Genomic DNA, 53583 nt, shown 5'->3' with positions numbered 1-53583 from the left:
GGGACCTGCAGCGAGAGCCCCCGCAGGGGTAGCGCACGCCAGCGCGGCGGCGAGAAGGCGAAAGCGATCCATATCTGAGTTCCCGGGTGGCCATCCCCCCGCACGGTGACGGGGGGAGGGACGATAGTCGATTACTGGGCGCTCTTGCCATGCGCCCGCAGCCAGGCGTTCAACTCGCCGATCTCGCGGGTCTGCTCTGCGATCGTCTTGGTGGCCATCTGGCGAACCTTGGGATCCTTGGTTTCGCGCAGCACGATACGCGACATGGCGATGCCGCCACGGTGGTGCTCGACCATCTTGCGGACCCACGTCTCGGTGGCATCCGCACCCATCGCCGACATCATCTTCTGATGCATGTCCATCTCGGCCTGCGGGTACGGGTTCGCCGGCGTCGGCCGCATCATCTGCCCATGGTTCATGCCGGAATGGTCCATGCCCTGCATCTGGGCGACCGCGGGGACCGCGCCGAGGGCGGCCGCGACGGCCAAAATCATCATCTTCTTCATCGTGTCGCTCCTGCGTCAAAGCCCCCGCTCAACAGGGATACGGGCTTCAAACGATTAGCCCTCAAGCGATGTTGCTCAGCGGATCGGCTGAAGCGTGTTGATGCCGACGCTCTCGTCGGTTTCGGGGGGCGGGGGAGGCACCTGCTTGTCGCGATAGGAGGGGAGGTCGGGCGCATTATCGGGCGTCGGGTGCGCCTCGAGCCGAGCGATGTAGCGCTTCATCTGCGCGATCTCGCGGACCTGGGCGTCGATGATCCCGTCTGCGAGCTTGCGCACCTCGGGGTCTTTGATGTGCGCTCGCTCGCTGGTCATGATCGCGATCGAGTGATGCGGGATCATGGCCTTCATATACGCGACGTCGCCGACCGTCTCCTGGCTGCGGACAAGCCACAAGGCGCCGGCGAACACCACGATCGAGGCCGCCACGATGCCGAGATTGGCCTTCCGGTTGGGGTACATGCTCCACATGAAGCCGATCATGATGAGCGCCATCACGGCGCCCATAACGATCGCCATCCATGTCCTGGTCTGGCTGTATTCGACGTGGCTCAGCGCGTAAGTGTTGAGATACATGAGGCCGAACATCACGACCGTCGACGTCACGATCATCGCGGCGAAGCGCCCGTAGCTCATCCCCATAGCGCCGCCCTGTTTGGAATTGGGGTCGTGGTCCATGTCGCGCTCTCCTGTTCGGCCCCACCCACTGAAGGATACGCGGCTCTCTAGCGGACCCCTTGAGCTTTTCTGCGGCGTCGACGGGGCCAGCGCATGAAGAGCAGGATTGCCCCGGCGACGGCGAACACGAGTCCCCCCGCTGCGAAGGCGTTGAGCCACGGCGTGTTGAACCGTTCGTGCTCGGTCCAATCCATGATGTGGAGTCCCCAGAAGAAGTCGTAGAGCCGCCACGTGCCGGTTCGCACCGATGTCAGCCGGCCAGTCTCCGCCGCGACGTAGATGCGGGTTCCGTCGGTGTCGGGGAAGGAAGCACGCCAGGCGGGGAGGGCACCGCGGTACTCGGTGCTGGGGCGCTCGATCCGCTCGACGACGGGCGCCGAACCAGTTTCGCCGCGATACGCCTGCCTTGCGATCAGCGCTGCGGCCGGGCCGTCGACCGGGGGCAGCGGCTTTGCGGTGCGGGCGTCCAGCAAACGCACCTTGCCGTCGCCGAGCTGGGCTTCGACGATCGGCCGCCCCAGCAGCATCCGGTGCTGGAGCTGACGCACCGGCGCTCCGGCCGATGCGAGAAGGGCAGGGACGGGCGCGAAATCCTGAGTGGCGATCAGGGCCGGTTCGACGTTCCGGTCGATCCGGTGATCGCCATGCACGGTGTCGATCGGCAGCAGGCTCATGACGAGCCCGCTGGTGAACCAGACGATCGCCTGCGCCCCGATCAGGAGCGCAAGCCAGCGGTGAACCTTGCTTGCCCCGACATGGAGGCGGAGCCGCGGGCTCAGAACCAGGTCCTCACGCCCGCGACGAAGCTGAAGCCGCCCGTATTGTCACCGCGTGCGCGGGTGAAGCGCGCGGTGTCGCCGAACTGCCGCTCCCACGACACGCCGATGTAGGGCGCGAACTCGCGCCGGCCCTCGTAGCGAAGCCGAAGCCCGGCCTCGAGGTCCGTGAGCCCGGAGCCGGTGCCGGTTTCGGGCACGTCCTGCGCGGAGAAATTGGCCTCCACCCTAGGCTGGAGCACGAACCAGTTGGTGATGCGCTGGTCGTAATAGCCCTCCGCACGGCCAAGCACGTCGCCCTTGTCGGAGAGGAACAATGCGCCCTCCACCTCGAACCAACCGGGGGCCAGCCCCTCGATCCCTACCGTCGCGTAGGTGCGCGAGGGGTTGGGCTTGAAGTCGTAGCGAACGCCCGCCTGAAGGTTCCAGTATGGATCGAGCGCGCGGCTGTAGAGCGCCTGCACCTCGGCCTGTTCGAGCGGCTTGCCGAACGTGCCTTCGCCCTCGCTCTTTAGCGTAAAGCGATTGATGTCGCCCCCGATCCAGGCCTCGCCATCCCAGCGATAGCCGTCGCCACCCTTGCGAGCCTGATATTCGGCGAGATTGAAGAGGATCTGATAGACGGTCATTCCGCCATGCTCGCGGCGTAGATCGTTCTCGCGCGAGCTGGCCATGGCGTCCGCGCCCCAGAAACGATCGGCGAGGTGGTCCCCGGCCGGAGCGGGAGCGGGCTTGTTGCCGGGGGGAAGGTCGGTTCCGACCTTGGCAGCGGGCTGATCGCCGGGCATCGCCATGCCCGGCATCGTGCTCATGTCGTGGCCGGCATGCGGGTCCTGCCCCGCACCTGTCGATGCTGCCATGCCCGGCATAGCAGACATATCGTGACCGGCGTGCGGGTTCTGGGTGGGCGCAGCCTGCTGCTGACCGCTCATATCCATTCCCTGCATCCCGCTCATGTCATGCCCGGCATGAGGGTCGGCAGCCTGCGTCTTCGCCGGTTGCGCGCGCCGCGGCGCGGTGCATCGGACGGGAGCCTTACGCTTAGTCGCGGACTTGGCCGCGGCTTTCGCCTTCGGCTTGGCGGCCGGCTTTGCCGGCATCGTCATGCCCGGCATGTTGTGCATGGAATGGTCCATGGTCTGCCCGAATGCGGGTGTCGCAAGGCCGAGCGGCGCCATACCGGCGAGGAGGAGCGACCGGATCACGCCGCGGCCTCCCCGGCCTTGCGGACCTGGACAACGCGCATCATGCCCGCGTGCATGTGGTAGAGCATGTGGCAGTGGAAGGCCCAGTCGCCTTCCTCGCCGGTCACGTCCCAGCTCACCGTGCCTCCCGGCTGCACCAGCACCGTATGCTTTCGGGGGGCGTAGGCGCCCTTGCCGGTCACCAGGTCGAAGAAGTGGCCGTGGATGTGGATCGGATGTCCCATCATCGTGTCGTTGATGAGCGTCACCCGTACCCGCTCGCCGTGAAGCAGCGTGATCGGGTCGGGGTTCTCCGACAGCTTCTCGCCGTCGAAGCCCCACATATAGCGCTCCATGTTGCCGGTGAGGTGGAGCTTGATCTCCCGCTCCGGTGCGCGTGTGTCCGGGTTGCGGTCGAGCGCCATCAGGTCGCGATAGGTGAGAACGCGATGCCCGACATTCTCCAGCCCCTGCCCGGGATCGCCGGTCCGATCGACCGGCATCGGCGAGATGGTCTGCACGCCCGGTCCCTTTTTAACCTCGGGGGCATTGCTGAAATCGCGCATGGAATGGCTCACGCCGCCCATGTCCATCCCGCCCATCTGATCGCCGTTCATCGCCGGCATCGTGCCGGAGCCATGGTCCATACCGGCCATGGCGCCGCCCTGAGCCTGGCCGTGGTCCATGCCTGCCATGCCGCCTGCCGCGGTGCCGGCCGCGCCGTGGTTCATTTGGGAATGATCCATACCCGGCATTGCGCCGGTGCCCGCGCCATGCCCCATCGCAGCATGGTCCATGCCGGACATCGAACCCGCAGCGCCGCCCATGGCGCCATGATTCATGCCGCCGTGGTCCATCGTGCCATGATCCATGCCGCCCATGCCCATGTCCTTCATGGTCGCGAGCGGGCGCTTGCGGAGCGGGGGCACCTCGGCCGCCATGCCCTCGCGCGGAGCGAGCGTCGCGCGGGCCATGCCGGAGCGATCGATGCTCTCACCGACCAGCGTATAGGCGCGCAGGTCGGGCGGGGTGACGATCGCGTCATAGGTCTCGGCCGGGCCGAACTGGAACTCGTCGATCTCGACCGGGCGCACGTTCAAGCCGTCGGCCGCGACGATCGTCATCGGCAGGCCCGGTATGCGGACGTTGAAGGTGGTCATCGACGAGGCGTTGATGAAGCGCAGCCGTACCCGCTCGCCGGGGCGGAATAGCGCGGTCCAATTGTCCTTGGGGCCGTAGCCGTTGACCAGGTAGGTGTAGACCGAGCCCGTGACGTCGGCGACGTCGGCGGGGTCCATCCGCATCTTGCCCCACTCCAACCGCTCTTTCAGCGACTGATCCTTGCCGGCGAGAAGCCCGGCCAGGGTCTGGCGCTGGCGGTTGAAGTAGCCCGACTCCTTCTTCAACCGATCGAAGAGGTAGTGCGGGTGGTGGAAGCTGTGGTCGGACAGCACGATCACGTGCTCCCGGTCGAACTTCACCGGATCGGGATTCTTCGGATCGATCAGGATCGGGCCGTAGTGTCCCTCCTGCTCCTGAAGCCCGGAATGGCTGTGATACCAGTAGGTCCCGCTCTGGATGATCGGGAACTCGTAGGTGAAGGTCGAGCGCGCCGGAATGCCGGGGAAGGCGATCCCCGGCACCCCGTCCATCTGAAAGGGCAGCAGCAGCCCATGCCAGTGGATCGAGGTTTCCTCGTCGAGCTCGTTGACGACGTGGAGGCGGACGTTCTGTCCCTCGCGCAAGCGGATGAGCGGCGCGGGCACGGTGCCGTTGATGCCGATGGCGTGGCTCTGCCGCCCGTCGATCATCATCATCTGATGCGCGACCTTGAGCGTGATGTCCTCGCCCGACACCGTGGGCAACGGCTTGGCGATGCCGGCGGAGACGGGCTGTGCCCATGCCGGCATATAGGCCGACAAGGCGAGGCCGCCTCCTGCCAGACTGGCACCGCGCAGCACCTGGCGGCGGTCGAGAACGCGCGACATGCAAGCTCCTAAGAATGGGGCCGTGAAAGGGCCGTCGCTTCTTCTACGCGGCCGATCCGTCCAGCCCTCAGCGGTTCCCGAGTTTTTCGAGCAGCCGCGCCCGCGCGCGATACAGGCGGGTTTCGACCGCCTTCTGGCTGATCCCCAGCACCTCGGCCGTCTCGGCCTGGCTCAGGCCTTCGATCGTCCGAAGTACCAAAGGCTCCTTCAGGTTCGCGGGCAAGGTCGAGATGGCGCGGGTCACACGATCGAGTTCCTGCCGATCGCCGGCTGCGTCGTCGATCGGCACCTGTTCGTCGACGATGCTCTGGACCTGTTCGTCGTTCGGCAGCGCGAACGACAGAAACCGGCGCACGGCACGCTTACGCGCCCAATCGCGGCATTTGTTGACGGCGATGGTCGTTAGCCACGCCTGCATCGATCGGTTGGGGTCGTAGCGCGACAAGGCCTGATGCGCGGCCACAAACGCTTCCTGCGTCACGTCCAGCGCTTCGTCGGCATCGCCGAGGAAGGCGCGCGAAAGCCGGAACATCGGCTGCCGATAGCGTCGCACGATCTCGGCGAAAGCGGCTTGTCGGCCGGCGATGCTGAGCGTCGCCAGTTCGCCATCCGACAGCGCGGTCCAATCGAGGCTCACCCCTGGCCGTCGGTGAGCGCCTTCACCACCGCGTCATCGAATTGAGAGGTCTGATCGGGCCGGAGAAGCTGACGCATGGCGAAGATGTGCGCCAGCGTCGCCTTCTGCAGCTCGCCCATCGCGGCATGGCTCTGGTCGACCGCAGCGGCCACCCGCGGACCATTGCCGTGCTCGGCCTCGATCGCCTCGGCAAGGCGGGCATTGGCGGCACGCATCTCCAGCTCGAGGGCGCGGCGTTGCACCGCGAACCGGTCTTCGAGCACCTTCAATCGGGCCTGCTGGTCGCCATCGAGCGCTAGCTTGTGGTGCAGCACCTCGTGGAGCGCCGCACCGGGTTGCTTGGGCTGCGGCAGCAGCGCGCGCCCGATAAAGACACCACCAATCGCTGCCAGGAAGGCGAGCAAGGCGCACAGGACAACCCGCTTGGTCGAGGTCATGGCTCGCCGATCAGCAACGCGGAAGGAGCGAGGGGGGAGGCTCCGCCGAGCGGCGCGAGCGAGACAGCAGGGCTTGCCGTCGCGGGCAGCTCGGCACCGACGATCCCGATACCGAGCGCCGCGGCGGTTATCACACCGATCCCGAGCCCGGCCCCGCGCACGGCGGGGCGGCTGCCGATCCGTGCGAGGATCTGGTCCTCGATACCCTCCAACGCGGCCGGGGCGGGTGCGCCCGCTAGTCGCGCCAATGCTCTGTCTAGATCGTCCATGCTTTCCACTCCGCCCCTCTATCACCGGATACGCATCGCTGCCCATCATCCCTCAACAGCTGGTGAGGGGTCGGGCAGCGCGCCGCGTAGAAGGGTGCACGAACCTCGTCGGAGTACCTCATGCGTAGTCTCGCCCTTCCTGCCGCCCTCGCTCTCCTGAGCCTCGCCAGTGCGGCGCAGGCTCACCCGAAGCTCGTTGTGGCCTCACCCGCGCCCAACGCGACCGTTGCCAAGCCCGCGCGTGTCGCTTTGCAGTTCAGCGAGAAGCTGATGCCGAAATTCTCTGGCGCGGACCTGATGATGACGGGCCATGGCGGCGCCACGCACCCGCCGATGAAGGTTGCAGCCACCACCCAGGTTGCACCCGACGGTCGAACGCTGGTCGTGGTGCCCAAGTCGCCGCTCGGTGCGGGCCGCTACAGCGTCGCATGGCACGTCGTCTCGGCCGACACGCATCGGGTGTCCGGCAACTTCGCCTTCGCGGTGAAGTGAGGTGGACGCCGACTGGCCGCTGATCGGGGTCCGCTTCGCGCTTTATGCGACGTTGAGCGGGCTGTTCGGCCTGTCGGCGTTCAGCCTCTACGGGCTCAAGGCCGGGGAGCGCGCAGACGCACTCGCCTTGCGCCCCTGGCTGGTGGGGACCGGGCTGCTCGGCCTTCTGTTTTCCGGCATCGCGCTCGTCCTCCTCGCAGCGGCGATGGCAGGTGCGCCGGCGTGGCCGATCGATTGGGAAGCGATCGGAATGCTGATCACCGGCTCCGCGACGGGCACGGCGTGGGAAGCGCGCATGGTCGCGCTGATTGTGGCCGTGATCGCCGCGCTGATCGCGGCAGGACGTACCGCGCCGCTCGGCATGGTGGCGCTCGCGGCGGGCATTGCGCTCGCGACGCTCGCCTGGACAGGCCATGGCGCGATGGATGAGGGCGCGACGGGCTGGGTCCATCTGCTGGCCGATATTCTGCATCTGTTGGCGGCCGGAGCCTGGGTCGGCGCACTGCTCGGGTTGACGCTGCTCGTGGTGCGACCGGCAGTTCGCGTCGACGTCGCGCATCTCAGACTGACCCACCGGGCGTTGCACGGCTTCGGTCTGGTCGGCACGCTCGTGGTCGGCACGATCGTTGTGACGGGCCTGGTCAATGGCTGGCTGCTGGTCGGTGCCGGCAATTTACCGAGACTTCTGACCACCCTTTACGGCCAGCTCCTCCTCGCCAAGCTGGTACTGTTCGGCGCGATGCTGGGGCTGGCCTCCCTCAATCGTTTCCGGCTGACGCCGGTTTTCGAGCGCTCGGTTGCCGCGGGCGATCATCGGGCCGCGCTTGGTGCTCTGTGGCGCAGCCTCGCGATCGAGACGAGCTGTGCGGTCACGATCCTCGCTCTGGTCGCCTGGCTGGGGATGCTCGAGCCCCCCGCAACGGCGATGTGAGGAGCGGGCGGCCGATCGCCACCCGCCCATCACCGATCAGGCGGCCATCTTCTCGCATGCATCAGCACAGCGCTCGCACGCGGCGACGCACTCTTCCATGCCGTCGAGCCCGCGGCAGGTCTCTGCGCAAGCTCGGCAGATCTGGGCGCAGATGCCGCATACGAGCTTATGCTGGTCGGACCCGCGCGCCATGAAATCGAGTGAGGTGGCGCAAATTTGCGCGCAATCGAGCATGATCTTGATGTGGTCGGGCGCGGCATGTGCGCCGCCCACCTGAAGGCAGTGCTGGGTGGTCATCGACAGGCAGGTGACGTGGCAGTGATGGCAGGCGTCCATGCAAGCCTGCATCTCGGCGCTCATATGATCGTGCATCGGTGATCTCCGCGTGAGCCCCCGCTCAAAGAGTAATACGCGGCTTGCTACTTGTACCCTCAAGCGTGCGAGAGGGCGTCTATGACGCGGCAATCAGCGATGATCGTGGCAGTGCAGGCGCCGCCCCACTGCGCGATCTCAGCACGGAGCGCAGCAAGGTCCGCTAGCTTGCGGTCAATCTCCTGAATGTGAACCGTAGCTATCGCGTCGGCCTCTGCGCAGGAACCGCGAGGATCGTCCGCCAAGCGAAGGAGGTCGCGCACCTGGTCGAGGGTGAAACCCAGATCACGCGAGCGTTTGATGAACGCGAGACGATCGAGATGCGATTGCCCGTAGAGCCGATAGTTTCCACCGCTGCGCTCCGGGGGCGCGATCAGACCCTCGGCCTCGTAGAATCGAACCGTCTCGACCTTCAGCCCGGTCCGCTGCGCGATCTCACCAATCTTCATCGCTTACCTCTTGACCCTCTAGTAGGATGAGGGTTCATATAGAGCGTCTGATCCACGAATCGAGCTTCGATAATGGCAGACGCTTGTTGCTCAGCGAAACGCGACACGATCGCGGAACTCGGTCGCAAGGCCGAGCAGCGCCGCGTGCTAATCATCGTGATGCTCATCAATCTCGCGATGTTCGTGGTCGAATTTGGCGGCGGCGTTGTCGCGCGTTCCTCCGCCTTGATGGCGGATTCGGTCGACATGTTCGGCGACGCGGTGGTCTATGCGCTCAGTCTCTATGCACTGCATCAGGGGGCGCGCTGGGGAGCGGGCGCGGCGCTGGCGAAGGGCGGCATCATCTTGGCTTTCGGCGTCGCGGTCATTTTCGAGATCGCGGACAAGATTGCGAACGGCGTTCCTCCGGCATCGGGCTTGATGCTCGGGGTTGGCAGCGCCGCGCTGGTTGCGAACCTCATCTGCCTGGCGCTGCTCTGGCGCTTCCGCCGCGAGAATGTGAATATGTCGAGCACGTTCGAGTGCTCGCGCAATGATGTCGCGTCGAACGTCGGGGTTCTCGCGGCTGCCGGATTGGTCGGCCTGACCGGCTCGGTTTGGCCGGACATCATTGTCGGCGGATTGATCGCCGCGATTTTCCTGCGCTCGGCATGGCGCGTGCTTCGCGAAGCCTGGCCGGCATGGCGTGCCGCGAAGGCACCGGCTCGCGAGTTATTGCAATGACATGGAAACCTCTCCGTGGTAAGGGCGGGTTCGTGCGAGCCTTTTTGCCTCTCCTGACATGCCTGATGCTGGTTCTCACCAGCTTCTCCGGCATGGCTCATGCCGCCGATTTGGCGGGGGGAAGCATCGCGGGCGTTGAGTTTACCGTTCATACCGCCGGTGACATCGACGAGGTTCCGTCGGATGCGGACAAGAACGTCCCGCACCATCACAATTACTGTCACGGGCATGATGTTGGTGCGCCTGCGCGCACGACGATCGAATATACCCACGTCCTCACGATGCCCAAGCCGACAATCTCCGCCTCTGCGTCGCTCGATGGCCGCACTGGCATGGTCCATTTGAGGCCTCCGCAAGCCTGACGTCCGATTTGGGCGCGCGTTGGGCGCGCCCCTGTCGATCATCGTCAGGAGTCCTATTTTCATGTATCGTATCCTCGCGGCCATGCTGGCCGCAGCGTCGTGCGTCACTATGGCGCAGGCGCAGGTCGGACCGTCCGCGGCTGTTACGCAGGACGTGCCGATCTACACTCTTGACCAAGCGGTCAGTGCAGCGGGTGGTTCGGCCCCTGCTGCCGAAGCGGCGACAGCCGCGATTGACGCGGCCCGTGCGGGCCGTACGGTCGCCGGATTGCGGCCCAACCCGGTTGTCCAGGGCCAGGTTGAGAACGTCATCGGCTCGGGGCCGTATCGGGGTGTCCGCAGCGCGGAATCTACGGTCGGCTTTGCGATCCCGATCGAGCTAGGCGGCAAGCGCGGCGCCCGCGTCGCGGTCGCCAATGCGCAATTGTCCCGGGCCGAGATCCAGGCCGCGATCATCGCAGCCGATGTCCGGCTTCAGGTGACGCAGCTCTATGTCGAAGCGGTCGCAGCCGACCGGCGGGTGGCGACGGCGCGGGATCAGGCCCGGATCGCCAGCGACGCGCTGCGCGCTGCGAGCGTCCGGGTGCAGGCGGGACGTGCGTCGCCGCTGGAGCAACAGCGCGCGGATGTCGCGCGCATCAATGCCGATGCCAATGTGGAGCGGCAGCTTCGCTTGGCAGAGGCCGCCCGCGCCAATCTGGCGCGTCGGATTGGCCGACCGATCGACGGCGCGCTCGATGACACGCTGCTCGATCGCCTGCCGGGGGCGAACGTCTATGGGCCGGTGGCACCGGTCAACACAACCGGCACGCTCGCGCTGGCGGCGGCGAACGCGGATTTCTCGATCGCGGAAGCCGGCGTGCGGCTCGCGCGCGCCAATCGCGTCCCTGACCTCAATGTCGGGCCTGCGATCCGCCGCCTGGAAGCGACCAACGATATGGCGGCGGTGTTCACCGTGTCGATCCCGATCCCGGTGTTCAACAATGGTCGCGCGGCGATCGCGCAGGCGACCGCGCAGCGGACACAGGCGGATGCACAGCGTCGCGTGACCGCGCTCGACATCGAACAGGCGATCACGGACGCGCAGGCGCAAGCGGCCAATGCCGCAACGACGGCTCGTGCGGCGTCTGGGCCGGCGCTGGCGGCTGCACAGGAGGCCGCCCGCATCGCGCGGATCGGTTATCGCGAGGGCAAGTTCGGCCAGCTCGAATTGCTCGATGCGGAACGCACTCTCGCTGAAACGCGGGTCGCCGCGATCGATGCGCTTGCCAACTACCAGAATGCCCGCGCGCAAGTGGAGCGACTGACCGCTCCTGCGCCCAATGGGGGAAATCAGTGATGAAGAGCTTCTATCTCGCGGGCGCGGCGTCACTCGCCCTGCTGTTGGCTGCCTGCGGTGGCAAAGACACCGGGAACGAGGCGGCCGCCAATGGAGCAGCCGGCAATGAAGCGGCTGCTGGTGCGGAAAAGGGCGGTGCTGAAGGCGGTCACGCTGATGAGGGCGTCGTCCTATTGGGTGCCGATCAGATCGCTGCGGCGGGCGTCCAGGTCGGACGGCCGATCATCGGCGGAGCCGGAACGATCGAGCTTCCCGCGATCATCGAGGGCGATCCCCAAGGCACGCAAGTCGTCTCGGCCGCGATCGCGGGACGGGTGGTCGCACTGACGCGCAACCTTGGTCAATCCGTGGGGCGCGGCCAGACTATTGCGGTAATCGAGAGCCGCGAGGCGGCGCAAATCAAGGGCGAGGTCGAAGCGGCACGGGCACGGCTTCAGCTCGCCAATTCGAACCTCGCACGCGAGCAACGGCTGTACGCGCAGAAGGTGTCTCCTGAGCAGGATCTGATTGCTGCCCGCACGGCGGCGACGGAAGCGCGGATCGCGCTGACGCAGGCGCGGAGCATGGTGTCGGCCGCCGGTGTCGGCGGCGGTGGTCTCAACCGGCTCGGCATCGCCGCGCCGATCTCGGGACAGATCATCGCGCGCCCCGTGACGCTGGGACAGACGGTTGCGGCGGACGCCGAACTCTATCGCATTGCCAACCTGAGCCAGGTGTCGATCGCGCTCAATCTGAAGGCTGAGGATGCGGGCCGGGTACGCCCCGGCAACACGGTACTGGTCAAGGCGGCGGGCCGTCAGGCGACCGCGCGCGTGACCTTCGTGTCGCCAGCACTCGATCCGCAGACGCGGCTCGTGCCCGCCCTTGCCACGCTCGACAATCGCGGTGGTGAATGGCGGGTCGGCGAGCCGGTGACGGCTGCCGTCCAGCTCACGGGCAGCGGCGGTAGCGGCGCAATCCGCGTGCCGACAACGGCGGTCCAGAGCTTCGAGGGCAAGTCGGTCGTGTTCGTTCGCACGCCTACGGGCTTCAAGGCGACTCCGGTCCAGCTCGGCGATGCATCGGGCGACACGGTGATCGTCCGCTCGGGCCTGACCGGCAACGAACAGATCGCCACCACCGGAAGCTTCACGCTCAAGGCCGAGATCGGCAAGGGCGAAGCGAGCCACGAGGATTAAGCCATGATCGCCCGCATCGTCACATGGGCGGTCGAGAAGCGCTGGCTTGTCCTGCTGCTCACCGTCATCGTCGCCGCCATCGGCGCGTTTTCCCTCTACCGGCTGCCGATCGACGCGGTGCCGGACATCACCAATAATCAGGTCCAGATTAACGTCCGCGCACCCGCGCTCTCGCCCGAGCTGGTCGAGAAGCAGGTGTCGTTCCCGATCGAAACCGCGCTCGCCGGCACTCCAGGCCTTGAATATACGCGCTCGCTGAGCCGCAACGGCTTCGCGCAGATCACCGCGGTCTTTTCGGACGCCACGGACATCTATTTCGCCCGTCAGCAGGTGGGTGAACGTCTGCAGGGCGTGCAGGAGAACCTGCCCGATGGCGTAAACCCCGAAATGGGTCCGATCGCGACCGGCTTGGGCGAGGTGTATATGTACACCGTTCGGCTCGAGCATCGCGCAGACGACAAGCACAAGCCCGGTGAACCGGGCCAACAGCCCGATGGCAGTTATATCACGCCAGAGGGCGAGCGACTGACGACCGAAGAGGACAAGGCGACCTACCTGCGCACTGCGCAGGACTGGATCGTCACGCCGCTTCTCAAGAACACTCCGGGCCTCGCCGGCGTCGACTCGATTGGCGGTTACGCCAAGCAGTTCCTCGTCGTGCCCGATGTGCAGAAGCTGGCCTCGCTCGGCATCACGCTGACCGACCTGGGCAATGCGCTGGAGCGCAACAACACCAGCGTCGGCGGCGGCTTCGTCAATCGCAATGGCGAAGGTCTGGCTGTCCGCTCGGATGCGCTGGTGCGCAATGCCGGCGAGTTGGCCAGGACCGTGATCGCGACACGTAACGGCGTGCCGATCACGGTCGAACAAGTCGCGACCGTGAAGACGGGTCAGGCGATCCGCATGGGTTCGGCCTCGGAGAATGGCACGGAAGTCGTCGTCGGCACCGCGATCATGCGGATCGGCGAGAACAGCCGCGTCGTGTCGACCGCGGTCGCGGAGAAGCTTAAGACGATCAACGCGTCGCTGCCCCCTGACGTCGTAATCCAGCCGGTGCTCAACCGCACCGAACTGGTCAACTCGACGATCAAAACGGTTGCCAAGAACCTGTCGGAAGGCGCGGTACTGGTCATCGTCGTGCTCTTCCTGCTGCTCGGAAACTTCCGTGCGGCGCTGATTGCGGCGCTGGTCATCCCGATTACCATGATGCTGACCGGCTTCGGGATGCTGCGTGCTGGCGTCTCGGCCAATCTGATGAGCCTCGGCGCCCTAGACTTCGGTCTGATCGTCGATGGCGCCGTCATCATCGTCGAAAACGCACTGCGCCGGCTTGCCGAGCAACAGCATCATGAAGGCCGATTGCTCAGCGTCAAGGAACGGCTCGCAACCGTGGCAGCCGCTGCGCGTGAGATGATCCGTCCCTCGGTGTACGGGCAGGCGATCATCATTCTTGTCTATGTGCCGCTGCTCACATTGACAGGCGTGGAGGGCAAGACGTTCGTGCCGATGGCGCTCACCGTCATCATCGCGCTCGCCTTCGCCTTCATCCTCTCTCTCACCTTCGTGCCGGCGATGATCGCGATCTGGCTATCGAAGAAGGTTGAGGAGAAGGACGGCCGCATCATCACGTGGCTGAAGAAGCGCTACGAACCTGGTCTTGATCGGGCCATGAAGCGTCCGACCGTGACGATCGGGGCGGGTGTCGCGAGCCTTGTGGTGGCGGCGCTGGCCTTCACCACGCTCGGCTCGGTGTTCCTGCCGCAGCTCGATGAAGGCGATTTGCTAATCCAGTCGCTCCGTATTCCGGCGACGTCGGTCCAGCAGAGCCAGGCGATGCAGGTGCCGATCGAGCGAATGATGTCGAAGCAGCCGGAGGTGCAGTTCGTCTATTCCAAGACGGGCACCGCCGAGCTGGCGGCCGACCCGATGCCGCCGAACGCAACCGACATGTTCGTTATCCTGAAGCCGCGCAAGGATTGGCCGGATCCTGAGCTTCCCAAGGAGGAGCTGGTCAGCCGGATCGAGGGTAAGCTCGCGAAGATCCCGGGCAATGCCTACGAGATCACCCAGCCCATCCAGATGCGCTTCAACGAGCTGATCGCCGGCGTGCGCGGTGACATCGCGGTGAAGGTGTTCGGGGACGACTTCAACCAGATGAACCGGACGGCCGAGCAAATCGCTGCGACGCTGCGTAAGACGCAGGGTGCCGCGGACGTGAAAGTCGAGCAAACGACAGGTCTTCCCATGCTCGACATTCGCGTCAATCGTGACGCGATGGCGCGCTTGGGCGTTACGGCGCAAGACGTGCAGGACACCGTGACTGCCACGATCGGCGGGCGAACCTCGGGCCAGATCTTCGAGGGCGATCGTCGCTTCCCGGTGGTGATCCGCCTGTCTGAGGCGCAGCGCGCCGACATCGGCCTGCTCCAGCAGGTGCAGGTGCCGGTCGCAGGCGGCGGCTATGTGCCGCTGTCCAGCGTCGCCGAGATCAAGGTGGTCGACGGTCCCAACCAGATCAGCCGCGAGAATGGCAAACGGCGCGTGGTGGTGCAAGCCAACGTGCGTGGCCGCGACGTCGGATCGGTGGTTGCGGATGCGCAGGCAGCGATCGCCAGCCAGGTTCGGCTGCCTGCCGGTACCTATCTCGAATGGGGCGGCCAATTCGAAAACCTGCAATCGGCAAGCGAGCGGCTGAAGCTGGTTATTCCGGCCTGCTTCATCCTGATCCTGTTGCTGCTCTATGGCGCATTGGGATCGGTCCGCGATGCCGCGATCGTCTTCACCGGCGTGCCCTTCGCGCTGGTGGGCGGTGTCCTGCTGCTCTTCTTGCGAGGCATGGACTTTTCGATTTCGGCGGCGGTGGGCTTCATCGCCCTGTCGGGCATCGCGGTCCTCAACGGCCTCGTGATGGTCAGCTCGATCCAGGATCTGATCCGGTCGGGGCTATCGCGCGAAGAGGCGGCCCATGTCGGCGCAATGCAGCGACTGCGGCCCGTGGTCATGACCGCGCTCGTCGCCAGCCTCGGCTTCGTGCCGATGGCGCTTGGCGAGGGCGCGGGTGCGGAGGTGCAGAAGCCCTTGGCGACAGTTGTCATCGGCGGCTTGATCTCGGCGACGCTGCTGACGCTGTTCGTGCTGCCGACCCTCTATGCCCGCTTCGGTCAGAAGGTGATCGAGAAATCCGAGCACTACAATGAGGAGCATGAAGGGGACGACCACGGTCAGACCTTCGTGAACAACTTGGCCTGATGGGTGAGCGGGGGCGATCCGCGATCGCCCCCGCTCATCTCTGGGAGATGAGGATATGCCTCGCACCATAACCAGCTCAATGCTTCACGGCGGGCCACTGCGGATCTGGTCGGCACTCACCGACCCGGATCATCGCCGAGCTTGGAGCCCGCTGGTACTCCTCGATAACCCGGGTCAGCTCGGCGACACGAGAGGAACCTTTGCGATCCAGGGCATCAACCGGCCGATTCGGACGCCGGCACGGATCGATCAATTCGATAAGCCGCGAGCCTTCGCTTGGTCCTGCGGCATCCCTTATCTGTTCACGCTCGAAGAGCGGTACGAGCTGGCAGGGGACGATGGTGGCACCAGGCTAACACATAGCTGCACGCTGCGCGGGGCGCTGTCTCTGCCGTTCGCGGCGATGATGTTGCGTCGCCTGCGGTCCCTGATGATCGAGGCTGACGATCGCCTCGCAACCTATCTGCGCTGGCGGGTGGGTCAGCCTGCCCTTGGGATCAATCGTCAGCGCGTCCCCTCCCGCTACAGGAGGAAGGCGCGATGATGCCGTCGAAGCGGGTACTGCCCGCCCTCATCCTCGTTGTCGGGCTGGCGGCTTGCACGGAAGGCAAGCCGCCAGCCCCGCCAACGGAGCAGCAAATCCATTCGTCCGACAGCGCCGTGGCGACCGGGGAAATGGGGCGCCATCCCTATCGCTGTTCCGACGGGGAACCGCTGTTCGTCGACTACAAGGACAACGGCCTGCAGATCGATTTGCGGCGCTCCAGCAGCGCCGTGCCCATAACGCTGACCGCGCCAGCGCAGGGCCTCCAATATGTCGGCGAGACAGCCACCGCGACCTTCAAGGGGTCGCAGCTCACCGTCGTGGAAGGCGAGGGCCGCACCCGAATCTGCGAACGGGAGGGCACCCGATGAACCGTCCTGTCTTCCGACATGTCGCACTGCAACGGGAGAGAAACGATGTCTGACACGTCGATCTCGAATGTGATGGCCATTCGCGCCGAAGTGATCGCGCGAAGCCGCGCTTTGCGTGAGGCGCAGCCGACGGCACCACCCGGCGTGACGCCGACCGCTCCGGTGTCGAACTTCGCCGACACCCTCAATGCCGTGGTCGCGAAGGTCAACGAGACCCAGGAGCAAGAGGATGTCGTCACCGAAGCATATGAGCGTGGCGAAACCACCGACATCGCAACCGTCGCGCTCATCCAGAGCCGCGCATCCATTACTTTCGAGGCGACCCTGCAAGTCCGGAACAAGCTGCTGTCCGCTTATCGGGACATCATGAACATGCCGATCGGATGACGATCGCTACGAGATTTAGGGCGTAATTGATATGATAGTCGGCGCGAGGCCTCGTTTTAAGCAGATCATTATCGAGGTTTGGAAGCCTCTCACGATCCTGTTCGTGTGGGACGTGGCGGTGACGGCATTCCACATGATGACCCCGATCAAGGAACCGCCTTTGCCGACGGCGCTGTTTGGCACTGCCATCGCGCTCTTCATGGGGTTTCGGACCAACGCTGCTTATGCTCGCTGGTGGGAAGCGCGAACCCTTTGGGGCGCGCTCATCAATGCGTCGCGCAGCCTGGCTAGGATCACACGCAGCCTGACCAAGGGAGAACCCGAGGGCAGCGAGATGCGGCACAACATCATCCTGCGGCAGATCGCCTTCGCGCACTCGATGCGCTGCCAGCTTCGCCGACAGTCGCCCTATGAAGAGATTGGCCGGATCGCTGGAACGGACGTCGCCGATATGGCGGTCGCTCGCCTGAACCCTGCGAACGCACTCTTGGAGGACATATCGGGCATCTACGCCGACGCGCTCGCGGAAGGTCGGATCACCGAAATCCAGCAGGCGACTGTAGAGCGCGTCCTGATCGACATCGCCAATGCGCAGGGCGGCATGGAGCGGATCAAGAACACGCCGCTGCCCAATGGCTTTCGGTTCTTTCCGAACCTCTTCACGCGCGTGTTCTGCGTGCTGCTCCCGATTGCGCTGGTTGAATCCCTGGGGCTCGCCACGCCGATCGGATCGACGCTGATCGGACTCGTCTTCCTTGCGGTGCTGAGCATCGGCGAGGATCTGACTGATCCGTTCGCCAATAGCGTCCACGATGTCCCGCTCACGGCCATGTGCCGCACGATCGAGATCGACCTTCTTCAGACGGCTGGACTGCCAGCCCCTGAGCCGGTGACGCCCGATCACGGCGTGCTGTGGTGAGGGCGATGCACGCCGTGCGGCACCTGCCTGGCCTGACAGCCGCGCGCATCGGCGCCGTTCTGTTCGCGGGTATGGTCGTAGGGGCGTGCAATCCCGCGCCGAGCGGACCGACTGAGCCGGCGCATGAAAAGCATCTGACACCTCGATTGATTGCGCAACGCATCATGTATTGCGACGACGGATCGCGCGCCGATGTCGACTTCATCGACGACGGCCTGAAAATGGCTGTCACCTGGCTGCCCAGGGGCAGAACTGAGATCCTGCGCGCGCAACGTACTGGCGAGGAATTTCGCGGCGACCGGTCGCGGGCAGTCGTGGCCGGCGGGTCGATCGCCTTCACGCAGCGCGGGAAGATCCGCGTCTGTCATCGAACCCCGGAGGAATCATAGGATATGCAGGCATTGCTGTACACGCTTGCGCCTGTGCTGGCGGTCGTGCTCGGCGCGATCATCGCGAGCCGGACCAAATTAAATCCTGGCGTCGTGGCGGGCCTCCAGCATCTCGCTGCCGGCGTCGTGTTTGCGGCGGCAGCGACTGAAATCCTGCCGCAGGTCAAGCATGAGGCTTCACCTAGCGCTACGTTGATCGGCGGGGCGGCGGGCGTTGCGACGATGCTGGGTCTCAAGGCTTTCGAGGCCCGCTTCAAGGGGCCAATGGCACTGCTCGCCGCGATCGGCATTGACATTCTGGTCGATGGTCTGGTGCTCGGCCTCGCGTTCGTCGCGGGTGAGAAGGCGGGATTTCTGCTGACGATCGCGCTGACGCTCGAAGTGCTCTTCCTTGGTCTGACACTGACCGACGAGCTGGCGGAAACCTATTGCTCGCGCCTGCGCATCATCGTGACTGTGTCGGCATTGGCGCTGCTGCTGCCGATCGGCGCACTCGCGGCTGTTCCTGTCGCCACGCTCTCACCGGTAATGGTCGCTGGCTTCCTGAGTTTTGGTCTGATGGCGCTGCTCTACCTCGTCACGGAAGAGCTGCTGGTCGAGGCGCACGAGAAGCCTGACACCCCACTCATCAGCTCGATGTTCTTCGTGGGATTCCTTGCCCTGCTGACGCTTGAGGAGATCATGGGATGATTTCGAGCAACGACAACAATGGCGGGCAAGAGCGTCGCACACTTTGGATCGTCCTGCTGCTGAACGCGGCGATCGCGGGGGGTTTCTTCGTCTCAGGATTTTTCGCGGACTCGAGCGCTCTGATCGCCAACGGCGTCGACAACCTGTCCGATACGGCCGTGTATGCGCTGAGCCTTGTGGCGCTCACCCGGGGCCAGACGTGGAAGACACGCGCCGCGGTCGCTTCGGGCGTCATGCTGCTGATCTTCGCGGGCGGCATCCTGATCGACGTTGGCCGGCGCTACCTTCAAGGCAGCGAACCGATCGGACCGACCATGATGGTCATGTCGGCGATCGCCGGCGTCGTGAACTACCTCTGCCTGCGGCTGCTCCAGCGGCTCAAGGATCCGGACGTCAACCTTCGGGCCGCCACCACCTTCAGCTTCAATGACTTCATTTCCAATGGCGGCATCCTGATTGCCGGCGTGCTGGTGCTGTGGCTGGGCACCAACTGGCCGGACCTTCTGGTCGGCTTCGCTACCGCCATCATCGCCATCAAGGGCGGTGTCGAAATCCTGCGCGACGCGCGCGCCGAAACCAAGAAAAGCGAAAGGAGGTCGTCATGAACGACAAGCTCGAACTCGATATTCCAGTATTGTTGCCGGACCTTCCTGACGCGGCCGACGCTTGCCTGGACCGTCTCGTATCGACCCTGTCGAAACGCGAAGGCGTCGAGCGAGCGCATGTGATCTGCCTCGAAGGCGACACGCCGGCGGCCCTGTGCATCCATTTCGACGCCGCCAAGCTGCCGTTGCCACGATTGCGCGAAATGGTGCGGGCCGCAGGCGCAGAAATCACCGAACGCTACGGCCATGCGATCTGGCAGGTGACAGGGATCAGTCACGAACGGCGGGCGCGCACGGTCAGCGATGCGCTATGCGCGTTGCCCGGGGTGGTACAGGCAAGCGCCAGCACCAGCGGGTCGGTCCGGGTCGAATATGATCGCCGAGAGACCACAGAAGAGGAAGTGCGCGCTGCTCTTCGCAAGCTGAAGGTGAGGGTTGGCAAGCGGGTCGCCGCCGATGACCATGCCGGCCACGACCACGGCCCCGGGGGCCACGACGCGGGCGAAGAGAAGCACGGCCCCGGCGATGGTCACGACCATAGCCACGCCGAATTTCTAGGCCCCAATACCGAGCTGATCTTCGCGCTTGCCTGCGGCGCGCTGCTGGGGATCGGCTATGCGATCGAGAGGCTGGTTGTTGGCGCACCGGAGTGGCTGCCCACGGCCTGCTATGTCGCAGCCTATTTCTTCGGCGGATTCTTCACGCTGCGCGAGGCGATCGACAACCTTCGGATGAAGAAGTTCGAGATCGACACGCTGATGTTGGTCGCTGCCGCCGGCGCCGCTGCGCTGGGCGCATGGGCCGAAGGCGCGCTGCTGCTATTCCTGTTCAGCCTTGGCCATGCGCTTGAGCATTACGCGATGGGACGCGCCAAGAAGGCGATCGAGGCGCTGGCGAAGCTCGCGCCCGAAACCGCGACCGTGCGACGCGACGGCCAGACCAGCGAAATCCCGGTCGAGCAAATGGTCGTTGGGGACATTGCCATTGTCCGCCCGAACGAGCGCCTGCCTGCTGACGGCTTCGTCACCAAGGGCACCAGCGCGATCAACCAGGCCCCGGTGACGGGTGAAAGCATCCCGGTCGACAAGGTGCCGGTCGCCGATGCCGCAGCGGCGCGGGCAAAGCCTGATGCAGTGGACGCGGAAAGCCGGGTTTTTGCCGGTACGATCAACGGTGGCGGCGCGATCGAGATCGAGGTGACACGCCGTTCCAATGAAAGCGCGCTCGCCAAGGTCGTGAAGATGGTGAGCGAAGCGGAGACGCAGAAGTCGCCGACGCAGCGCTTCACCGATCGGTTTGAGCGGATCTTCGTGCCTGCTGTCCTGATCCTGTCGGTGCTCCTGCTCTTCGCATGGGTGGTCGTCGACGAGCCGTTCCGCGACAGCTTCTATCGCGCGATGGCGGTGCTGGTGGCGGCAAGCCCGTGCGCGCTCGCCATTGCAACGCCGAGCGCTGTCCTGTCTGGCGTTGCCCGTGCAGCGCGGGGCGGCGTGCTCGTGAAGGGCGGTGCACCGCTCGAAAACCTCGGGTCGCTCAAGGCGATCGCTTTCGACAAGACGGGCACGCTGACCGAAGGTCGTCCGCGCATCACCGATGTCGTGCCCGTCGATGGCGCCGATGAAGGCGAGCTGCTGGTGCTGGCCGTCGCCGTCGAAGCGTTGAGCGACCATCCTCTGGCCCAAGCGATCGTCAAGGACGGCCGCGAACGACTGAACGATCGTGCCGTGCCGACTGCCGGCGACCTCAAGAGCCTGACCGGTCGGGGCGTCACCGCGAGCGTGGATGGCGAGACGGTCTGGATCGGCAAGGCCGAGATGTTCGGGAGTGAGGGCATTCCGGCGCTAGGGCAGGGAGCGCAGAACGCGATCGCGAAACTGCGCGAGAACGGTCGCACGACGATGGTGGTCCGCAAGGGGGACCGCGACCTGGGCGCGATCGGCCTGATGGACACGCCCCGCGAAGCGGCAAAGACCGCGCTGCGCCGGCTGCACGAGATGGGCGTGTCGCGGATGATAATGATCTCTGGCGACCACCAGAAAGTCGCCGAAGCGATCGCTAACGAAGTCGGGATCGACGAGGCGTGGGGCGACCTCATGCCCGAAGACAAGGTTGCCGCGATCAAGAAACTCGCCGGCGAAGACAAGGTCGCAATGGTGGGTGACGGCGTGAACGATGCCCCGGCGATGGCAAGCGCCACGGTCGGCATCGCGATGGGCGCGGCGGGGTCGGACGTTGCGCTGGAGACAGCCGACGTCGCCCTGATGGCTGACGATCTGGCGCACCTGCCATTCGCGGTGGGCCTAAGCCGGCATACGCGTGGAATCATCCGGCAGAACGTCTTCGTCAGCCTGGGTGTCGTCGCCTTTCTCGTTCCTGCCACCATCCTTGGCCTCGGTATTGGGCCAGCAGTGGCGGTTCATGAGGGATCAACGCTGCTTGTTGTCATCAATGCGCTCAGGCTGCTCGCCTACCGCGATCCGGCGGGGAAGGCGGCATGAAGTGGATGATCGCCTTCGACCTCGACGGCACACTTGCCGAGAGCAAGCGGCCGCTATCGGAGGATATGGCCGCAACCCTCGCCCGATTGCTCGCCGTCACGGATGTGGCGGTGATCTCGGGCGGGGACTGGCCGCAGTTCGAAAAGCAGGTCGCCTCGCGTCTTCCTGCCGGCGCCGCGCTTGACCGTCTCTGGTTGATGCCGACCACAGGCACAAAACTCTATCGGTTCATCAATGGCGCTTGGCGCGCGGTATATGCCGAGCTGTTCGACGACGCAGAGAAGGCGACGATCCGCACGGCCTTCGATCAAGCCCTGACCGATGCCGGCCTCGCCGACGAACGTATCTGGGGCGAACGGATCGAGGACCGGGGCAGCCAGATCACCTTTTCGGGGCTGGGGCAGGCAGCGCCGCTAAAGGAAAAGGAAGCGTGGGATCCCGACCGAAAGAAGAGGACCGCTTTGCAGGCCACGTTGCGCGCGACGCTGCCGGACCTCTCGATTAATCTGGGTGGCACGACATCGATCGACGTGACCAGGGCAGGGGTGGACAAGGGCTATGGCCTGAACCGCCTGAGTGCTGAAAGCGGCGTCCCGCTCGACGGGATGCTGTTCATCGGCGATGCGATCTTCCCCGGTGGGAATGACTATCCCGCCGCTGAAATTGGCCTCGATACGGTGAGAGTGCGCGACGTTGCGGAAACCACCGCCGTCGTGACCGCCATCATCGCATGTCTGCACCGGTAGGGATCTCCGGTGTTCACGATCCCCGCCTTGGGCCTGAACGTCTGTGGGACTCCCCGCCCGACCTTACCCCTTTACCTCCGATCTGGAGCAATCGCGTAGAACAGGCAGGCCGGCATGTTTCAAAGCTCGTGGTGGGAGATAACCACCCATATCATCAGTCTCGCCGTCGCCTACGCACTCGCCCTTCCTGTTGGCTGGGATCGCGAGAAGGACGCCCGCAGTGCAGGCATCCGTACATTCCCGTTGGTTGCAATCGCCAGTTGCGGCTTCGTGCTGGTGGGCATCGCGATCCTCGGCCGCACGTCTCCAGCGCAAGCCAGGTTGCTTGAAGGTCTGATTACGGGCGTCGGCTTCATCGGGGGCGGCGCGATTCTGAAGAAGGGCGACAAGGCGTCAGGCACGGCGACGGCGGCCAGTCTGTGGGCGACTGGGGCACTCGGCGCGGCCGTAGGCTACGGCCTATACGACATCGCTTTCATCCTGAGCGCCACCACCTTCCTCACCCTGCGCTGTTCTCGTCCGCTTAAGCGCGCCACCAATGGCGACGTCGGCACCTCGGCGAGCCCATGACGAGCCCTTGGGCGAGCCGATGGATGCGGCCTGTGCGATGCCTTACCCGGCGCTGGGCACCGGTGAGGACCATCGCGGCGCGGGACCGCCAACATCGCTTGCTGCGCTGGGCGACGCTGCTGGAGCGCAACCCCCACCAGATCATCGGCCTGCTGTCCCCCTCTTGGGCGGGCGGCGACGCGCGCGGCACGATGGTCGATCGGCCGAGCGCGATCGATGTCGCATGGAGCGACGTGGTGCTGCGGGTGATGGGGTTGGCGGGGCGATCGCGCGGTGAAGCAAAATCGTTCTTCGGGTTGTCGGATGCCGAGCTGGATCGGATTGCCGCAGGTTCGTGGCGGTGTCCGGTTCGACCCGCTTGGCAGCTCGCCGTGCGGATCAGGAACGTCGAATGTCCGCGCCTGGAAAATCGGATCGTTGGGTCCGTCGTCGCCCTCCTGCTCGTGATTTGCGCGATCTCCTATTGGATCTTCTGACGAGGCTGGTTTGTGTTCGACATTATAACATCGATCCTCGCGTCACTAGGCGGCCTTGGCGTCTTCCTGTTGATGCTGGCGGAGAACGTCTTTCCGCCGATCCCGTCGGAAGTGATCCTGCCACTTGCCGGCTACACCGCTGCGCAGGGGCGCGGCTCGCTGTGGGTAGTGGCAATCGCCGGCACCCTTGGATCGGCTGCAGGGGCAGTGCTGTGGTACTATGTCGGCCGCTGGATCGGCATCGATCGATTGAAGCGCTTTGCTTCCCGCCACGGCCGATGGCTGACGTTGACGCCCGGTGAGGTCGATCATGTCGACCGCTGGTTCGACCGCTACGGTCGTTGGGCGGTTCTGTTCGGGCGCATGGTCCCGGGAGTCCGGACCCTGATTTCGGTGCCCGCTGGGGTCAGCGGGATGCCCCTTGGTCCATTCTTGGTCTCGACGCTCGCCGGCTCGGCCATATGGACCGTGATCCTCGTGCTGGCGGGCTATGAGCTGGGCGAGCGCTATAGCCAGGTGGCGAGCGTCATCGAGCCGGTCAGCAACGCCGTGCTCGCGCTGGCCGTCATCTGGTATCTTTGGCGGGTCGCGACTTTCGGGCGATCAAGGGGTGGCCACTGATGGCTGGCCTGCTGCCCGTGCCTCCTGCCGGCCTTTGGCTCATAGCGGCTTCGATGCTTGTCCGCATCACACGCTTCGCACGTGCCTTTAGCCTGATCTCGCCAGCTAGCGCGATCGTTCTCATCAAGTGGGTTGCACGGCTTCACCGCAACGGATTTCACGCATGGCGTCGCAACGGAGGGAAGTGGCGTTGGGCCGTAACATGGAGAGGATCAACATAATGAGAAACAGTAAATAGCGGGTGCTCATCGCCGCTGGACCCTTCTCGCCTTTGCGGACGCAACCGCCCATCGCGAGCGCCTGTCTCGACACGAAGCGTCGCAGAAGAGCCCGGCCTAATCACCGGCTCCAGGAGATCCGGTGGCTCGCTACGCGACGTCGTTTGGATGGGGATACCTGACGCAAGGTGAAACCGCGCCCATATGTCGAACGAGCCCGAAACCCTGTGGGGATCAGCCGGTGTTCGCAGTTGCCGGGTTCTAGCAGCGCACAGAGGACGGCAACGGCTTCACGATGGTGACGTGTGCCCCCAACACGCTCGTTGCGCCGATCCATCCCAAGGCGATGATTACGATCCTGGAGCCTGAGGATGTCGATACTTGGCTGCGCGGCTTCTATGACGAGATCGTCGCCCTGCAGAAGCCCTATGACCCCGCCAGGATGACGGTACGCGGGCCGGTCTTTCCGACCCGACGCCCCGAACGCTAAGGCGAAGCCTAGCGGCTCCGATCCTTGCCACGATCCGGGGGCGGCGTGCTCCGGTCGGGCGGCGGGGCGGACGCCCCTTCGAGCGCGGCCCCGATCTTGATCCGGTCGGCGACAAGCTGGCGAGTGGATTCCCCGACCGTGTTGACCATGCGCGCGCTTTCGCCGCGCTCGCGCGCCTTCTGCATGGCGTCGTCGACGATCGTCTGGGCGGGCGCGAGACGTGGGTCGGCGTGGTTCTTCTCGGCCGTGTTCTTCAGGAACAGCTCGGCGAGCCGCTCCTGGCCTGGCGAAGCCCCAGGCGGCAGGATCGGTCGCTCCAGCGAGCGGACGGCGCGCTGGAGCTGCGCTGGCTGCTGCGAATTGATCTGGACGCCGAGAGCCGCGCCGATCTCGCGCACGCGCTCAAGCGGGGTCTGCTGGGGCGTGATGACGGCATCGACCTGACGCACGCCCAGATAGGTGAGAAGGTGCGATTGGTAGATCGGACCTTTGGCGTGGCGAACATAGGCCAGTTCGGTGCGTGCGTTGGCGATGACAGGGGATGGGGCGCCATCCCTAACGAGGCTGCGCAGCCGGTCGGCCGCCTGCTGGCGGGCGGCGGGAAGGTAGCGGTCCAGTTCCTCGCGTGCCTTAGTCAGCGTCACCCGGTAGCGCTGCCCTTCGGGCGGCGCGCGTTGAGGCAGCAAGGCGATCCCGGCAGGGCCGATCCGCGCCTCGGGCGCGAGGTCACGACGGATCGCCGCCTCGGCGAGCACGGCGGCCATAGGCCGATGATCGCCGGTGAGGAAGCCATGCCGGGACGCGTCCATCCACGCGGTCTTATCGATCGACGCGATCCGTATGGGATGGCCGGCATCGCGGGCGAGCTGCGCCGCATGGTGGCGCATCGTCCGCCCGTTCCCCTCGCGGAAAGGGTGAATTGCATTGATCTCGTTGATGTGGTTGCCGAGCCGGTCGAAAAACTCATCGCGGGCGAGGCCCTTCAGGGCGTCGCCCGCGCGCGCGTCGGCAAACCGCTTGTCGAGCTCGCGCGCGATGTAAGGCACGTGCGCGAAACTGGAGCCGCCCTTGGCGATGTTGACGGTGCGGTCCTGACCCGCCCAGTCGTAGAGGTCCTGGAAGAGGTGCCGATGCAGGGCGCGATAGCCGTCGGCCGTCGCTGGAAAGGTCAGGCGCGCGGCTTCTGCGCCGCGCGCCAAGGTCAATCTCCGCTCGGCCTCCATGAGGGTCTTGTCGTCCGTGATCCCAAGCCGGTTCCGGAGCGTGTCCGTACCGGGGTAGGTGTAGGGATCGTCTGCCAAGGTCAGGCTGCGATCTGGTGGGTTCCTGGCTTGTAGAGGCCGAGGATGATGGACGGCATGAGCGAAGGGGGAACACCCTCATCGAGCATCATGGCGAACATGGCATCTTCGTCACCGGTCGGCGTCATGTCCTCGATGACGAGGTTGGCGCGCGCCTCTGCTACGTCCTCGCGCCACAGCGCGATCTGCTCGGGGGTGCCGCGTTGGAAATCCATGGAGCGGATGCGCTCGCGCAGCGTGTCGAGATTGATCTGGGCCATCGCGTCATCCTTTCGCCGTTAACCCTACGCGCTCCCCCGCGATTTCTCAACAAATCACGTTGGCGCAGGTCCGTTTCGGCACGGTTGATCCGCGCGCAGTCGAGCGCGGATCGCTACGCCATAGGCGTTAGTATTCGCTGGCCAGCATGATCGTCAGCACCCGTTTAGTCTGCTCGGAATTCCACGGAGCGTCACTGCCGTAGGTGAGGCTCGTGTCGTAATAGTCGATCTTCCAGAACACCGTCTGCCCGACCGCCTTTGCATCGTCGGGGCGGTCCTGCGTCCACGCGCCGCTTGCGAGTTTATAGACCGCGCCGAAATCGTGCTCACCATAAGGGTCGTTGTCGCCGTCAAACTTCGTGAACCGGGTGATCGCGACCAACGCGGCGAAACGGTCCAGCTCGGGGAGGGCCTGGAATCCCATCGTAACGTTGGCGAGGCTCGCGAGGCCAGGGTGGGTACGCGCCGCATCGTTGAGACGCCGGATGGTGTCGATCTGCTCGGGGGTCGGCATGGGTGATCCTCCTTGTTGGCATGGGCCGCAAGGCCGTTCGGCCTCACGGCCCTGCCTGTCCGGCGAGGACGGGATGGGGAGGGGAACGAGAATCTTGGTAAGCTGGCGCGGGCGAGCCGCCCTAGCGCGGCCGGCACCGACGGGGCCGGGCGCCGCGCTTGGCGGCTTACACGGGCGGCAAGATTGTCGTTCGGGAACGAAAGGGCGGCGCCCTTGGCGTTCCCCGGCGCGGGTCGCCCCGCGCCAGACAAACGGATAAGGTTCGGGAGGGGACTTCGGGGGGAAGCGCGAATGTCGAACTGGGCGGAGCGGGCGTCGGCGTCGTTGCTACCGCTCAGCCGCGCGAGCACCCTTGGCGCCGCGCTCAAGGAGTGGACCTATACGGGGCGCTTCTTCGACCTCGAAGCGGCGGACGGCACCTGCGAGCTGTGCGGGCAGCAGGAGCTTCGCTACCATTTCGAGATCGAGAACGACGGCACGTCCGCGTCGTTGCTGGTCGGCTCCGAGTGCATCAAGCGCTTCGAGATCGCCGGCATTGACGAGCAAGGGCGACGGCTCGATGCACGCGATACGGGAAAGCTGGTGGACCGTCACCGCCGCGGCCTGGTGGAGGACGCGCGCAAGCAACGCGTCATGACCGCGCTGCTCAAGCTCGGTCGCAAGGCACCCGACTTCGACGCGCAGAACTTCATCGCCTTCGTCGACGACAAAGGTGCGTTCACCCCCAACCAGGTGGCGATGATCTTCTGGCGGCTCGGCTCGGCCGGGGTGGAGTATCGCCCGGCCGACTGGAAGGTGCGGCTGCGCCGCGACAGCGATATCGGCCAGCTCCGAACGATGAAGCCGGCCGCTTTCAAGCGAGTCATGGCGGCGCTCACCGCGGCGCAGCGGCGCCGGATCGACGAAATCGAGGCTCGCTTAGCTCAGTATGGGCAGCGCTGGCGCGAGTGATGTGCCGCCCGCGGTGCGGACCGTGATTTTCTGCTTTCGTTCCGCTCGGCCCTGACTCATAGAATCGTCATGCCGATCATGCCGGAACATCGCTGGCTGTACCCGATCGACTGGCCCGAGCTGTCCAGGCTGATCCGGTTCGGCCGCGCTAAAGGCCGCTGCGAGCATTGCCGACGGCCGCACGGTGCGCGCGTCTTCCATCTTGGCGATGGTCGCTGGTGGGATGCCGATCGCCGACAGTGGCGCGACGGGCGGGGACGGCGCATCCGTGTCGTCGGGGCAGACGTCGCCGCGATCGTCCGGCTCACGCGGGTGTATATCGCCTGCGCGCACCTCAATCACGACCCGACCGACAATGCGCCGCGCAATCTCGCCGCGCTCTGCCAGCGCTGCCACATGATCCACGACGCGGCCGAGCATCGCCGGCGCCGGTGGTACAACGCCTATCGCAGGCGTGCGCTGGGCGATCTTTTGGCTCTGCTCGATGGGCTGCCGACGATAGGGGCGGGGCAGGGTGTGCCACGTGGCACACCTGCGCGTCACACCGCCTAAGCCCCCCATTCACTCGAACCGCGGTAAGGGAGAAGGCCTATCGCTCTATGATATATCTGCTATGCTGGATATATGGAAAACGAGTTAGCGATCGCGGCACTGGGGGCGTTGGCGCAGGGCACGCGCCTCGACGTGTTTCGTCTGCTGGTGCGGCACGAGCCTGACGGGTTGGCTGCAGGCGAGATCGCCCGCCGGCTGGATGTGCCGCAGAACACGATGTCGGCGCACCTTGGTATTCTGGCCCGTGCCGGCCTCGTTCGCTCCGAACGGCACAGCCGGTCGATCATCTACCGCGCCGACCTCGACGGGCTGCGCGCGCTAACGCTGTTCCTCGTCAAGGATTGCTGTGCCGGCAACGCCGAATTGTGCGGGCCGCTCATCGCCGAACTCGCTCCCTGCTGCTGAAAGGACGCCCCATGAGCCGGACTGACTCGGTCGTCGACATCGTCATCTACCACAATCCCGAGTGCGGCACGTCGCGCAACGCGCTCGCCATGATCCGCAATGCCGGCATCGAGCCGCACGTGGTCGAATATCTGAAGACCCCGCCGTCGCGCGCGCTGCTGGTCGAGCTGATTGAGCGGGCGGGCATCTCGCCGCGCGAGCTGCTGCGCGAGAAAGGCACGCCCTATGCGGAGCTGGGGCTCGGCGACACCACACTGTCCGACGAGGCGCTGGTGGACGCGATGATGGCGCACCCGATCCTCATCAACCGCCCGCTGGTCGTCTCACCCTTGGGCGTGAAGCTCTGCCGCCCGTCCGAAGCCGTCCTCGATCTGTTGCCGAGCGGGCAGCTCGGCGCGTTCGCCAAGGAGGACGGCGAACAGGTGGTGGACGCGTCCGGCGAGCGGGTCGGCTGAGCCCATGTCGACGATCGCCCCTGTCGCCGGACCTGCGCCGGCGCGCGCCGGCATCGGCACCTTCGAGCGCTACCTGACGCTCTGGGTGGCGCTCTGCATCGTTGCCGGCATCGGCTTGGGGCACCTTTTGCCCGGCCTGTTCGCGCGCGTTGCCTCGGCCGAGGTAGCGCGCGTCAACCTCATCGTCGCGGTGCTGATCTGGCTGATGATCGTACCGATGCTGCTCAAGATCGACTTCGGCGCGCTCGGGTCGGTCCGCCAGCATTGGAAGGGGGTGGGCGTCACACTGTTCATCAACTGGGCGGTGAAGCCCTTCTCGATGGCAGCGCTTGGCACATTGTTCATCGGTTGGCTGTTCGCGCCGCTTCTGCCCGCAGGGGAGGGGCCGTCCTACATCGCTGGCCTGATCCTGCTCGCTGCGGCACCGTGCACGGCCATGGTGTTCGTGTGGTCGAACCTGTGCGAGGGCGAGCCGACCTACACGCTGTCCCAGGTCGCGCTGAACGACGTCATCATGGTGTTCCTGTTCGCGCCGCTCGTCGGGCTGCTGCTCGGCGTCGCTTCGGTGACGGTGCCGTGGGACACGCTGCTGATCTCGGTGATGCTCTACATCGTCGTGCCGGTCATCGCCGCCCAGCTCGTGCGCCGTGTCGTGCTGACGAACGGCGGACAAGCCGCGCTCGACCGGCTGCTCGGTCGCTTGGGGCCGGTGTCGCTCGTCTCGCTGCTGGCGACGCTCGTCCTGCTGTTCGGCTTCCAGGGTGAGGCGATCGTGGCGCAGCCGTTGGTGATCGCACTGCTTGCGGTGCCGATCCTCATCCAAGTCTATTTCAATGCAGGTCTAGCCTACTGGCTCTCGCGCCGCTTCGGCGTTGCCTGGTGCGTGGCGGCGCCTGCGGCGCTGATCGGCGCATCCAACTTCTTCGAATTGGCCGTGGCGGCCGCGATCTCGCTGTTCGGGCTCAAGTCGGGCGCGGCGCTGGCCACGGTCGTCGGCGTGCTGGTCGAGGTGCCCGTGATGCTGTCGGTCGTCTCGATCGTGAAAGCATCCCGGGGCTGGTACGAGCGCGGGGCGCACGCATGACCGGCCTCCGCGTCACGTGTCTCGCGCCGGGCGAGCTGGATGATCTGGCCGGCGCGCTGGCAGCCGCCAAGCTGCCGACCGCCGATCTCGCCGAACCCGGCCGCGCCTTCGTCCGCTTCGACGACGACGCTGGGTTGGTCGGGTTCGGCGGGATCGAGGGCGAAGGGTCGGACCGCCTGCTCCGCTCGCTGGTGGTCTTGGCCGATCGCCGGGGCGCCGGCATCGGCGGTGCGATGCTGGCGCTGCTCGAGGGCGAGGCGCGCCGGCTCGGCGCCGAGCGGCTCCACCTTCTGACCGACACCGCGGCGCCATTTTTCCGGGTGAACGGCTATGCAGAGGCCGATCGCGCTGCGGCGCCGCCTGCGGTTGCCGCCTCGCGCGAGTTCACCGCGCTCTGCCCGGCGTCGGCCACCTTTCTCGTGAAAGCTCTTTGATGCCGCTTCGTACGCTCACCGATCCCGACCTCCTGCCGGCACTCGATCCAGCCTATATCCGCGCGCGGCCCGCCACAGGGCTCGGGCCGCTTGATCCGGCACCTCGGATACTCCTGCTCTACGGCAGCTTGCGTGAGCGCTCCTTCTCGCGGCTCGCCACGGAGGAAGCGGCACGCCTGCTGCAGTTATTCGGCGCGGAAACGCGGATCTTCGATCCCTCGACACTGCCGCTCCCCGACCAAGTGGCCGGAGACGATCACCCGGCCGTCCATGAGCTGCGCGAACTGGCGCTGTGGTCCGAGGGCCAAGTCTGGTGCAGCCCGGAACGTCACGGCCAGATCACCGGCATCATGAAAGCGCAGATCGATCACCTGCCGCTCGAGATGAAGGGCATGCGCCCGACCCAGGGCCGTACGCTCGCGGTGATGCAGGTGTCTGGCGGATCGCAGTCGTTCAACGCCGTCAACACGCTGCGGCTGCTCGGCCGCTGGATGCGGATGTTCACGATCCCGAACCAGTCGTCGGTCGCGATGGCCTACAAGGAGTTCGACGAGGCCGGACGCATGAAGCCGTCGAGCTATTATGACCGCATCGTCGACGTGATGGAGGAGCTGGTCCGCTTCACGGTCCTGCTACGGCCACACGCGACGCAGCTCGTAGAACGCTACTCGGAGCGCAAACAGGCCGGCGTGCCGGTCGACACGACGACGGACCTGTCGAGCATCGCGACCGCGCCACAAGGCCGCTGGCGGTGAGCCGCACCACCCGATCGGCAAGGAAGTCGCCACGGCGCCGCCCGACCTCGTGTCGGGCGGCGCGACGCGGACCTGAAAGGGCAGCCGGCGCGCCAGCCCGCCAGGGCTGGCGCGCCGGGGCGACGGGCCGCCTTGCGCTCGTCAGGAGAGGAAAGGGGGTCCGATTATCACCGGACCCCCAGCTTTGCTGTTCAGGCCGTTTCCTCGTCGATCATGCCCTCCTGCTCGCTGCCGTCCTCGTCCATGTCGGCGTCGCATTCCTCCGGCTCGCGCTCCGCTCGGTCAAAGGCACCGATCCGCAGCGGGGCGGGAAGCCAATGGGCGGGCAACCGCTCGGACACGTTCACGGCAAGGTCCGCCTTCTTCTTGATGGTGGCGCAATTCTCGGCACTCGACGCGCCCACTTCCTCGCGCAACAGGTCGATCATCGCAGCACGGCGCATCTTGTCGAACAGGCCGATGGGGGCGGTCCAGCGCGACGCGATGTTCACGCCGCTCGCGCGCACGATCTGCTCGAATTGGTGGTGGCGCTGGCCGGGGGAGCCGCCCGCGAACACCGTGCCGTCCACCGTCATCGCGACAAGCCCGGCCAGCAACGCCATCTTGTCGTCGCTGCCCATGGCACGGATCGCCTCGAACCGGCCTTCGGCGGGAATGGCGGCGAAACGGGTCGCCATCATGTCCTCCACGGCAAGAACGTCGCTCGTCGCCATCAACTCTTGCGCCACGTCGGTCGCGACGGCCTTGGCCTGAACCTCGATCGCCATCTGGTGGCTGTGCGCGCCGTGGAGCAACTGGCCCGCGAGGCTGTCGAGCACGATGTCGAGTGCCAGCGCCGGGTCGGCCGCGACCGCCTCCTGCACGACCCGTGTCTTAATGCGCGTGAGGTCGGCGAACAGGCTGTTGCTGTAAAGCGGGACGGGACCGTCGTGGTTCGCCTTCGGTTTCGGCTCGGCCTTGGCGCGGTAGAAGCTCTTGCCCAGTGATCCGTCATGCGACACCCAGAGGGCCACCCCGCCCACCGCAACCTGCTCGCGATTAAAGGCGCGCAAGCCTTCGGTGATCGCGTCGCGCTCGTCCGATAGCGGGTCGATCCGCTCGCTGTCCTCGCCCTCGGCCTCTGCGATGGCCTCGATCTCGGCGTCGATCGCGGTAAGCCTCGTCGCCTCGTCGTCGGTCGGCTCGCGCGTCGCCGGGTACATGCTGCCCTTCATGTAGAGGTCGTAAGGGCGTTCAAGCGCCGCACGGACTTCGTGCCACCCGATAGCGCGATATTCGTCCGCGAGTGCGTCCAGCTTCTCTTCTGCCAATTCCCGCACCAGCTCGGGATCGTCCGCGAAGCCTTCGGCCCCTTGGCTGAACAGGTCGACCGTGATCGTACCGCCTTTGGCCTCGTAAGCCTCCCGCCCGACGAACAGGAACGGGCCGCTGGTGGTGTCCACCTTCTCGGTGGTGAGCATCCGGCGGATAGTGTGCGCGTGGCCGTTCGCGGCCTTCCAGACCTTCATCTGCTGGCTGTGATCGTCGGTGAGGGTGAGCGCACGTGCGGCCTCAAGGCTCAACTGATCCTTGGCGATCAGGTCGATCAGCGCCGGGGCAAGCGCAGACAGGCGGAGCATCTTGTAGACGAAGCTGACCGCCTGACCGAACCGGGCCGCAATCTCCTCGGCGTCCATGCCGGTGTCGCGGAGCGCGGCGAAGGCGCGGATGCTGTCGGCAGGGTGCATGTCCTCGCGCTGGAAATTCTCGGCGAGCGACAGTTCGATGGCTTCTTCCTTGGTCCGCAACTCAACCGGGAAGGTGTCGCTGCTTTTGATCCGCTTGCGCTTCACCAAGATTTTGAGCGCGCGGTAACGCCGCCCTCCGGCAAAAACCCACAACAGCCCCTCGTCCTCATAGGCGACAAGGTTCTGCAACAGCCCGTGCGCTTCGATGTCGTCGGCCATCGCCTCGACGGCGGACGGCTTTACGCGGCGCTGGTTGAGCGGGGAAAGGCGAAGCTGGGCGAGCTTGGGATGGATGATAGCCATGATGATGCTCCGTGATCTGGATGGATTTGACTGGGAGGGGGTCAGCCTTCGAGGCTCGCGAGTTCGTCGAACTCGGCCGAGGCGCGCTTCGCGCTGCCGCCTGCGTAGGTGACGCCGGTGCGCGGATAGAAGAACACGCGCTCGCCCTTGCGGTACGGGGTGCCGTCGGCGCTGGTGCCGGGGGACTTCGCGCGCTTCCAATAGGGATCGCCGGTGTATCGGGTGTAAGCCATTGTCTTTTCTCCTTCTTTCGAGGCGCAGCCGGTTGCCGCTGCAACCGGGTCTGCCTCTCCGGCGAGGAGCGGGATGGGGAGGGAGGAGCGAAATCGATGGCCTGGCGCGGGCAGGCCGCCCTAGCGCGGCCGGCGCCCCACAAGGGCGCCGGGTGCCGCGCTCGGCGGACCACACGGGGCTGTCGATTTTGCTTCGGGAACGAAAGGGCAGCAGCCCTTGGTGTTCCCCGCGCAGCGGGCCTCCGGGGGAGGGCCGCGGTGCCCCTGCCAGCGACGTCGGCGCCGCTGGGCGCGGCCACAGGTGTGCCACGTGGCACACCTCACGCGAGGATCGTCACCCGTTCAGGGCCGAGACGCCGGCACGGTGGCTCGGTCGGCGCAACGCGCCGATAGAGCCGTGCCCGGCAGGGTCGCGCCCGACCGGGATCGTTCTCCCGAAAAGCGCTTTGCACTGGGCAGGTTGCTCAGCAAAACAGCGCGCTGCCCCTGAAGGGGTGGGGACTGACCAGGCGAGAACGAATGACGCCGATCGAGAGGATCTATTTCACGTCGCGGATCATCCACGGCGATTTGAGTTCGGCAGATGGTGAACTGTCAGGTCAGCTCGGTCCTGCGGGCACGTGGGTTCCGTTCATCAAAACGGCTCTGATGGCGCTCAGGAACCTTGCCGATTTGGAAGGACCGATGCGCTTCTTATACCGGCACGCACCAGAACTCGCCGACCAGATGAAAGCGATCGACGCCGACCTTCAGTTTGCGAAATACCTCCGCAATGTCTTCGGGGGCCATCTCAACGAGACGCTGATCGCCAAAACCTATGAGTGGCGGCCCGAGCTGCGGATGCTCCCCGATATTCGCGAGCTGAACGGCACTGTGATGCTCAACGTGTTTGTGCTCGAGACAGCGATCAACACCTATGTCGCGCAGGATGGCCAGCACGGCATGTTCTCATCCGAAACGGATCTCGTGTACCCGCCCGATATGGAGCGGTTCTGCACGTGGCTTTCCACTACGGTTCGGGCCGCCATTCGGATTTGCGACATGCTCGGCGAGATCACCCATGTCTCAGTAACGCCGCTGGGCGAGCGAGCCGATATGTTCGAGGCGTACAAGGCTGCCGGGCTGACCGCCTTCGCTCGGATCAGGAAGGGCCGGTAAGGCTCGCTCACCCTGTGCTGCGCGTCGCGAGACGACTAGAAAAGGCGCGCGCCGGTGCCGCGAAGCGAAGCCGGCGCGCGCGCATAGGAGCCTGGAGCGACCCTCGGGGTCGCTCCAGACCGTTCCCTAGTCGGCGTCACCATCGTTGATGGCATCGCACGCGGCTTGGCAGGCTTCGCGGCTGCCATAGGGGCCGATATGCGGGGTGTTGTTGTCGTCGACGCCCCACCAGCCCTTGTCGACATGCCGCCCGCTGTCCCGCATCAACGAGCGGGTCCCGCCACCAATGTGGATCGGATCGAGTGTACCTTTGATCGACATATGCTTCGTCCTTCTATGCCCGTGATTGGGCGCACAGAACCGCGCGAGACCCGCGAATTGGGCGTCGCTCTACCGACCAAAAGCATCCGGTCGGCGCGGTTCGATGGTTGATTTACAAGTGTCGATTTCGCGCACGCCCGGGACGGTCCGGGAGAACAGGAACGCGGCCCGTTTCACGAGAGATCGGGGCCGCGTATCCATCACGCCGCGACCGACATCTCCGCGTTGCTCATCCGGCTAAGCAGCCAGTCCGCGGCCGCCTGCGCTTGGGTCGCGGCGGTGAAGATGCACCTTTTGTCGTTGCGGAGCGCCTGCAGCCAACTCGCCAGATAGGCCGCGTGATCTTCCCGGTCGTGGAGCTTGATGCCGATCGCGCCGCTGACGAATGCCGCACCCAGCTCGGCCACCAGTTCCTCGCGGGCGTAATCCTCCCGCTTCGTGGAAAGGAGGGTGGGGCGGGCGAGCCGGTCCACGTGGCCGGTTGCGTGGCAAAGCTCATGGGCAAGCGTCGAATAATAGTCGTCCCCGGTGTGGAAGTCGGCGAACTCAGGCATGACGACGTGATCGCCGCTCGGCTGATAGTAGGGCTGCGATCCGTGGTGCCGGACGGCGACGGGAACGCGGGCAAAGAGGGTGTCCAGCTCCGCGTCGCGTTCGTGGGGATTGGTCGCGGTGAGGATCGGCGCGGGAGCCGGATACTTCGCCTCGATGCCGTCGATCTGCTCGGCATTGAAGACGGTGTAGCGCTTGAGGAATGCTACCTGGCGCTTGCCATCGTCGCTGGCTTCTCCGCTCCTGTCGGCGTCCACCTCGATCGTGTTGGCATAAACGACGGTTGAGCCCTTCTCGCCCTTGCGGACGCACCCGCCGAGCGCGAGCGCCTGCTTGAAGGTCAGCCAATGCGGCGAGGCATAGCCCTTTGTCATGGCCGCTACCCAAAGGGTCAGGACGTTGATGCCGCGATAGGGAACGCCGGTCGAGCGCAGCGGGATGTTGGGGGCGGTGCTGCCGTTCCACGATTTCGACCAAGGCCGGGTGCCCGCCTCGATCATGGCGATCATCTGGTCGGTGATCTCTTGGTAGATGTCAGCCCGGTTGTCGGTGATCCGTGCCATGGTCTCTTCCTTTCCTTCGAGGCTGAAAGCCGGTCGCAACAGCAACCGGCTCTGCCTTTCCGGCGAGGAACGGGATGGGGAGGGAGGGCGAGAATCTGGTCCCTGGCGCGGGCGGGCCGCCCTAGCGTGGCCGACGCCCAGAGGGCGTCGGGTGCCGCGCTTGGCGGATTACACGGGGGGCCTGATTGTCGTTCGGGAACGAAAGGGCAGCCGCCCTTGGTGTTCCCCGCGCCGGCGGGCCTCCGGGGGAGGGCTGCGGCGCCGGCGAGCCTGTGCCGGGCCAACGGCTCGTCCTTTGCCGCATGGCATAGTCTTGGCAGCGGGCGTGCTTTGCGCGATCTGTTGATGGATGATCGGCACAACGCCGTGGCGGAGCGACAGCGCGTGACCAGCATTCGGATCCTGCACCGCGACCCAACCGGCAAGGTCTTTGACGGGGGCGTCGAGTATGGGGTGGAGCAGTTTGCCGGCCAGGTGCCCGCGATCGGCGACACGATCCTCGATCCCGGCGTGATCGTGGGTCAGGATCGGAACGATCCGCAAGATCGGTCGATCTGGACGGTAGTCGGCCGTGTGTTCAACCCGAGGGACCGGGAAGACACGGTGGCACTGATCGTGGAGAGTCGGGACGGCAACCTCGCCGACGAAGCCTTCGCGTGAAATTCACGGCAGAGGGGGAGGTCGTTACGGCTCCCCCCTGCGGTTACTCGGTTGATACGCCATGAGTATGCCCTGAGTGACGTCTACATGGGCACTGGCTATACTTTGCAGGGCCGCTGCGGCTCCCGGCCGGAGCCCTGAGAGGCGCCCCCCCGGGCGCCCTTGGCGCCTTACGGGGGCGGCGCTGGGGGCTACCCCTCAAACTTGAACCCCCTACGCGCGAGGGGCATATCCGCCGGGAGAAAGGAATAGCCCCATGGCGGCCAAGAAGCAAACTGACAGCAGCTCCGATCTGCGAACGAACGAGAAGAAGTGGACCAAGCCGCTGATGGATGCGGGTTGGACGGCGCTGCCGAGCGTCATCATCGAGAACCAGCGTCAGCTTGGCCTCGAACCGCTCGATCTCAACATCGTGCTGTATCTGGCGAGCAAATGGTGGACGGCGGAAGGGAAACCTTACCCGTCCAAAAGCACCATGGCGCAAGCCATGAACGTCCACCCGCGCACGATCCAGAAGCACATCGCCAGTCTCGAGGCTGCCGGATACATCCGGCGCGAAGAACGCCGGACCGACCAGGGAAGCCGGACGAACATTTACCATCTCGACGGACTGATCGAGGCGGCCAAACCCTTTGCGGATGAGAAGCTCGCGGAGATCAAGGAGAAGTCCGAGATCAAGAAGATCCGTCAGAACCGAAAAGGGGCTCCCAAGCTGCGCCTCGTCAAGGATGATGGCGCGTGAACGCGCATGTCCAGCAGCCGCCGCCCTATGTGCCCCCGCGGGTGACGTCGGCGCCGAGCATCCGGCAGCTCTATTGGTGCGACTTCCCGCAGGATGCGCAGCTTCCGGAGTTCTGGAAGCGGCGGCCTGTGGTGATCGTTTCGTTCAAGAACACGCTGCACGGCGCCGTCACGGTCGTCCCCTGCTCGACGCAGGCGCAGCCGGGCAACAAGTGGGCTTTCCCGTTGCAGACAACGATCGACGGTCGGGCAGCGTTCGCGATCTGCGACAAGATCACGACGGTTGCGGTTAGCCGGCTCCTCCCGGACAAGGGCGGCATCGCGCGGATGCCCGTGCCCGAGTTCGATGACATGCTGCGCCTGGTGCTGAAATGGCTACCGGTGCCCTCGGCACCGGTAACGCAGGGAGAGGCTCCGCCCCCCGCGGCTTAAGGGCCGCCCGGCCCCTGTCAGATTTTAGTTGAATCCTAACTGATCGGTTTCTACATGGGGAGCACTCGCGGCCTCCCCCTGTGGGAGTGTCCGTTTCCCGAGAGGGAACTAAACGGCCAGGGCCGCCCCAAAAGGGCGGCCCTTGGTTTATCTGTCGCGGGTATAGCTGTGCTACGTAGCGCACCCTTCCGAAGCTCCAATAGCGATGCCTAGAACGGCACATCATCGTCCGTGTCCCACGTGGGTTGCGGGGCGGGGAGGGCGCCTTTGGGAAGCGGGAGATTGTTAACGACGAACAGGTTGAGGATGTCATCCCGGTCCATGAACATGACCTGGGACCGCTTACTGGCGTCGAGCTTGTTGCCGATCCAGTTGCGGGCCTGCTTCGTGATCTCGCCTCCGGCAACGATGAAGGCGTGATCCACCAGAACGCGGCGGCTCAGCTCGGGGTCAAAAATCTCGTGGCCGAGCATCATCGACACCTGGTTGTGGATCTCGGCGACGTTGCTGGTGCTGACACCCGCGGCGTCCAGCTTCCCCTTCTTGGCCTGGATGCCGAAGTAGAGGACGTGCAGGGTCGGCAGGGTGTATTTCATCCAGACGTCTTTGCCGTATTCCAGCGCCTTGTCCTTGTGTCCGGCTGCAGTGATCCGGTGAAAGCCAAACTGGCGGAATAGGGGAAGCAACACCTCATCGATCAGCTCGTCTTCCGAACAGCGGCCCAGAAAGGCGAGGAGCTGGTCGCGCCGCTCCAGCTCTGACGGCGTGAAAGGCCGGTGCGGGTTCGCCATCTGCGCAACGGTATTGGTCGCGATGTGCTTGATCTGGGCGATGCCGTGATCGTCGTAGAAAGCTTCCCAACCCTCGCGCGCGAGCGTGATGTTCAGCGCGGCGAGCGCCAAGCTGCGCTCAGCATCGTCGTTGACGACCTCGCCCCTGTCGAGCAGCCGGCGGATGATCAGCACGAATGCGTCGGGCATCGTCGTGGCTGAGGCTTTCGGCATCGCGAGCACTTCTTCGATCCGCTCTGCCGCCCAAACGGGTCGGGTCTCGCCCTGATGGACGAACTCCAGGTCGCAATCCTCGAAAAACTCCGTGATGTATTTGCTCGAACGGTAGTGGAAATGCTCGGCATCGCCGACGATCATTCGGCCTAATTCACGCAGGTTTCGGGGTTTCCACGTCATCCTGCGGTCATAGCTCAGCGCGATCGGATCATGCACGCCCTCACGTGTGCCACGTGGCACACCCAACGGGTCCTGGCCGCTCTAGGAGCGGCGAAACCAGGAAAATGCGCTCTTTGGAGCTGGCCACTCGTATCGGATCACCCACTCGCCGTCCGAGGTTTGAAGGGTATTCCCTTGTACGTTGCGATGCGAGTTTTGGATGACGTGGTTCCAAAGGTCTCCTGTCGTCACGTCAGGTACGGGGATGAAGAAGTAGCCGGTGAGGATCACGGTATCGTCACCAAACTGCTGACGACCGGCCACGTTGAGGAACATTGGAAGATCAAAGCCCAATGCGGTTGCTGTGTCATCGACCTGGATCACGGCTGCTGTTGGGACGGAGTCGGCGAAAACCACGGCAGGTAGCGGGTGGCGGAGGCAGAGACGACCGATCCGCTCGATCGCGCGGTTGCTGCTGAAGGTCGGCGCCTTGGCAAGCGGCTGCGTATCGAGCTGCGCTGCGCTTGGGGAGCGGCCACCCTCCCGGTCCTCAAGATAGACTTGCCCGATCATATTTTGCTGGTTGCGCGTAAAATCGAGAGCCTCGAACGCCACTGCTTTCAGGACGCGCGTGACCTCGTCGTCAGGCAGCGAGAAAAGCGGGTACTCACGCCACAGATCGTTATCGAAACGATGCTCAAGGAGGCACCGCCCTTCGGTCGCCAGCACCCGCTCGTTGACCTCGCCTACGCCGCACTCGTCTGCCATTCGCCAGAACATCTCGGCTGCGAGGTTGTGAATGGTGGCATCATCGAACTGCATGAGCGTTGTTCCTCATGTGAGGGAGAGCCGATCCGGCTCGGCATGAACATGCGCTGGGCCAGCGCCTTCACATCCATTGCCCCCGCAGCGCGTCGTTGAACTCCACGGCGAGCACGATAGCGCCCGTCGCGAGCGCAGCCAGGGAGAACAGGGCCAGGCGCGCGCGGGCTCCAAGGGCGCTGCTGTCGCGGGTGATGATGAGGGCGGCGCCGATCGCCACGGCCAGCATTAGCGACGGCCCTAGCTCGTAGAGAATGAGGCCAGGCAGCCTGTTCGGGAGCAGGTACGGATACACGCGGATGAGGCCGCCGGCCAGCACGGCCGCGATCACGAGCGAGAACGCCGCGCCCCATCGGCCGATGACTACCGCGCGCGGAGAGCCGCGCTCAAGCATCGGCTGTCCGCACGCGAACAACTCCGCCGACCGCTAAGGGCGGTGCGGTGCAGCCTAGTTGATCGTCACTCGGATGGGCCGCGGCGGGCGAGCGGGGTGTCGCGAAGCGGCGCTTCGGCGCCGCGGAGAAGAGTGCGGGAGGCAAGGCCCTGCTACTTCTTGATTGTCTCGACCGCGCATCCTTGCGGCACCTGCGCCCTGCGGATCGCGAGCTGCCGCATACCCTCGTAGTCCACGCCCCATAGCCCCGCCCGCTGTGCTGCTGCCTTCCGCATCAAGTCGACATAGGCCCCTCCCGAGAACACGCGGTAATCCACCGCATAGCCCTGGGCGACCATTGTTGCCCCGACGCTCGCCCTGTTCGCGGGAAAGCGGCATGCCAGGTTCAACCGGCCGTAGCTCTTGGGGGCGGTGCGACACTGGCTCTCATGCCGAAGCGCATAGTCGAACATCGATACCGAGCAGTCCATTCCGCCATCACGTGCCGACAACCGCCGCAAAGCATCGCTCGACAATGCCTTGAGCCCAGGCAGATCGTCATCAGGCGCATCGATCCCGACGACACGCACCCGTCCATTGGGGAAGTCGATCGTATCGCCGTCGATGATCCTCGGGCTTTGCGATGACAGCCGGGTTTTAGACACTTCCAGGAGGGACTGCCGGTTCTGCGAGATGGCATAGCTCGCCACGATCAGGAACGTCGCGCCCATCGTCCATCGTTGGAAGCGCGTCGCTCCGGGAAACAGCTTCATAGCGAGCGGATCTCGCGCAGAAGGTCATTCCAGTCGCCGGCATGGGGCGGCAGCTTCACGATTAGCTGGCGACCGTTTGCCGCCAGGTGCGGGCGAGCGCGCTCGATCGCGCGTGCCGCCTCGGCGCCATGTTGGCTGTAGATGATGACGGTATGGATGCTCTCGGGGATAGCGATGGCCTGATACCGCTCGATCCCCAACACGGGCCACACGGAATGGCCGGCGCCGAGCAGGTTCATCACGCTGGCCGCGTCCTCGACGCCTTCGGCGAGGCGCAGGATGCCGTCGAGCGGGATGCCGCCCCAGCGGACCGCACCGACGCCCGGATTGCCGAGCATCCGCTTGGGCTCGTCCATGTGGGCCTTCCAGCGGCCGTCCGGCGTCAGGAAGGTCCGGTGTATCGCGACGACGCCGACGTCCTCCTCGATCGGGACGATCAGCGCCGGCGCGAACGCCTTGGCGGCACCGGCGCCGCACTGGCAACGGGGATCGAAGCGGGCGTTGATTCTGTCGGGAACGATCGAGCGTCCCTCGCGCAGGTAGCGGTCCGCCAGCGTGCCGGCGAAGGGCTCGGCGTGACGCCACACCGCCAGTGCCAGCTTGTTAAGGTCGGCCTTGCTCTGCTGGCGCTGGCCAGGATCGTGGTCAGGGGAAGCTAGGATCTTGCCCGAGCGCAGCGCCGCCATGATCGCGTCGGTCGTACAGCCGGCGAAGCAGTGAAACAGCACGGCGCGTTCGCCGACGCGGATCGACAGGCTGGCTCTGCCGTCGGCGTGGGCAGGACATCGGCACATGGCCGACGCGCCATGCCATTTGCCCCCAAGCTGGCGGACGATGCGGTCGGCCTGTTCCTCGATCGTAGCGGTCTGACGTTGGGCCATCTAAGACACCCCCGGTGCAGGACGCATACAGGCTATCGGGGGAAGCCACAAAGCACCAGCGAAAACCGCATGAATCACTACGGGGGAATAGGGTGGAGTTGGATTTACTGCTCGAGCGCGAACTGACGACGCTGCGGCCACCTGGCGGCACGATTACCGACGTCCATGTATGTCAGCGCGACTGCGGCAGGTGGCACATCAACGTCCGGGTGAGCTGGCGCGGCACAGCGCTCTTCCACGTGGGTCTCTACGATAAGAAGCGGATTCGCCTGTATAAAAAGGCGGCCTCGGCCATCCGCCATGTCGTCCTCGGTTACGGGTATGAGGACGTAATCCATGTCCATCCGTGGCCCGGCTTGAAGGACCAAGCGACCTTTTAATGCGATAGAATGTTGCCCCCAGAATGAACCAATTGTCATTTTCGGGCTAGGCAACCATGCCCGAGCGATTTAGCTTGCCTTCACTCTAGGAGTGAAAACATGGCAAATCGCTTGTTTTCGTACGCGCCAGTTGCTGGCCTCCTGACTGCCTCGATGGCGGCGGTTCCCGCTCGTGCAGCCGATTCCACCTGGGCCTGCGAAGTCTTGCTATGCGCCAGCAACCCCGGTGGTTGGATGCAATTCCAGGAATGCGTGCCCCCGATCCGCAAGCTCATCACCCATCTCGGCCTGGGCGGAGGCTTCCCAACGTGCAGCGCCGGCGGGGTTCGCAAGGCGGACTATACCAAGCCGCGAAACGGACGGCCCGGATACGTCGTGATGACGATGCAGGACGGCTCCCGCACCCGATACACAGTGCCGAGTAGCGCACAGGTCGCCCAAGCGGAGGCGACAGCGCAGGCGGGGCCGATACCGGGCTTCGGAACACCGGAGCGGTAACGATGCTCCCGTCCGCAATCGTCCTAGGGTTGGCAGCGCAGTGTGCGCCAGGTGTCGCCCCGGAGACGATCGCGGCGATCGTGCAAACGGAAAGCCAGGGGTTCGAGCTGGCGATCAACGTTAACGGGCTCGGCCGCAAGGTCGGACCCGCGACGAACGTGGCACAGGCAATCGCAATCGCCCGCTCCTATGTCAGCAAGGGCTATTCGGTCGATCTCGGTCTCGGGCAGATCAACTCCCGGAACATGAAGGCTCTCGGCCTGACCTGGGACAACGTGTTCGATCCCTGCACCAACATCGCCGCGGCAGGCGCGGTGCTGTCCGGCAACTACCATAGCGTGCGCGCGGGGCTGCACCCGCAGCGCGCGCTTCGCATCGCCCTATCCATGTATAACACCGGGTCGCAGTCGCGTGGCTTCTCCAACGGCTATGTCGGGAAGGTGGTCGGCAATGCCGGCGTTTCCGACGGCATCCGGCCCGTCGCGGTTCGCGTGAGCGCGTTCACCGACGCGACAAACACCGGCGAAGGGTCGGGCGCGACTGCGCAGCTCGCCGCGCTCGTCGAGGAAAACACGTCCCAAGGGGGGCAGCCCAAGGCTGCGCCTCCCCCACCGCCGCCATCCTGGGACGTGTTTGCGAGGGCGGAATATGAGCGAGCGCGGCTCGCCGGAGAAGGAGAAAACCGATGAATCTCGCATCTTTCGGTGGGCCGGCGCTTGCCCTCCGAACCCGCGTCACCGCGCGCGTCGACGCGATGACCCCACGCCAGCGCAAGGTCTCGCGGGTGTTGTCGATGTTCGGCGTGGTAGCGCTGACGTCGCTGCTCTCGGCCGAGCCGGCGTTCGCGCAGACCAATCTGGAGAGCTTCGGCAACGCCGTTCTCGGCCTGCTGAGCAATGGGCTGCTGCGCATCGTCGCGATCCTCGCGCTGATCGCGGCGGGGTTCGGGTGGCTGACCGGGCGGGTCAACACCGGGGCGCTCGTCACCGTCATCATAGGCATCGCGATCATCTTCTCGGCGCCTTGGATCGTCGACCAGCTCCAAGGCTGATGCTCTTGGAAGCGGGGCGCGCCGCGCGCCCCGCTTCCGCCTGTGTTCCGTGAAAGGGCCTAGCGTGGATGAAGAACGGGAAGTGATGGCGCGCAACACGCTGTTCCTGGCGGTGACGCGGCCCGCGCTGTTCGCGGGCATCCCGATCGAGGCGGCCGTGGTGATCCTGCTCGCCTCGGTGATTACCCTGATCGGCACGACGAACCCCATCTACGGCTTGGTCGTCGCCGCGGTGATGTTCGGCATTTCGCGCCTGGTGGTGCGCCACGACGTCAACGCGTTCCGACTGATCTTCCTGTGGGGTCGCACCAAGGCGGCCAACCGCAACCGCGTCTTCTGGGGCGGGTCGAGCTACACGCCGCTCCCCCTGAAAGGCATCAAGCGGAAGGGGTTTGGCCGCAATGGCTAGGGCCAGTCGCCTCTCCGAACAGGTGCCGATGAAGGTCGCGCTCAAGGAAGTGATGCCGACCAAGTTCCTGCCCTATGCGCGGCACGTCACCGACGAAGTCGTGATGCTCGATTCCGGCGCGATCATGCTGACGTTCGAGCTGCAGGGGCGGGCGTTCGAGACAGCCGACGTGCGCGATCTGAACGACTGGCACGCCAAGCTCAACGGGATGCTGCGCAACCTGCACGACGATCGCCTGTCGATCTGGACGCACCTTGTCCGCGCGCGGGTCGAGCAATATCCCGGTGGCAACTTCCGGTCCCGGTTCGCGCGGGATCTCGATGCCGCCTACTTCGCGCGGATGAACAGGGAGCGGTTGTTCATCAACCGCTTCTTCGTGACGCTGGTGCTGCGCCCCTCGGTCCATGGCGCCGACAAGCTCGTCCAGCTCTTCAGGAACAAGGCGCGCGCGGAAGCGGAGGCTGATGCGGTCGACACCGATCTGCTGGAGGCGCTAGAGGACAAGGTGCGCGATTTCGAGAAGCTGATGGACCGCTGCTCGCCGCGCAGGCTGTCGATCTACGGGCACAACGGCCTCAAATTTTCCGAGACGATGGAAGTCGCGGAAATGGTGATGACGGGCCGGCATCGCCGTGTCCCGATCATCCGGGGGCACCTCGGCAGCGCTCTCTATCGCCAGCGCGTCGTCTTCGGTGGCGAGACGGTGGAGGTCCGCGACGCCGATCGCAGCGCCTTCGGCGGCATTTTCGGCATCCGAGAATATCCGGCGACCACGACGCCAACGCAGTTCCAGTCGCTGCTGGCCGTCGATTTCGCGTTCGTGCTGACACAATCCTTCACCTTCCTGGGCCGTGCTGCGGCGTCGGAGCGGTTCCGGCTGCGGCAGAAGCAGATGGAGAACGCCGGCGATCGAGCCGTCAGCCAGATGCTCGATCTCGTCGACGCGGCGGACGACCTCATGTCCAACCGCTTCGTCCTGGGCGATCATCACTTCACGCTCGCGGTCTATTCGGACAGCCTCAAGGGGCTGCGCGACAACATGTCGATCGCGCGCGCGGCGCTTGCCGATACCGGCATGGTCGCGGCCCGCGAGGGGGCGGCGCTGGAGGCTGCCTATTGGAGCCAGCTCGTCGGCAATTTCGCGTGGCGCGCGAGGCCGGCGCCGATCACGTCGCTCAACTTCGCGGCGTTCTCGCCCTTCCACACCTATCCCGCCGGCCTCGCGACTGGAAACCATTGGGGTGACGCCGTCGCGCTGATGAAGACCAGCGCGCGAAGCCCTTACTTCTTCAGCTTCCACAAGCGCGACATCGGCCACACGCTGATCGTTGGCCCCACCGGGGGCGGTAAGACGGTGATCGTCAACTTCCTCATGGCGCAGGCCGAGAAGACGGGCGCTCGCCAGATTTTCATCGATAAGGATCGGGGCGCGCAGATCTTCGTGCTGGCCTCGGGCGGCACGTATCTGACGCTCGAGAACGGCAAGCCGACCGGCTTCGCGCCCTTGAAGGCGCTGGAGAACAAGCCGGAAGATCGGGCCTGGCTGTCGCTGTGGGTGCGTCAGCTCGTCCGCGCGGAAAGCCGCCCGATCACGGTCCAGGAAGAGCGTCTGATCGATGAAGGGATCGCCGCGGTGATGCGGCTCCCGCGCGAGAATCGCTCGCTGGACGCGCTGCGCACGATGCTCGGCATGTCCGACGCAGGCGGCATCGGCGCCCGCCTCGAGAAATGGACCTCGCGCGGATCGATGGGGTGGGTGTTCGACAACGCAATCGACGAGATGACGCTCGATGCCCGGTTCATCGGGTTCGACATGACGGACTTCCTCGACAACGCCGACATCCGCACGCCGCTGATGCTCTACCTATTCCACCGGGTCGACAAGCTGTTGACCGGCGAGCGCACGATCATCGCCGTCGACGAGTTCTGGAAGGCGCTTGGCGACGATGCGTTCCGGAGCTTCGCACAGGACGGCCTGAAGACGTACCGGAAGCGCAACGCGATGATGGTGTTCGCCACGCAGTCGCCGGCGGACGCGCTCAAGAGCGACATCGCGCACTCGATCCTCGAACAGGTCGCTACGCAAGTGATGCTTCCCAACCCCAAGGGAGCGCGCCGCGACTATGTCGAGGGCTTTTCCCTCACCGACGCGGAATACCAGCTCATCCGCGAGGAACTGTCGCCGGAATCGCGCAAGTTCCTCGTGAAGCAGGGCCATGACAGCGTGGTGGTCGAGCTGGATCTGACCGGCCTCGACGACGAGCTGGCCGTGCTGTCAGGCCGTGCCGAGACGACGCCGATCGCGGTCCAGGCCGCGGCCGAGTTCGGCCCCGATCCCGCCAACTGGCTTCCCGTCTTCCACCAACGTCGCCGTCCAAGCTGAAGGAGAAGGGACATGCGTAGACTTAAGGCAATCGCACTCGCGCTGTCAGGATCAGCGCTCACGCTGGCCGGCTCGGCGCACGCGCAGGGCATCCCGGTCCACGACGTCGGCTCGATCCTCCAGCAGATCGAGCAGGTGAAGCAGGGCGTTCAGGTCATCCAGCAGGGCGCCGATCAAATCCGTGAGGCGCAGAAGCTCTACCAAGACCTCAACAAGATGACGGACATCGGCAACGTCGCCCAGCAGCTCAAGAACGACGTGCTGCGCACCAGCAACGTGTCGTCCAGCTCGCTCGACGGCTACACCACCGGCGATCTCAACGTCGTCGGTGGTCTGCGGGGGAAGGCGAACGACGTCTATCAGGATCTCATCGGGCGCGGCTCGCAAACTATGACGGCCGATCAGCGTGCCGCGTATGAGCAAGGCTCGCGCCAAGCGGCCGTGACGACGGGCCTGGCCGGCAACGTCGGCGATGCAGTGACGATCCGGCGCCAGGGCCTGGAAGCGCTGAGGAGCCGGCTAAATGCCTCAACCTCGGCCGCGGAACGTGCCGACATGTCGGCGCGGCTCCAGCTCGAACAGGCGCAGATGATGAACGATCAGATGGCGCTTCAGGCGATCGAGCTTCAGCGCCGTGCAAAGGCCGAAGCTGATTATCAGCGATACGTCGCCATGCAGCAGTCGGATCGCGCCAGCTTCAAAGCCGGAATGGGGATCGATTAATGCTGCGCACCTTGCGAGCCGCGACTGTCAGCTTGGCGATCGTTGCGCTCCCTTCCTGCTCACCATCAGAGCGGCAGCAAACCGGGGATGATCTTCGGTCTGACATGCCGCTTCGTGATGCCGCCTTTTACACGCAGCACGAACAAGAGCGTGTGGAGATGGGTGGGGTTTGCGAGAAGTGGAAAGCGTCACAACGCCCTCCAGCGAGCTGGCCCTCAGTTGTCGTGAATAACTGCAACAACGTGGATACAGCTAATCAACTCATCCAATCGAAGAAGGATCGAGACGAGTTCAAGAGTGGCATGGGCATTTAGCTTTACGACTCTTGGCTGAGTTGGATTGAAGGGTAGGTAGAATGGGCAATCTCTTTCAGTCGATGTTTACCTACCTGAATGACGCTCTGGCTGCGATTATCGCGGTTTATGCTGGGGTGATAAGTTGGATTTCCGGGCCGCTCCGGATCGGCGTGACGATCTATATCATTCTACTCGGCTTCGCGATCCTGCGAGGGGCTGTTGAGTATCCATTCCGGGAGTTCGTCTATCGTGGAATGAAGCTGGCCGCCCTCGTGTTTGCGGTTACGACGCTTTACGGCACGGTCGCCGCTTTGTTCGCGATGAGCGGTCTGCCGCGAGACGTTGCGCAGGCCGTAGGCGGGTCGGACGTCAACGGGCTCGGCGATTTCTTCGATCAGATTGTGAAAGGCGCGTCCACCACGGTCGCGAAGATCACTGAGATACAGGATGCCAGAACTGCCGCTGCCGGCAAGAACCTCGTCGGTCTCCCCAATAACATCGTCGAGATATTCTTTACGGGCATCTACTGCCTGGTCCTGATGGTAATGGCCATTTTGTCGGCCGCCCTCGGCTTTACCATCTGCGCGTTTGCGCTTTTCGCCCTGGCTTTGCTCGCAGCGGTGGGACCGATTTTCGTGGCTGCGCTCCTATTCGACTCCACTCGCGCCTTCTTCTTTGCTTGGCTAGGATCCGCGATCAGCTACCTTATGCTCGTCGCGTTCGCGCTATTGCTGACGATCTTCATCCGAAACACGGGTGAGGACTTTATGAGCCAAGCCTTCGCTGGCGACACAAACATCGCCGTTATCGCGATCCGCGCCATCGCGTTCTACGTCTTGGGGTTCTTCTTCTTCCTCCAGATTCCCGGCCTTGCCGCTGGACTTGGGGGCGGCGGTGCATCGCTTGCGACGCAATTCGCGAACGCTTCCACCGGCAACATCGTCCCCTCTGCGGGTCGCGCTTTGTCCTCTGCTCCGGGGAGTATCGCCAGCTTGCCGTCAAGGCTTGGCCGGTCCTCCCGTGGCGCGCGAGCGGGCGGCGGCTCTCTCTACAACAATAGCTGATCGGAGACCCGGCATGAAGCTCAGTTCGGCTCTGGCCTTTCTCGCTCTCGCGGCTCTCACCCCCCCGGTGCCGGCGGTCGCGGCGAAGGATGAAAAGCTGCCCCGCTGCAGTGGGCGCCAGAAGCGGCCCGCCAACCTCTACGGAACAGTTCTGCCATCGATACCGTCGCGGACTGCCCCAACGGCCGCTGTGACGCATCCAGGAGAGGGTGTGCCACGTGGCACACCCCAACCAGCGCAGGCACCGGCGACGAACCTATTTCCGCCCGAGGATGCCGCACCGGGGCCGCATGGGGCGAACACGTCGAGCAAGGTGCCGGCGATCGGCGCGCTCACTCCAGGCGCTGGCCCGACTGCCGCGCTCTCAACCTCTTATGCGAGCTGCTGAGATGGCAATCGGCGTGAAGGACAGAGACGAGGATCTCAAGGCGTACTTTGCGGAAGCGGAAAGCTGGGATCGGGATCGGTTCGTGGCCGCAGTCCGCTCACGCCGGATCGCTTGGATCGTCGCCATAGTCGCGATCGTGTTTGCCGCGGTCTGCGCGGCTGCGGTGCTGGCCCTCTCGCCGCTCAAGACGGTCGTTCCATACGTCGTCACCGTCGACCGATCGACGGGTGCAACGGAAGTCACCCAGGAGCTGCACGGCGACAAGACGATCACCTACGACGAGGCAATCCGTAAGTATTTCCTCGCCGACTATGTGCGCGCTCGCGAAGGGTGGATTCCGCAAGCACGGGAAGAGTTCTTCCGGAAGGTGCTCTCGCTCTCGGCGCGCGAGGAACAGACCCGTTGGACAGCCTTCTACAAGAAGGACAATCCGGACTCCCCGCAGAACCAGTTCACCGCCAATGACGCGGTTTTCGTAGCGATCCGCTCGGTAGCGTTCATCTCCCCCAACGTCGCACAGGTCCGCTTCATCAAGAGGCTCCAGCGCGATCAACAGGTGATCGAGACGCCCGCTATCGCGACCATCACTTTCGATGTGCTGTCGAAGCCGGAAACGGAAGCCGGTCGCTACGCCAATCCGCTCGGATTTCAGGTGAAGACATACCGGGCCGACGTGGAGGTTCCGACGCGATGAGGACGATCCTGCTTCTGGCCACGGCGATCAGCACCGTGGCGGCAGCGCCGGCACTGGCGCAGACCCCCGCGCAGCACGGTCCCGACGCGCGTATCCGCGAGGTCAACTATACCGACGGGAACGTGATCCAGATCCGGAGTGCGTTCCGGACTGCAACGCAGATCGAGTTCGCGCCCGGCGAGGTCATCAAGTTTGTAGCGATGGGCGACACGGTGTCTTGGGAGGTCGCCCCCGCTGACAACTCGCTGTTCGTGAAGCCGCGCGAGCGGGCTGGCGCCACCAACCTGATCGTCGTGACGGAATTCCAAGGCACCAAGCGCAACTACACCTTCGAGCTGTCGGCCGTCGCGACGGCTCGCTCTCGGGGCACTTTCTTCAAGGTCCGGCTCCGCTATCCGGAATATGAGGCGGCACAGGCCCGCTTGGCGCAACAGCGCGCGCAGCTCGCCGCAGCGCTCGCCGCGCAGAACGGCGCGATCAAAGCCGCGCTGGACATCGGTGTTCTCGAAGGCACCCGGAATCTCAACTACAAGGTCCAAGGCTCGTCGGAGCTGCAACCGTCCGAAGTCAGCGACAACGGGCAGTTCACCGTGATGCGCTTCCCGAACCAGCGCGAGATACCTGCGATCTTCACCGTCAACCCCGACGGTAGCGAGGCCACAGCCTCGTTCGACGTGCGCGACGAGTTCGTCGTCGTCCATGGCGTCTACAAGGAAATGCGTCTGCGCCGGGGCAAGGTGGTGCTGTGCATCTACAACGAAAGCCCGAGCTTCTACGGCCGCGATCCCAAGACGGACACGGCGTCGGAAGCGGTCGAGCGCACGACGGAGAACTGACGTGTCCGATAAGCGATTCGACGTCGACGCGACGCCCGACGTGAACGAGATTGATCGCGCTCCCCCTGCGGCCGATCGCCCGAACCGCATTCCGTCACTGAACGCTGTCCAATGGGACAACAAGAAGATGGTCGTGGGTGCGGCGCTGGCCGGCGCGGTTGTGTTCGGCGTACTGTCGCTCGTTTCCGGGTCTGGTGGCGACAACAAGGCATTGGAAGCCAGGAAGGCCCCGCCCCCGGCTGCCGAGGCGCCCTACGATCCGAACTCCGTCATCGCACCGACGCTCGCGGCCGCGCCCCGCGATCCGAACGCCCCGGTCCAGCTCACCGGCGAGCAAGTACCGGCCATCGGCCCTGACGGTCAGCCGATCACTCCTTACGGATCGGCAGGTGGGCAGCAGCAGAGCCGCGGCGTTAGCGAAGCGGAGCGGCGTGCCAACGAAGCCCGGGAGCTGCGCGACAATGCGCGGCGATCGACGCTGATCGCCTACAATGGCGACGAGACCGCCAGGCGCGTGCTCGGAGAGGTCGCCGGCGCCGGCAACCCGCAAGGTGATGGCGAAAATACGCCGTCCAGGACCAGTCTCGACAACCTCAAACAGACCTCGGCGATCGGGACTGCCACGGCGCGCATGATCGGCGACCGCAACTATCTCGTCACAGCGGGCGCCATCATCCCGTGCACGCTCCAGACCGCGATGGATAGCAGCGTGCCGGGCTACACGACGTGCATCATCCCTCGGGATGTTTATTCGGACAACGGCCGCGTCGTGCTGCTCGAGAAAGGCACGCGCGTCTTCGGCGAGTACCAGGGTGGGTTGCAGCGCGGCCAAAATCGCCTCTTCGCGATGTGGACGCGGGCGGTCACGCCCCGCGGCGTCGCGATCGACATCGGCTCGCCGGCATCGGACCCGCTTGGTCGTGCCGGCGTCACCGGGAAGATCGATCGGTTCTTCTGGCAGCGGTTCGGCGCCGCAATGCTGTTCAGCGTGCTTGATGCGGGCGGGCAAATCGCCGGCCAGGCCGTCAGCCCGCAGGGCTCGACGGTGTTCCGCACTCCCGGCGACACGACATCGCAAATCCTCAACGACACGCAGCAAATTCGCCCGATCGTGCGCGTCAATCAAGGGACCGAGATGGCGATAACCGTCGCCAAGGATTTCGACTTCTCGCAGGTCTATGGGCTCGGCCTCAAATGAACGCGCCGTTCCGCAACACGGCGATCCTCGATCACGCTGTTCGCCCGCTGCGCCAGTATCTGGATGACGATGGTGTAACCGAAGTCGTCATCAACGAACCGGCGATCGTCGGCGTCGAGCGGCATGGAGGGTGGACCTGGGAGCATGAGGGCGATCTGACGCTCGATGCCCTCAACCAACTGGCCAGGGCCGCAGCCGCGTTCACCTCTCAGGACGTGACGCGCGAGAATCCGATCTGCTCGACGATCTTTCCGACCGGCGAGCGCGTCCAGCTCGTGCTTCCGCCCGTCGTGCCCGACGGCACCGTGTCGATCACGGTCCGCAAGCCGTCCACGAAGACGATGACGATGGCGGACTTCGAGGCGAACGGCCTTTTCGCGGAGACGAAGGTGGCCACCAAGCGGGTCAGCCCCGTCGAGGAACGATTGCTTGGCCTGCTCCATGCGGGTCGGCATGTGGAATTTTTCGAACTCGCGGTTCAGAACCGGCTCAACATTCTGATCTCCGGCGCGACGGGCTCCGGCAAGACGACGTTCTCCAAAGGCCTCATCAAGCTCATTCCAGAAAATGAGCGGCTACTCACGATCGAGGACACGCGCGAGTTGGTCGTGCCCCACAAGAATGTCGTCCATATGATCTACAGCAAGGACGGCACCGGCACGGCCAAGGTGACGGCCAAGGAGCTGCTGGAAAGCGCTCTGCGCATGCGGCCCGATCGCATCCTTCTCCAGGAGCTGCGTGACGGGACTGCGTTCTTCTACCTGCGCAACGTCAACAGTGGCCACCCCGGCTCGATCACGACAATTCACGCGGACTCGGCCGAGCTGGCGTTCGAGCAACTGACGCTGCTGGTAAAGGAGAGCGAGGGCGGCGCGGACCTGGCGCGCGAGGACATCCGCTCGCTGCTGAAAATTCTGGTCGACGTCGTGGTTCAGATGAAGAAGATCGACGGCAAATTCCGAATGACCGAGATCTACTATGATCCGGCAGGGCGCCATGCCGCCTAAAAAGGGCGCCATCCTCGCGCTCGGCATCCCGGTCGGGATTGTGGTCGCCTTCCTGGGGGCACCTCAAGGTTTGTCATATGGACAGCGGCAGTCGGAACAAATGGTCAACAAAAGCCTGAGCGTTGCCGCAAAGTATATTAAGTTTCGTG

64 protein-coding genes and 1 pseudogene (1 of these 65 only partly in view) are annotated in these 53583 nt (G+C 65.0%); 42 read left to right on the top strand and 23 right to left on the bottom strand.

Features of this window, described 5'->3' with window-relative positions; all coding sequences use genetic code 11:
• From GGQ96_RS17830 to GGQ96_RS17790, 9 genes are all read right to left on the bottom strand, one after another.
• Positions 1-72, bottom strand: the beginning of a protein-coding gene (locus tag GGQ96_RS17830) for a DUF411 domain-containing protein (protein WP_246360703.1). It extends 369 nt beyond the left edge of the window; only the first 72 of its 441 coding nucleotides appear in the window; its start codon is at positions 70-72; its stop codon lies beyond the left edge, outside the window.
• Between the two features lie 59 nt (positions 73-131).
• Entirely contained in the window at positions 132-506 is a 375-nt protein-coding gene (locus tag GGQ96_RS17825) for a DUF305 domain-containing protein (protein WP_066779343.1), read from the bottom strand.
• Between the two features lie 75 nt (positions 507-581).
• Positions 582-1181 (bottom strand): DUF305 domain-containing protein, encoded by a 600-nt coding sequence (locus tag GGQ96_RS17820; protein ID WP_197420567.1) that lies wholly within the window; start codon positions 1179-1181, stop codon positions 582-584.
• A 47-nt stretch (positions 1182-1228) separates the two neighbouring features.
• Positions 1229-1960 (bottom strand): PepSY domain-containing protein, encoded by a 732-nt coding sequence (locus tag GGQ96_RS17815; RefSeq protein WP_281392679.1) that lies wholly within the window; start codon positions 1958-1960, stop codon positions 1229-1231.
• Positions 1957-3135 (bottom strand): copper resistance protein B, encoded by a 1179-nt coding sequence (locus tag GGQ96_RS17810; protein ID WP_184116743.1) that lies wholly within the window; start codon positions 3133-3135, stop codon positions 1957-1959. The genes GGQ96_RS17815 and GGQ96_RS17810 overlap by 4 nt, the downstream gene beginning before the upstream one ends.
• Before the next feature lie 23 nt (positions 3136-3158).
• Positions 3159-5129: a copper resistance system multicopper oxidase gene (locus tag GGQ96_RS17805; protein WP_184116742.1), complete on the bottom strand. Its 1971-nt coding sequence runs from the start codon at positions 5127-5129 to the stop codon at positions 3159-3161.
• Positions 5130-5196: 67 nt separating this feature from the next.
• Positions 5197-5766, bottom strand: a complete 570-nt coding sequence (locus GGQ96_RS17800) for an RNA polymerase sigma factor (protein ID WP_041043254.1) — start codon at positions 5764-5766, stop codon at positions 5197-5199.
• A complete protein-coding gene (locus GGQ96_RS17795) occupies positions 5763-6203 on the bottom strand; it encodes a periplasmic heavy metal sensor (protein ID WP_041043253.1) in 441 nt (146 codons plus the stop codon). The genes GGQ96_RS17800 and GGQ96_RS17795 overlap by 4 nt, the downstream gene beginning before the upstream one ends.
• The gene (locus GGQ96_RS17790; RefSeq protein ID WP_093008121.1) at positions 6200-6472 is read right to left on the bottom strand and encodes a hypothetical protein; all 273 of its coding nucleotides are present in this window, start codon (positions 6470-6472) and stop codon (positions 6200-6202) included. Before GGQ96_RS17790 ends, GGQ96_RS17795 begins: the two co-directional genes overlap by 4 nt.
• Before the next feature lie 120 nt (positions 6473-6592).
• Here GGQ96_RS17790 and copC point away from each other — a divergent pair, with 120 nt between their 5' ends.
• Together copC and copD are read left to right on the top strand one after the other, a co-directional pair.
• Positions 6593-6964, top strand: a complete 372-nt coding sequence (gene copC, locus GGQ96_RS17785; protein ID WP_093008123.1) for a copper homeostasis periplasmic binding protein CopC — start codon at positions 6593-6595, stop codon at positions 6962-6964.
• Between the two features lies 1 nt (position 6965).
• Positions 6966-7895, top strand: a complete 930-nt coding sequence (gene copD, locus GGQ96_RS17780) for a copper homeostasis membrane protein CopD (protein WP_184116741.1) — start codon at positions 6966-6968, stop codon at positions 7893-7895.
• A 36-nt stretch (positions 7896-7931) separates the two neighbouring features.
• On the opposite strand, the gene GGQ96_RS17775 is transcribed toward copD, so the two are convergent.
• Together GGQ96_RS17775 and GGQ96_RS17770 are read right to left on the bottom strand one after the other, a co-directional pair.
• Positions 7932-8255 carry a four-helix bundle copper-binding protein gene (locus tag GGQ96_RS17775; RefSeq protein ID WP_201279672.1) on the bottom strand — a complete coding sequence of 108 codons (324 nt, stop codon included), beginning with the start codon at positions 8253-8255 and terminating at the stop codon, positions 7932-7934.
• Positions 8256-8326: 71 nt separating this feature from the next.
• The gene (locus GGQ96_RS17770) at positions 8327-8716 is read right to left on the bottom strand and encodes a MerR family transcriptional regulator (protein ID WP_041043248.1); all 390 of its coding nucleotides are present in this window, start codon (positions 8714-8716) and stop codon (positions 8327-8329) included.
• Between the two features lie 72 nt (positions 8717-8788).
• Here GGQ96_RS17770 and GGQ96_RS17765 point away from each other — a divergent pair, with 72 nt between their 5' ends.
• From GGQ96_RS17765 to GGQ96_RS17680, 18 genes and pseudogenes are all read left to right on the top strand, one after another.
• Positions 8789-9439 (top strand): cation efflux transmembrane domain-containing protein, encoded by a 651-nt coding sequence (locus tag GGQ96_RS17765; RefSeq protein ID WP_041043247.1) that lies wholly within the window; start codon positions 8789-8791, stop codon positions 9437-9439.
• A 65-nt stretch (positions 9440-9504) separates the two neighbouring features.
• Positions 9505-9801 (top strand): hypothetical protein, encoded by a 297-nt coding sequence (locus GGQ96_RS17760; RefSeq protein ID WP_041043298.1) that lies wholly within the window; start codon positions 9505-9507, stop codon positions 9799-9801.
• Between the two features lie 61 nt (positions 9802-9862).
• Complete coding sequence (locus GGQ96_RS17755) at positions 9863-11140, top strand: TolC family protein (protein WP_041043246.1); 1278 nt, start codon at positions 9863-9865, stop codon at positions 11138-11140.
• Complete coding sequence (locus tag GGQ96_RS17750; protein ID WP_058733721.1) at positions 11140-12318, top strand: efflux RND transporter periplasmic adaptor subunit; 1179 nt, start codon at positions 11140-11142, stop codon at positions 12316-12318. Before GGQ96_RS17755 ends, GGQ96_RS17750 begins: the two co-directional genes overlap by 1 nt.
• 3 nt (positions 12319-12321) lie before the next feature.
• Positions 12322-15567: an efflux RND transporter permease subunit gene (locus tag GGQ96_RS17745; protein WP_058733722.1), complete on the top strand. Its 3246-nt coding sequence runs from the start codon at positions 12322-12324 to the stop codon at positions 15565-15567.
• Positions 15568-15622: 55 nt separating this feature from the next.
• Positions 15623-16111, top strand: a complete 489-nt coding sequence (locus tag GGQ96_RS17740) for an SRPBCC family protein (RefSeq protein ID WP_041043242.1) — start codon at positions 15623-15625, stop codon at positions 16109-16111.
• The gene (locus GGQ96_RS17735) at positions 16108-16482 is read left to right on the top strand and encodes a hypothetical protein (protein WP_058733723.1); all 375 of its coding nucleotides are present in this window, start codon (positions 16108-16110) and stop codon (positions 16480-16482) included. Before GGQ96_RS17740 ends, GGQ96_RS17735 begins: the two co-directional genes overlap by 4 nt.
• A 45-nt stretch (positions 16483-16527) precedes the next feature.
• Entirely contained in the window at positions 16528-16869 is a 342-nt protein-coding gene (gene fliE, locus GGQ96_RS17730; RefSeq protein ID WP_058733724.1) for a flagellar hook-basal body complex protein FliE, read from the top strand.
• Between the two features lie 31 nt (positions 16870-16900).
• Positions 16901-17788 (top strand): bestrophin family protein, encoded by an 888-nt coding sequence (locus GGQ96_RS17725; RefSeq protein ID WP_071838549.1) that lies wholly within the window; start codon positions 16901-16903, stop codon positions 17786-17788.
• Between the two features lie 5 nt (positions 17789-17793).
• Positions 17794-18177 (top strand): hypothetical protein, encoded by a 384-nt coding sequence (locus GGQ96_RS17720; RefSeq protein WP_058733671.1) that lies wholly within the window; start codon positions 17794-17796, stop codon positions 18175-18177.
• 3 nt (positions 18178-18180) lie between these two features.
• Positions 18181-18867 carry a ZIP family metal transporter gene (locus tag GGQ96_RS17715; protein WP_184116740.1) on the top strand — a complete coding sequence of 229 codons (687 nt, stop codon included), beginning with the start codon at positions 18181-18183 and terminating at the stop codon, positions 18865-18867.
• On the top strand, positions 18864-19472 hold the full coding sequence (locus GGQ96_RS17710) for a cation efflux transmembrane domain-containing protein (protein ID WP_041043238.1): 609 nt from the start codon (positions 18864-18866) through the stop codon (positions 19470-19472). Before GGQ96_RS17715 ends, GGQ96_RS17710 begins: the two co-directional genes overlap by 4 nt.
• Positions 19469-21970: a heavy metal translocating P-type ATPase gene (locus GGQ96_RS17705; protein WP_058733672.1), complete on the top strand. Its 2502-nt coding sequence runs from the start codon at positions 19469-19471 to the stop codon at positions 21968-21970. Before GGQ96_RS17710 ends, GGQ96_RS17705 begins: the two co-directional genes overlap by 4 nt.
• Positions 21967-22716 carry an HAD-IIB family hydrolase gene (locus GGQ96_RS17700; RefSeq protein ID WP_041043236.1) on the top strand — a complete coding sequence of 250 codons (750 nt, stop codon included), beginning with the start codon at positions 21967-21969 and terminating at the stop codon, positions 22714-22716. Before GGQ96_RS17705 ends, GGQ96_RS17700 begins: the two co-directional genes overlap by 4 nt.
• Before the next feature lie 114 nt (positions 22717-22830).
• Positions 22831-23286 (top strand): MgtC/SapB family protein, encoded by a 456-nt coding sequence (locus GGQ96_RS17695; RefSeq protein WP_041043235.1) that lies wholly within the window; start codon positions 22831-22833, stop codon positions 23284-23286.
• 98 nt (positions 23287-23384) lie between these two features.
• Positions 23385-23762, top strand: a complete 378-nt coding sequence (locus GGQ96_RS17690) for a hypothetical protein (protein WP_058733673.1) — start codon at positions 23385-23387, stop codon at positions 23760-23762.
• Positions 23763-23774: 12 nt separating this feature from the next.
• Positions 23775-24383: a DedA family protein gene (locus GGQ96_RS17685; protein ID WP_041043233.1), complete on the top strand. Its 609-nt coding sequence runs from the start codon at positions 23775-23777 to the stop codon at positions 24381-24383.
• A gap of 450 nt (positions 24384-24833) precedes the next feature.
• Positions 24834-25091: pseudogene (locus GGQ96_RS17680) on the top strand (SOS response-associated peptidase family protein); the annotation flags it as partial.
• An 8-nt stretch (positions 25092-25099) separates the two neighbouring features.
• Here the strand turns inward: GGQ96_RS17680 and GGQ96_RS17675 are convergent.
• The 3 genes from GGQ96_RS17675 to GGQ96_RS17665 all read right to left on the bottom strand — a co-directional run bounded on the left by GGQ96_RS17675 (position 25100) and on the right by GGQ96_RS17665 (position 27166).
• On the bottom strand, positions 25100-26392 hold the full coding sequence (locus GGQ96_RS17675; RefSeq protein WP_184116739.1) for a Fic/DOC family protein: 1293 nt from the start codon (positions 26390-26392) through the stop codon (positions 25100-25102).
• Positions 26393-26394: 2 nt separating this feature from the next.
• Positions 26395-26652 carry a hypothetical protein gene (locus GGQ96_RS17670; RefSeq protein WP_017980819.1) on the bottom strand — a complete coding sequence of 86 codons (258 nt, stop codon included), beginning with the start codon at positions 26650-26652 and terminating at the stop codon, positions 26395-26397.
• Between the two features lie 127 nt (positions 26653-26779).
• Entirely contained in the window at positions 26780-27166 is a 387-nt protein-coding gene (locus tag GGQ96_RS17665) for a DUF3768 domain-containing protein (RefSeq protein ID WP_184116738.1), read from the bottom strand.
• 291 nt (positions 27167-27457) lie between these two features.
• On the opposite strand from GGQ96_RS17665, the gene GGQ96_RS17660 reads away from it, so the two are divergent.
• The 7 genes from GGQ96_RS17660 to arsH all read left to right on the top strand — a co-directional run bounded on the left by GGQ96_RS17660 (position 27458) and on the right by arsH (position 31802).
• Entirely contained in the window at positions 27458-28117 is a 660-nt protein-coding gene (locus GGQ96_RS17660; RefSeq protein ID WP_058733676.1) for a hypothetical protein, read from the top strand.
• Positions 28118-28186: 69 nt separating this feature from the next.
• Complete coding sequence (locus tag GGQ96_RS17655) at positions 28187-28669, top strand: hypothetical protein (RefSeq protein ID WP_058733677.1); 483 nt, start codon at positions 28187-28189, stop codon at positions 28667-28669.
• Positions 28670-28741: 72 nt separating this feature from the next.
• On the top strand, positions 28742-29074 hold the full coding sequence (locus tag GGQ96_RS17650; RefSeq protein WP_041043227.1) for an ArsR/SmtB family transcription factor: 333 nt from the start codon (positions 28742-28744) through the stop codon (positions 29072-29074).
• A gap of 11 nt (positions 29075-29085) precedes the next feature.
• Complete coding sequence (gene arsC / locus GGQ96_RS17645; protein WP_058733678.1) at positions 29086-29529, top strand: arsenate reductase (glutaredoxin); 444 nt, start codon at positions 29086-29088, stop codon at positions 29527-29529.
• 4 nt (positions 29530-29533) lie between these two features.
• On the top strand, positions 29534-30613 hold the full coding sequence (gene arsB, locus GGQ96_RS17640; protein ID WP_058733679.1) for an ACR3 family arsenite efflux transporter: 1080 nt from the start codon (positions 29534-29536) through the stop codon (positions 30611-30613).
• On the top strand, positions 30610-31047 hold the full coding sequence (gene arsN2, locus GGQ96_RS17635; RefSeq protein WP_052490788.1) for an arsenic resistance N-acetyltransferase ArsN2: 438 nt from the start codon (positions 30610-30612) through the stop codon (positions 31045-31047). The genes arsB and arsN2 overlap by 4 nt, the downstream gene beginning before the upstream one ends.
• A complete protein-coding gene (gene arsH, locus GGQ96_RS17630) occupies positions 31047-31802 on the top strand; it encodes an arsenical resistance protein ArsH (protein ID WP_041043294.1) in 756 nt (251 codons plus the stop codon). The genes arsN2 and arsH overlap by 1 nt, the downstream gene beginning before the upstream one ends.
• Before the next feature lie 191 nt (positions 31803-31993).
• Here arsH and GGQ96_RS17625 read toward each other — a convergent pair whose 3' ends face one another.
• Both GGQ96_RS17625 and GGQ96_RS17620 read right to left on the bottom strand, forming a co-directional pair.
• Entirely contained in the window at positions 31994-33832 is a 1839-nt protein-coding gene (locus GGQ96_RS17625; protein WP_184116737.1) for a ParB/RepB/Spo0J family partition protein, read from the bottom strand.
• A 41-nt stretch (positions 33833-33873) separates the two neighbouring features.
• Positions 33874-34065: a hypothetical protein gene (locus tag GGQ96_RS17620; RefSeq protein ID WP_071838556.1), complete on the bottom strand. Its 192-nt coding sequence runs from the start codon at positions 34063-34065 to the stop codon at positions 33874-33876.
• A 519-nt stretch (positions 34066-34584) separates the two neighbouring features.
• Here GGQ96_RS17620 and GGQ96_RS17615 point away from each other — a divergent pair.
• Positions 34585-35223 carry a hypothetical protein gene (locus GGQ96_RS17615; RefSeq protein WP_184116736.1) on the top strand — a complete coding sequence of 213 codons (639 nt, stop codon included), beginning with the start codon at positions 34585-34587 and terminating at the stop codon, positions 35221-35223.
• Between the two features lie 126 nt (positions 35224-35349).
• Here the strand turns inward: GGQ96_RS17615 and GGQ96_RS17610 are convergent, their stop codons facing one another.
• Positions 35350-35544: a hypothetical protein gene (locus GGQ96_RS17610; protein WP_058733683.1), complete on the bottom strand. Its 195-nt coding sequence runs from the start codon at positions 35542-35544 to the stop codon at positions 35350-35352.
• Positions 35545-35744: 200 nt separating this feature from the next.
• Positions 35745-36659 carry an ArdC family protein gene (locus GGQ96_RS17605; protein ID WP_184116735.1) on the bottom strand — a complete coding sequence of 305 codons (915 nt, stop codon included), beginning with the start codon at positions 36657-36659 and terminating at the stop codon, positions 35745-35747.
• Between the two features lie 216 nt (positions 36660-36875).
• Here GGQ96_RS17605 and GGQ96_RS21205 point away from each other — a divergent pair, with 216 nt between their 5' ends.
• The 3 genes from GGQ96_RS21205 (at position 36876) to GGQ96_RS17590 (ending at position 38492) form a co-directional block, all read left to right on the top strand.
• On the top strand, positions 36876-37319 hold the full coding sequence (locus tag GGQ96_RS21205; RefSeq protein ID WP_221240048.1) for a hypothetical protein: 444 nt from the start codon (positions 36876-36878) through the stop codon (positions 37317-37319).
• 256 nt (positions 37320-37575) lie between these two features.
• Entirely contained in the window at positions 37576-38061 is a 486-nt protein-coding gene (locus tag GGQ96_RS17595; protein WP_058733684.1) for a helix-turn-helix domain-containing protein, read from the top strand.
• Positions 38058-38492, top strand: coding sequence for a type II toxin-antitoxin system PemK/MazF family toxin (locus GGQ96_RS17590; protein WP_343059109.1), 435 nt, complete (start codon positions 38058-38060; stop codon positions 38490-38492). The genes GGQ96_RS17595 and GGQ96_RS17590 overlap by 4 nt, the downstream gene beginning before the upstream one ends.
• 209 nt (positions 38493-38701) lie before the next feature.
• Here GGQ96_RS17590 and GGQ96_RS17585 read toward each other — a convergent pair whose 3' ends face one another.
• From GGQ96_RS17585 to GGQ96_RS17565, 5 genes are all read right to left on the bottom strand, one after another.
• The gene (locus tag GGQ96_RS17585) at positions 38702-39715 is read right to left on the bottom strand and encodes a hypothetical protein (RefSeq protein WP_221240047.1); all 1014 of its coding nucleotides are present in this window, start codon (positions 39713-39715) and stop codon (positions 38702-38704) included.
• Between the two features lie 45 nt (positions 39716-39760).
• Positions 39761-40480 (bottom strand): hypothetical protein, encoded by a 720-nt coding sequence (locus tag GGQ96_RS17580; RefSeq protein ID WP_058733685.1) that lies wholly within the window; start codon positions 40478-40480, stop codon positions 39761-39763.
• Between the two features lie 67 nt (positions 40481-40547).
• Positions 40548-40874 (bottom strand): hypothetical protein, encoded by a 327-nt coding sequence (locus tag GGQ96_RS17575; protein ID WP_058733686.1) that lies wholly within the window; start codon positions 40872-40874, stop codon positions 40548-40550.
• A 152-nt stretch (positions 40875-41026) separates the two neighbouring features.
• Positions 41027-41626: a thermonuclease family protein gene (locus GGQ96_RS17570; protein ID WP_246360702.1), complete on the bottom strand. Its 600-nt coding sequence runs from the start codon at positions 41624-41626 to the stop codon at positions 41027-41029.
• Positions 41623-42507 carry a DUF7146 domain-containing protein gene (locus tag GGQ96_RS17565; RefSeq protein WP_246360701.1) on the bottom strand — a complete coding sequence of 295 codons (885 nt, stop codon included), beginning with the start codon at positions 42505-42507 and terminating at the stop codon, positions 41623-41625. The genes GGQ96_RS17570 and GGQ96_RS17565 overlap by 4 nt, the downstream gene beginning before the upstream one ends.
• A gap of 92 nt (positions 42508-42599) precedes the next feature.
• On the opposite strand from GGQ96_RS17565, the gene GGQ96_RS17560 reads away from it, so the two are divergent.
• The 11 genes from GGQ96_RS17560 (at position 42600) to virB11 (ending at position 53434) form a co-directional block, all read left to right on the top strand.
• Positions 42600-42887, top strand: coding sequence for a hypothetical protein (locus tag GGQ96_RS17560; protein ID WP_193751697.1), 288 nt, complete (start codon positions 42600-42602; stop codon positions 42885-42887).
• Between the two features lie 500 nt (positions 42888-43387).
• Positions 43388-44074 carry a lytic transglycosylase domain-containing protein gene (locus tag GGQ96_RS17555; RefSeq protein ID WP_184116733.1) on the top strand — a complete coding sequence of 229 codons (687 nt, stop codon included), beginning with the start codon at positions 43388-43390 and terminating at the stop codon, positions 44072-44074.
• A complete protein-coding gene (locus GGQ96_RS17550; protein ID WP_246360700.1) occupies positions 44071-44436 on the top strand; it encodes a TrbC/VirB2 family protein in 366 nt (121 codons plus the stop codon). The genes GGQ96_RS17555 and GGQ96_RS17550 overlap by 4 nt, the downstream gene beginning before the upstream one ends.
• A 64-nt stretch (positions 44437-44500) precedes the next feature.
• A complete protein-coding gene (locus GGQ96_RS17545) occupies positions 44501-44845 on the top strand; it encodes a VirB3 family type IV secretion system protein (protein WP_239017055.1) in 345 nt (114 codons plus the stop codon).
• Positions 44838-47228, top strand: coding sequence for a VirB4 family type IV secretion/conjugal transfer ATPase (locus GGQ96_RS17540; RefSeq protein WP_184116732.1), 2391 nt, complete (start codon positions 44838-44840; stop codon positions 47226-47228). The genes GGQ96_RS17545 and GGQ96_RS17540 overlap by 8 nt, the downstream gene beginning before the upstream one ends.
• A gap of 12 nt (positions 47229-47240) precedes the next feature.
• A complete protein-coding gene (locus GGQ96_RS17535) occupies positions 47241-47951 on the top strand; it encodes a type IV secretion system protein (protein ID WP_184116731.1) in 711 nt (236 codons plus the stop codon).
• Positions 47952-48306: 355 nt separating this feature from the next.
• On the top strand, positions 48307-49311 hold the full coding sequence (locus tag GGQ96_RS17530; protein WP_058733691.1) for a type IV secretion system protein: 1005 nt from the start codon (positions 48307-48309) through the stop codon (positions 49309-49311).
• A 389-nt stretch (positions 49312-49700) separates the two neighbouring features.
• Entirely contained in the window at positions 49701-50393 is a 693-nt protein-coding gene (locus tag GGQ96_RS17525; protein ID WP_184116730.1) for a VirB8 family type IV secretion system protein, read from the top strand.
• Positions 50390-51229: a TrbG/VirB9 family P-type conjugative transfer protein gene (locus GGQ96_RS17520; protein WP_041043275.1), complete on the top strand. Its 840-nt coding sequence runs from the start codon at positions 50390-50392 to the stop codon at positions 51227-51229. Before GGQ96_RS17525 ends, GGQ96_RS17520 begins: the two co-directional genes overlap by 4 nt.
• A gap of 1 nt (position 51230) precedes the next feature.
• Positions 51231-52427, top strand: coding sequence for a type IV secretion system protein VirB10 (gene virB10, locus GGQ96_RS17515; RefSeq protein WP_343059107.1), 1197 nt, complete (start codon positions 51231-51233; stop codon positions 52425-52427).
• On the top strand, positions 52424-53434 hold the full coding sequence (virB11, locus tag GGQ96_RS17510) for a P-type DNA transfer ATPase VirB11 (RefSeq protein WP_184116729.1): 1011 nt from the start codon (positions 52424-52426) through the stop codon (positions 53432-53434). The genes virB10 and virB11 overlap by 4 nt, the downstream gene beginning before the upstream one ends.
• Positions 53435-53583: the final 149 nt, after the last annotated feature.

It is taken from the genome of Sphingomonas abaci (assembly GCF_014199625.1).
In the GTDB taxonomy this organism is placed as follows: domain Bacteria; phylum Pseudomonadota; class Alphaproteobacteria; order Sphingomonadales; family Sphingomonadaceae; genus Sphingomonas; species Sphingomonas abaci.
Note: the sequence above shows the minus strand (reverse complement) of the source record. Positions and strands in the feature narration are given on the sequence as shown.

What these genes read in the sequence shown, in the direction of transcription:
- GGQ96_RS17550 (WP_246360700.1), top strand. Translation starts at nt 44,071, where the DNA reads ATGAATCTCGCATCTTTCGGTGGGCCGGCGCTTGCCCTCCGAACCCGC.
- GGQ96_RS17615 (WP_184116736.1), top strand. Translation starts at nt 34,585, where the DNA reads ATGACGCCGATCGAGAGGATCTATTTCACGTCGCGGATCATCCACGGC.
- GGQ96_RS17565 (WP_246360701.1), bottom strand. Translation starts at nt 42,507, where the DNA reads ATGGCCCAACGTCAGACCGCTACGATCGAGGAACAGGCCGACCGCATC.
- GGQ96_RS17625 (WP_184116737.1), bottom strand. Translation starts at nt 33,832, where the DNA reads ATGGCTATCATCCATCCCAAGCTCGCCCAGCTTCGCCTTTCCCCGCTC.
- GGQ96_RS17605 (WP_184116735.1), bottom strand. Translation starts at nt 36,659, where the DNA reads ATGGCACGGATCACCGACAACCGGGCTGACATCTACCAAGAGATCACC.
- GGQ96_RS17740 (WP_041043242.1), top strand. Translation starts at nt 15,623, where the DNA reads ATGCCTCGCACCATAACCAGCTCAATGCTTCACGGCGGGCCACTGCGG.
- GGQ96_RS17670 (WP_017980819.1), bottom strand. Translation starts at nt 26,652, where the DNA reads ATGGCCCAGATCAATCTCGACACGCTGCGCGAGCGCATCCGCTCCATG.
- GGQ96_RS17595 (WP_058733684.1), top strand. Translation starts at nt 37,576, where the DNA reads ATGGCGGCCAAGAAGCAAACTGACAGCAGCTCCGATCTGCGAACGAAC.
- GGQ96_RS17790 (WP_093008121.1), bottom strand. Translation starts at nt 6,472, where the DNA reads ATGGACGATCTAGACAGAGCATTGGCGCGACTAGCGGGCGCACCCGCC.
- GGQ96_RS17755 (WP_041043246.1), top strand. Translation starts at nt 9,863, where the DNA reads ATGTATCGTATCCTCGCGGCCATGCTGGCCGCAGCGTCGTGCGTCACT.
- GGQ96_RS17805 (WP_184116742.1), bottom strand. Translation starts at nt 5,129, where the DNA reads ATGTCGCGCGTTCTCGACCGCCGCCAGGTGCTGCGCGGTGCCAGTCTG.
- GGQ96_RS17745 (WP_058733722.1), top strand. Translation starts at nt 12,322, where the DNA reads ATGATCGCCCGCATCGTCACATGGGCGGTCGAGAAGCGCTGGCTTGTC.
- GGQ96_RS17735 (WP_058733723.1), top strand. Translation starts at nt 16,108, where the DNA reads ATGATGCCGTCGAAGCGGGTACTGCCCGCCCTCATCCTCGTTGTCGGG.
- GGQ96_RS17720 (WP_058733671.1), top strand. Translation starts at nt 17,794, where the DNA reads ATGCACGCCGTGCGGCACCTGCCTGGCCTGACAGCCGCGCGCATCGGC.
- GGQ96_RS17610 (WP_058733683.1), bottom strand. Translation starts at nt 35,544, where the DNA reads ATGTCGATCAAAGGTACACTCGATCCGATCCACATTGGTGGCGGGACC.
- GGQ96_RS17770 (WP_041043248.1), bottom strand. Translation starts at nt 8,716, where the DNA reads ATGAAGATTGGTGAGATCGCGCAGCGGACCGGGCTGAAGGTCGAGACG.
- arsN2 (WP_052490788.1), top strand. Translation starts at nt 30,610, where the DNA reads ATGACCGGCCTCCGCGTCACGTGTCTCGCGCCGGGCGAGCTGGATGAT.
- GGQ96_RS17765 (WP_041043247.1), top strand. Translation starts at nt 8,789, where the DNA reads ATGGCAGACGCTTGTTGCTCAGCGAAACGCGACACGATCGCGGAACTC.
- arsC (WP_058733678.1), top strand. Translation starts at nt 29,086, where the DNA reads ATGAGCCGGACTGACTCGGTCGTCGACATCGTCATCTACCACAATCCC.
- GGQ96_RS17695 (WP_041043235.1), top strand. Translation starts at nt 22,831, where the DNA reads ATGTTTCAAAGCTCGTGGTGGGAGATAACCACCCATATCATCAGTCTC.
- GGQ96_RS17570 (WP_246360702.1), bottom strand. Translation starts at nt 41,626, where the DNA reads ATGAAGCTGTTTCCCGGAGCGACGCGCTTCCAACGATGGACGATGGGC.
- GGQ96_RS17725 (WP_071838549.1), top strand. Translation starts at nt 16,901, where the DNA reads ATGATAGTCGGCGCGAGGCCTCGTTTTAAGCAGATCATTATCGAGGTT.
- GGQ96_RS17665 (WP_184116738.1), bottom strand. Translation starts at nt 27,166, where the DNA reads ATGCCGACCCCCGAGCAGATCGACACCATCCGGCGTCTCAACGATGCG.
- fliE (WP_058733724.1), top strand. Translation starts at nt 16,528, where the DNA reads ATGTCTGACACGTCGATCTCGAATGTGATGGCCATTCGCGCCGAAGTG.
- GGQ96_RS17540 (WP_184116732.1), top strand. Translation starts at nt 44,838, where the DNA reads ATGGCTAGGGCCAGTCGCCTCTCCGAACAGGTGCCGATGAAGGTCGCG.
- arsB (WP_058733679.1), top strand. Translation starts at nt 29,534, where the DNA reads ATGTCGACGATCGCCCCTGTCGCCGGACCTGCGCCGGCGCGCGCCGGC.
- GGQ96_RS17795 (WP_041043253.1), bottom strand. Translation starts at nt 6,203, where the DNA reads ATGACCTCGACCAAGCGGGTTGTCCTGTGCGCCTTGCTCGCCTTCCTG.
- GGQ96_RS17655 (WP_058733677.1), top strand. Translation starts at nt 28,187, where the DNA reads ATGCCGATCATGCCGGAACATCGCTGGCTGTACCCGATCGACTGGCCC.
- GGQ96_RS17660 (WP_058733676.1), top strand. Translation starts at nt 27,458, where the DNA reads ATGTCGAACTGGGCGGAGCGGGCGTCGGCGTCGTTGCTACCGCTCAGC.
- GGQ96_RS17710 (WP_041043238.1), top strand. Translation starts at nt 18,864, where the DNA reads ATGATTTCGAGCAACGACAACAATGGCGGGCAAGAGCGTCGCACACTT.
- GGQ96_RS17580 (WP_058733685.1), bottom strand. Translation starts at nt 40,480, where the DNA reads ATGCAGTTCGATGATGCCACCATTCACAACCTCGCAGCCGAGATGTTC.
- GGQ96_RS17575 (WP_058733686.1), bottom strand. Translation starts at nt 40,874, where the DNA reads ATGCTTGAGCGCGGCTCTCCGCGCGCGGTAGTCATCGGCCGATGGGGC.
- GGQ96_RS17810 (WP_184116743.1), bottom strand. Translation starts at nt 3,135, where the DNA reads ATGGCGCCGCTCGGCCTTGCGACACCCGCATTCGGGCAGACCATGGAC.
- GGQ96_RS17705 (WP_058733672.1), top strand. Translation starts at nt 19,469, where the DNA reads ATGAACGACAAGCTCGAACTCGATATTCCAGTATTGTTGCCGGACCTT.
- arsH (WP_041043294.1), top strand. Translation starts at nt 31,047, where the DNA reads ATGCCGCTTCGTACGCTCACCGATCCCGACCTCCTGCCGGCACTCGAT.
- GGQ96_RS17555 (WP_184116733.1), top strand. Translation starts at nt 43,388, where the DNA reads ATGCTCCCGTCCGCAATCGTCCTAGGGTTGGCAGCGCAGTGTGCGCCA.
- GGQ96_RS17620 (WP_071838556.1), bottom strand. Translation starts at nt 34,065, where the DNA reads ATGGCTTACACCCGATACACCGGCGATCCCTATTGGAAGCGCGCGAAG.
- GGQ96_RS17535 (WP_184116731.1), top strand. Translation starts at nt 47,241, where the DNA reads ATGCGTAGACTTAAGGCAATCGCACTCGCGCTGTCAGGATCAGCGCTC.
- GGQ96_RS17715 (WP_184116740.1), top strand. Translation starts at nt 18,181, where the DNA reads ATGCAGGCATTGCTGTACACGCTTGCGCCTGTGCTGGCGGTCGTGCTC.
- GGQ96_RS17520 (WP_041043275.1), top strand. Translation starts at nt 50,390, where the DNA reads ATGAGGACGATCCTGCTTCTGGCCACGGCGATCAGCACCGTGGCGGCA.
- GGQ96_RS17650 (WP_041043227.1), top strand. Translation starts at nt 28,742, where the DNA reads ATGGAAAACGAGTTAGCGATCGCGGCACTGGGGGCGTTGGCGCAGGGC.
- copC (WP_093008123.1), top strand. Translation starts at nt 6,593, where the DNA reads ATGCGTAGTCTCGCCCTTCCTGCCGCCCTCGCTCTCCTGAGCCTCGCC.
- GGQ96_RS17525 (WP_184116730.1), top strand. Translation starts at nt 49,701, where the DNA reads ATGGCAATCGGCGTGAAGGACAGAGACGAGGATCTCAAGGCGTACTTT.
- GGQ96_RS17820 (WP_197420567.1), bottom strand. Translation starts at nt 1,181, where the DNA reads ATGGACCACGACCCCAATTCCAAACAGGGCGGCGCTATGGGGATGAGC.
- GGQ96_RS17775 (WP_201279672.1), bottom strand. Translation starts at nt 8,255, where the DNA reads ATGAGCGCCGAGATGCAGGCTTGCATGGACGCCTGCCATCACTGCCAC.
- GGQ96_RS17760 (WP_041043298.1), top strand. Translation starts at nt 9,505, where the DNA reads ATGCTGGTTCTCACCAGCTTCTCCGGCATGGCTCATGCCGCCGATTTG.
- virB11 (WP_184116729.1), top strand. Translation starts at nt 52,424, where the DNA reads ATGAACGCGCCGTTCCGCAACACGGCGATCCTCGATCACGCTGTTCGC.
- GGQ96_RS17530 (WP_058733691.1), top strand. Translation starts at nt 48,307, where the DNA reads ATGGGCAATCTCTTTCAGTCGATGTTTACCTACCTGAATGACGCTCTG.
- GGQ96_RS17750 (WP_058733721.1), top strand. Translation starts at nt 11,140, where the DNA reads ATGAAGAGCTTCTATCTCGCGGGCGCGGCGTCACTCGCCCTGCTGTTG.
- GGQ96_RS17700 (WP_041043236.1), top strand. Translation starts at nt 21,967, where the DNA reads ATGAAGTGGATGATCGCCTTCGACCTCGACGGCACACTTGCCGAGAGC.
- GGQ96_RS17825 (WP_066779343.1), bottom strand. Translation starts at nt 506, where the DNA reads ATGAAGAAGATGATGATTTTGGCCGTCGCGGCCGCCCTCGGCGCGGTC.